Origin of the sequence: Hyphomicrobium sp. (genome assembly GCF_051860585.1) — a bacterium.
Taxonomy (GTDB): Bacteria; Pseudomonadota; Alphaproteobacteria; order Rhizobiales; family Hyphomicrobiaceae; genus Hyphomicrobium_C.
The window spans coordinates 1-55,365 of record NZ_JBHYDS010000010.1; the positions used below are offsets into that span (position 1 = coordinate 1).

The window sequence follows — 55,365 nt, forward strand, 5'->3', positions numbered from 1 at the left end:
AAATCCCCCCTCGGGGGCATCGCAATTCCCTGTCACATTTGGCACAGCTCTGTCACAGTGACAGCGCACTTGAACGGCTTCACGATGTCACGAAAGTGCGTCGCTCCATTGAACAACGTCACACATGTGCTAGGATGCAAGCACTGTAACGGTTTGGTTTCTCAGGATATTCGGAAGCTATCTGACAACAGCGTGAGCCTCCGGAATGCGCCGCACCCGTAGCTCAGCTGGATAGAGCGTTGCCCTCCGAAGGCAGAGGTCGTGAGTTCGAATCTCGCCGGGTGCGCCATTTTCTCTCATATTTCCGGGCACTTAGCAAGATCGTTTTTTGTTCTCGCCGCGCCCGAATCCGTCGCGGAAGCACCACGGAAGCAGCGTGAGACGTAGTCTGGCGTGCTGCGGCGTAGCGCGCGTGAGACGTGCGAGCGAAACGCGCAAGCTCAGACATTCGCTTCTGTGCGATGCTTGTCTGCTGCCGGCATTCCTTCGCGCGATGGCATACCGTTCGAGCAAGAGTTACGCGCGTGATGGTTTTTGCGGTGAGAATGGGGATCTCGGTTGCGCGTGATCGATCGAACTGGGATAATGTCTGGTCTACGTCGATTGACCGACGCGAGGTCGCCGCGTTAGTAGCGCACTTGATGCACCCGTAGCTCAGCTGGATAGAGCGCCACCCTCCGAAGGTGGAGGCCGCACGTTCGAATCGTGCCGGGTGCGCCAATTCCGTACAAAACTGGGCACTCCTGCCGGAGTTGCCCCTTCCGCCATGACAAGGCGTTCGAGAACGTCCTTGCGGCCATGGATTTTTATCTCGGTCCTGTCGACTTCCACCGCATCGATGATCGAGCGGATATAGGCGCGGCGAAACTCCGGAGCGCCATCAACGATGTTCTGGCGCATCAGGCTTGTGAAGCGCGCGACTTTTTCCGCCGTCACGCGTACCTGGGGGCTCAGTTCGGCGAGAGCTCTTTCGAGTGACACCCGCGCAATGTCGCGGGCGGTCTTCGCCGCGGCGATTCGCTCCTTCAGGGTGTCGTCGCTGGGATCGAGGATTCCCTTTTCGATGGCGTCATAGAGCCGGACAAGGCCGCGCTCGGCCTCCGATACGCGGTCGCGCAGGGCGGCCACACGCTGTGTATGATCCGTTGTGCGGGCATTCTGCCGTTCCATCAAACCCGCGAGTAAGCGGCTGACCCGTTCCGGGGTCAAGAGCTTCTCAGCAAGCGCCGTTGTCACAGCATCGTCGAGACGATCCATCGGCACCGACAGTCCCTCGCACGCACTCTTTCCCTGCTGCGCGCTGGTAGAGCAGGTGTAGTAGCGATAGCGCCCCGACTTGCCGGTGCGGATCGTCATGCCGCCGCCGCACCGTGCGCATTTGGCGACACCCGCCAGCTGTGTTGGTCCGTTGACAATGCGCGGCGGCGCGACTTTCGGATTGCGTTCGCGCAGCGCCTTGCGCACCGCGTCGAAGACGGGAGCTTCGATGATCGCGGGAACCGGCACAATGACGTGCTCTGTTTCCGCACGGCGCTCCCGCGTGCGGGAGTTGGTGCAGTTATAGTGATGCTCGCCTTTGTAAGTAGGGCTCGTGATCAGCCTGTGAACCTGCCCGACGCCCCAGCGCGCTCCCCCGCGCGTGCGGTGGCCGTTTGCATTCAGATGGGCGGTGATCGCCTTGATGCCCATGGGGCCGGAGACGCCGTCGCCATTCCGGAAGAGCCGGAACATGAGCCGCACGATCTCGGCTTCGACAGGATCGACGGCCAGGTGCTTTTTGAGCTTCGCGCCGCGTTGCTCGACAACGAAAGTCCGGTATCCGTAGGGCGCGTGTGAGCCGTTCCAGAATCCTTGCCGGGCGTTTTCCAGCATTGTGCGGGCAACGTGCTTCGCATTCTCGCGCGATTGATGCTGGTCGAAGGCGCCGACGATCTGGCGCAGAAGGACACCTTCAGGCCCCTTGTCGAAGCGCTGCGTGATGCTGGCGAGCTGAACGCCATGGCGCTCAAGCTCTTCGGCAGCATTCTCCAGGATAACAAGATGGCGCGCGAGGCGGCTGATCGAATGCACCAGCACGACATCAAAGGGCCGTGCATCGGAGGCCGCCATCGTCAGCATTCTTTGAAATTCAGGGCGGGAATCGTTTGTGCCGCTGAGGCCGGCATCAACGAATTCCGACACGACGCGCCAGCCCTGCGCGGCGCAGAAATCGTGCGCCTGCCGGCGCTGATCGGGGATGGAGAGGTCGCTGCGCGCCTGCTGGCCGGTTGACACGCGCATATAGAGAGCGACGCGCAGCGCGCCGTCCTCTGCGGCTTTATATTCTGATGGTCTGCGGCGCGTTTTCATGGTGCATCCCCCGCACTGTGGACTGCCGGATATTGTGCAGTTCTTTGCGGCACTTCCGAGTCCGCGCGGTCGTTCGCGGCCAGAAATTCGTTGAGCTGCTCCAGCAGGAAAGACTCGATCGCGTCCAGTTCTTCAGCCGTCACGGGAAAGCTTTCGTCAACAGTGGCGAGGACCGGCAGCGCGTCCATCCCGCGCGTGCGGCGGGGAGCCGCCGCGCGGGATGAGTCGCGATCATGGCCGGCCTTGCGCCCGCGCATCGGTCAGTCCTCTCCTTCATGGGGGTTGGGGTGGACCGCCCTCACACGAGGGCGGTCTGGTCTTCGTCACACTCGTCGGGAGAGCGCATTCCCCCGCCGGGATCGCAGCTGGGCGGATCGTCGGACGCATCGCTCAGGCAGCGCCTGTCGATGAAGTCCTGGAACAGGTCGACGATCGCCTGTTCGCTCACGACCTGATTGCCGCTGCGGGCGGAGAGATAGGCGACCGCCCAGTTGCGGAACGGGGCGGGCATACGAACGAGTACAATCGCCTCGTATCCGCGCGGGGTCGACACGCCGGCTTCAGCCATCGGAAACACCTCCTTTCCGCAGCAAGCGATGCTGCTGCGAAGGAAGGTAGGTCCCCGTGGAGGGCGTCCCCCACGGGGTTTCCGCGTGGAAAGTGCGTCAGCGCGGGTGGCAGCCGGGCGTGCGCAGGCGGATCATGCGGTCGACGGCGGCCAGGCTCTGCAGCGTATCGCGGCAGGCGGACGAACCGGGGATCGTCGTGGCGAGCAGCCGCTGCAGCGTGCCGCGCAGCGCGTAGAGTTCAGTCAGGTTTCGCACCTGGAGGTCTTGCAGGGTGTAGATGCCGGACATCGTATTTTTCCTTTCCGTTTCCGGCCCCGCCGATCGGGGCCTTGAGGCCCGGACACACACAATCGGCGAAGGCCCGATCGCGGGATGGAGAGGAAAGGAGGAAAAGAGACCGCAGCAGACCCGCAAAGACTCCGGAGCGAAACTTGAGAACGAAGACGCGCGGCAAGCACAACGCAGTTAACCGACGATTAATATCGCGCAACGTATAATTGTAGATATATTTGGCTTTGTTGTTTTTGAGATATTGATTGTCGATATTGATACGCATCCAGGGCGACATGACGCTCGCTGAAATGCGCCAGGCATTGTTCGAAGCCGTCTGTGAGCTCGAAGACGAATTTGCTGTGCACCACACGCACAACGTCACCCTGTTCATCAACCCCACGAATGAAGTCGGAGAAACGGTCGTCGTACGCAACCGCCTGGGCGCGGTTGTGACGCGTGTGACCAAGCGCGGCCGGTATCGCTGCGCCGCTGACGAGTACAACATTTGAAAGGAGTGTGATTCATTTGAACATTCCTCCACCGCCCCGTTATCTCGGTCTGGACCAGGCCCGTGAGGTCCTTGCCGAAATGGGCGTCGAGCTGTCATCGCGGCAGATCAAGCGTGCAGCCGACCCCGATGCCGAAGGGCGCCGCAAGCTGCCTTTCTTCGTCGATCCGATCGAAGGCCGGCTCAAGATCGAGAAAGGCGCTTTGACCGCGATCTACCAGCAGCTTCAGGATGACGCGAAGAAGAATACGAAGAAAAAGGATTGACTACAGCGTTCTTATTTTGTTCTATTTGTGCGTATACTTGTACATTAGTGTTTTATGGCAGACATCAGAAAGCGCGCGGGTGGCAAGGGCACTACATATCAGGTCCGCTACCCGCGCAAGACATCCCCCGGCTACAGCTATGCCACCTTCGACACGTTGAAGGAGGCGCGGGCATTTACCGAAACGCTGGGCTCACTCAAGGATGTGCCGGGCGGCCAGGTCACGAAAGTACCGGATGCCATCGACCGCTGGCTTGAGGTTTGTGAGCGTATCGGCCGGGACGGTCGTGAGACGGTCGAGATCGAGACCCTCAAAGAGTACAAGCGGCGCGCGCGCGTCATGAAAGAGTTCGGATGGGCCAAGCCCCTTCATGAGCTTCAGGCCGCCGACATCGTCGGGTTCCGCAACTGGCTGCTTGAGCACAAGACACGCGATCTCGCGCGGCGCACACTCTCCTCTTTCCATTCGGTGCTGATCGAGATGCACCGTGAAGGCCTGATCGACCACGACCCCGCGATGGGCATTACCGTCCGTGCCGGCGGCCGTTATGAGGACGACGACTCCGAGATTGAAATCCCCACCGACGCCGAAATCCGTTCTCTCTTCGCAGCGGCAGACCGTATGGCGTCAAAGAACGAGTACATGGCGAAGTGCTGGGCGCGCTACCGGCCGATGATCTATCTCGCCGGCTTTACGGGAATGCGCCCGTCCGAGCTTCGCGGCCTTTCGTGGGAGCAGGTTGGCGATGACCACATCAACATCCGGCAGCGCGCAGACCGCACCGGCAATATCGGCCCGGTGAAATCACGCGCCGGTCGCCGCACACTGTTCCTGCCGGCGCTGGTCAGCGCCATGATCGAGGAATGGCGGCCCCATTGTCCCGCCTCGGATCATGATCTCGTATTCCCCACCGCCGCGGGTAAACCGCAGGCGCTCGTGAATTTCCGCGCCGGGGCGTGGGACCCGCTGATGAAGGAAGCCGGGCTCGCTGACGCTGTCGGGCGGAAGGGCCGCACCGTTCATGTCCCGCGCTATACGCCCTACGCCCTACGCCACTACTTCGCTTCCAAGCTCATCGAGAGTGGCAAGGACCTCAAGTTCATCCAGAAGGCGATGGGGCATTCGAAAATTGAAATCACATTCAATGTGTATGGGCATTTGATCCGCGGCCGTGAGGAGCAGCACCGGGAGACCGCCGAGGAGATTATGGCTACCGTGCTGGGCGCGGAGCAGACACCCGGAAAAGCCCTCCGCCGGTGGTGGGATGAGGTCACAAGCGGCGGTTAATCAGCGATTAACGAGTATTAACAAGCGAGGAAATTCGAGCGTTTTCTTAGAAGTGAAAGTTGGGATTTTCCCAAGAAAGAGCCGCAGAAAAATGAGCCAAAAATCGCGGCGTTAACTATTGGAATCCCTCCGGTGAACACTTGGGAGACGTACAGCACCAGACCGCTCCCTCCTACTTTTTGCGCGATTTCGTGCAGCAAGTTTCGAGGTGTACGTTAGTCAAAGCATTGAAACTACAGACTTCCCTATTACCCATCAAAATATTGCGCCAATTTTATGTGGCTAGTTTGTGGTGTACGCCAGTCAAACCATTGAAAAATAGCAGGTTTTTCTAGCCTTCCAAGCTGGCTATGAGGGTTCGATTCCCTTCACCCGCTCCAGCTTATTTTTCAAGTACTTAGCATCAGAAATCACCCCGAAAATCTGCCACATGGGCCGCTTCGGGCGATCCTCTGTAACCCGCAGAAATCCTCGCTTCTCCGCGTGAGGCCGTTTCGGTCTGTGGCGCGTTTGTGGCAAGACCACACTGCGCTTACGGGTTTGCGCGTTGCCGAGCGGCGTCCACTGCTTTCCCGAGACGCTTCATCTCCTCGATCTGCGAAACCGGCAAATCCCCGCTAATCACCCGCAGCGCCGTAACGATCGTCTCTTCCAGATCGTGCGTGAACGAGGTCCGACCCACTACGTTGGCCATAATCCACCACGCCAATTCGGTATCGAGGCTGATTTCTAACGTGTGCTGGTCGCGCAGGTAGCCCTTCTCGCTGGCGGGCCAAACGGCCCTCGCGCGCGGTGACAGGTCATTCCATGCGAGGAACTGTTCGCTTTCGTCCTGCTTCATCATTCTCCGATCCCTTCCTGCTCCCGCGCCGGTGTCCTCAAGAATGGACGCGATCTTTGGCCGGGCGTGCCGTCCCGTCAAACCCCGCCCGCACCACTCCCGCCGGCAGGCGGCGGGACCGTGTTAGGGCCTGACTGTCCTGCTTCTCCGCCCGTCCTGTTCCGCCGCGTCTTGAGGAAACCCGACGCAAAAGGAGCAGATCATGTCTGAGAAAGAAACCACGCGGCAGGACGTCTATACCCGCATCACCGCCCAGATCATCGAAAGCCTGGAACGCGGCGTGAAGCCGTGGACGCAGCCCTGGAATGCGGCTCACGCCGCCGGTCACGTCTCGCGGCCCCTTCGCCATACGGGCGAGCCCTACAGCGGTATCAACGTGTTGACGCTCTGGGCGACCGCGATGGAAGCCCATCGATCCGCGCCGATCTGGATGACATTCCGGCAGGCTCTCAGCCTTGGCGGTCATGTCCGCAAGGGCGAGAAGGGAGCCCCGGTCGTCTATGCGAACACGATGCAGCGCACCGAGGTCGACGAGGCCACCGGCGATGAGGCCGAACGCAGCATTCCGTACCTGAAGGCCTACACCGTCTTTAACGTCGAGCAGATCGAGGGATTGCCCGCTCACTTCTACGCCCGGGCCGAACCGCACCGGAATCCCGACGAACGTATCTCCGACGCCGAAGTATTCTTCGCCGCAACCCGGGCCGATATCCGGCATGGCGGCGACTGCGCCTATTACAGTTCGACCCTCGACTACATCCAGATGCCGGCCTTTGAGGCCTTCCGCGACGCGCAGGCCTACTACGCCACGCTGGCTCATGAGGCGACGCACTGGACTAAGCATCAGAACCGGCTTGATCGCGATTTCGGGCGCAAGCGCTTCGGCGATGACGGATATGCCCGCGAAGAACTGGTCGCCGAACTGGGAGCGGCCTTCCTGTGCGCGGATCTCGGCCTGCGGCTCGAAGATCGCGAGGATCATGCGGCGTATCTGGGTCATTGGCTGTCCGTCCTGAAAGAAGATAAGCGGGCCATCTTCACGGCTGCCGCTCACGCGCAGCGTGCCGCCGAGTACCTGTCGTCTTTCGGGAAACGCCTTGAGGCCGCCGCGTGAACGGCGGCCTCTGACGATGCGTTCAGGCCAGCTCCTCAATGTCGCCGGTTTGCGTAGCCCATTCGTCCTGTGGACTCATCGACAGACCCTTGCCCTTCTGGCGCTGGGTCTCCATGAGACGGTCGCAGAGCGTCAGGCGTGCCTGAAGCGCATTGGCCTCGCGCTGGCCCATCATCGCGACGATATCGTTGCGCTGGCCCAGATAGTCGTAGGTCACGATGAAGGCACGAGTGTAGTAGCGCGCCGGGCTGCCCGACGGGCGGCCGGAGGATTGACGCGCCGCGTCCAGCTCGTCCTGCTCATCCGCAGCCTTGTCGTGCACAACGACGGAAAAAGAGTGCGCCAGCAGACGGTCGAAAACGGCACAGTCCTTCCCGACCCCGATTGCGAACGTGTCCTCCGTGACTTCCAGATAGACCTTGCTGCGCATCAGGTAGCGGGCCAACGCCTTGTGCATCGGGATCAACAAGAGCGGAAGCAGAAGCCATACGGCATAGGCCAAGAAGTGTGACGGGGCCGGCTGTGTCTGCCAGGTGACGTACCAGTAGAACGGTACGGACAATATCGCCGCCAGGTCCGCCAGCTGCGCACTCTCCGGGGTGAGCACGTTTGCGGTGATGGCGAAGGCGCGCCTGCCTCTGGCGTCGCGCCCCTCGATCGTGCGGGGTTCGCCCTCGAAGGGCGATTTGATTGCAGGTTCCATAGTCTTCTCCTTCCCGCGGGACGGATTTTCTTCCACCCCGCTGAGTGGCAAGGTAATGAGACTTTGGAGACCTGATCCTCGCGCAATCCTCGTGGAGCGCCTGCATGAAGGAATACACGGCCTGGCATATCGCGCGCCTGCGGGACAGGCTGGCACGCTATCGGGCCGTTGAGACTATCAATGGCCGTGCCCGCCCATGGGTGACGGTCGCGAGCGATATCTTCGTCACGGAAGGACTTCCCGAATCCTACTTTGACTCAGAAGGATCGGATGAGGTTCTGGCCGAGGCCTTGCGGCGGTTTGTCGACGGGCAGCAGGTCCCCAAGACCGAGCGCCTTGATGCCATCAGCCTGTTCCTGCGCAGCAAAGGTTATTTCCACGATGAAGACATCCAGGAGACCGCCGGCGACTACGCCGCCGCGCTCGCCTTAAGCTCGTTCTTCCAGAGTGCCTCAATATCTCCGCAGGAGATCACAGGCGTCTTCACCACGTCTCGCAAAGAAGGGCGCGCGGGCTCCCGCGTGTTCACCCTTGAAATCGCGCCGACCGACCGCGCCGGACTCCAGCGCCTGCTTGAGACGATCGAGTACAATCCCGACTTCGTTATGAATGAAAGAATCTATATGCCGGGCCGCCTGCGCACGCACGCCGGTTACAGGAAGGAGCAGCTGGAGGGATGGCTGGTCCGCGGCGACAAGAGCGGCCTTGCGCTGGTTCAGGATCGGCTGCACGGCAGCCGGCAGGTGTTCGTCGTGCCCTACGGTGCGATGACCGAAAATCCCGATGAGAGCTTTCTCGTTGTCATGAAGCTGGCTGGTTTCGCGCCGTCAGAGCCGATACAGGGCATCGGACGCGAGCGCGCAACCATGCTCATCGCCCAGGTCGGTGAATGGGCGTACGCGAATACTTGGAATTACCGGCTGCGCCCGCCGGATGCGGAAAGGGGTAGGTAATGGCCCTTCCACCGCGCCCGGACGGTTCTCAGGTGCCGGATGAAAATCCCGCCGCGTCGGATGATCCGGCAGTCCTTCGGAACGAGCGTCTCATTCGGGCAGCGCGAGCGGGCAATGAGGAAGATGTGAGGCTCTGTCTGCGCGGCGGAGCTGATATCAACTTCGCCGAGCCGTCGACTGGCCTGACGGCTCTTCACTATGCCGCTGCTTACGACACAGTGGGGATGCTGCGCTTGATCGCCCGCGATCCCACTTGCGATTTCACAGTGGAAGATCGCAAGGGACGCACCGCGGCGACGCTGGCCTATGAAGTGGCGGAGAACAGCATCACCGGGCGATTCCTGCTGACCAAGGAAATGCGCCAGCGCAGGGACCGCGCGGCGCAGGATCAATCCTCGGCATAGAGTCCGCGAAAGGCCCAATGCACCGGGCTCGCCTTGTCGAAATACTCAAAGCGCTGAAGGATCATCGGATGCAGTCCCGCAAGAATCACCAGCTGGCGTTTGAGGCGGTCATCGCGCGCAAACTGCCGGCTCACTTCTTCCGGTGTCAGAAGGTCGTGAAGTTCCGCTGACTCTGATTGTCCCGACAGGCCGTCGGCGCGTTGCGCCCGGCCCACCTCGCCTTCGCGCGTGGCCATGACCATCGTTTTGCCGAGACGGCGCGACACGTACTCCATCGTCATCAGGTCGTTGTTGCCGAAGAATTGCAGGACGCCGGCATTGCCGGCGAACGTCTCCCACCGTTCCTTGTACAGGGCCTTGCCCTGTCCCCAGTCCTGCAGGAACACCCAGAGCTTCACGCCGAAGGAGGCGATTTGCCCGGCGGCATCTTCAAGCTGCCGCATATGGCCGAGCACGGGAAACTCGTCGAGGCACACTAGGACAGGCACTTTGGGCGCAGTGCGTTCGCGTTCCATCGCATCGAGAAGCAGGTTGACGAAGACGCGCAGCCAGCGGCTGCAAAGGCCCATGCGGTTTGCGGGAAGGCACAGATAGACCGTCATGCCTTCCTTCGCGCGCTTGAGATCGGCCAGATCGAAATCATGCCCGGCCAGCACGCGGCGCATGGCGCCGTAGTCCAGAAACTTCGTATGGCGGCGGACGGTGGATAAAACGCTGGCGCGTTCGTTGGACGGCTTTTCGAAGAAGTCGCGGGCGGCGCCCTCGATCGCGTTCGCAACGTCCGCCGTTGCGGGGGAGCGTTCAAGCCGCGCGGCATTGCGCAGCATCCCGAGTTCGTGCCGGTAGGGCGCGTCCGGATCATCAGCTTTCGCCAGGATCAGCGCATCACGGATGACGGTGCGCACGGCGATCAGGTTGCGCTGACCCTCGAACGCGGGATCAGTCGCAACGTGAAGGATGATCCCCTCCAGGAAGTTTCGGGCGCTTTCATCCCAGTGGGGGTCTTTCCCGGCGGCGATAACCAGAGCGTCGGCGATCAGCCCGGCATCTTCGATCAATGTTCTGCTGCCCGGGCGCAGGAGTGACAAGGGATTGAAGCTCTTGCGCAACGGCGCGATCCGGTCGGGCACGATCTCGAACGGATCGAGGATATGAACGCGCTGCCCGAGCGCGACGCGCCGCTGCGCGGTCACGATCGCGAGTTCGGCCTTCGGGTCGAGCGCGAGTACGCTGCCGGGATAATGGAGGAGGTTGCCCTTCAACATCACGGACTTTCCCGACCGCGATCCGCCGAACATCATCATGTGGCGATTGTCGGCGATACCGATAAGGCGGTTGCCGAGAGCTCCGATCATGATCTTCGCGCCGGGGTTTGAAGGATCGTAGGCGAGGCGCGCGCTTTTCAGGATCGCCTCGATCGACTGCCACCGCGCCTGCGGCGGGGACTGCTGCCGCAGGAAGCGCGAAGTGTCGCCGCGGGCGATGTCGCGGGTGAAGTCGGTGATGAAATTGTCGGTGGTCACGAGCGCCTCCTGAATCTGCTTTCAGTTAGCGCTTCCGGCCGTCCATTTTCCGCGCGCAAACCGCGCTGTGCAATCAAGGCATGGCTAGTAACTCGGGATACTTACTTATCGAAAATCTCGAGTAATATCAGTATGTATCAGGCAATTATAATATACTTAACAATTTTTACAGTGATGATACTGTATAATTCAGTATAGGAGAAATCTGTGCGGAAAATATATTTCATAATCGTTGTAGCTATCATTTCAGCCGCAGCCATAGTGACGGGCGGCGCGCACGCGCAGCTTGTCGGCACCGATACCACGCCCGGTTCGTCCTGCGCCGGATTCCCGGACGGCGCTACGCGCGTCACGGCTGATGCGGACCTTGACGGGCAGGAAATCACGCTCGTCTGCGACGGCACCACATGGAACGCCTCCGGTGGCGCAATCGAGCAAGCAGGCGGGATGTCCGCGCCGACGTGGGGGCCGACCTGTACCCAACGTACGGCAACGGGGGCCACAACGACAGTGACCATAGCCTGCAACGCCGGTGAGGTAATGACCGGCGGCGGCTGCTCTCACAGCAGCACTACCCCGGTCTTTCGAGACAGCGGGCCGAGCGCAGCGGCCACTTGGCGTTGTGAGTGGAGTACCGCGACAGCCACCGGCACTGCCTTTGCCATCTGCTGCGCATTCTGAGGTGCAGCATGAGGCGGCTCCTGGCGCTCATCCTTGTGCTTCTGCTGGTCCCCTTCGCGACGGCGTGGGCTAACTGCACGAATCCGGCCAAGTCGGCCGGAGCGGTCGTCTTCAATACGGATCACAATACCCTCGAATACTGCAACGGCAGTAGTTGGGTGACGATGGGTAAAGCGCCGTCAGCAATGGGCTGGACGGCCCGCACGGCGGCGCAGGCAAACCCGTGGATGGGCGTCACGTACGGCAACGGTCTGTTCGTGGCGGTGGCGGCTAGCGGCACGAACCGCGTGATGACTTCGCCCGATGGCATCACGTGGACGGCGCGGACGGCCGCGCAAGCGATCTCCTGGATGTCTGTCACCTACGGCAACGGCCTGTTCGTGGCGGTATCCCGCGATGGCACGAACCGCGTGATGACCTCGCCGGACGGCATCACATGGACGGCGCGGACGGCGCCGGCAAGTAGCTGGTATGCCGTGACATATGGCAACGGGTTGTTTGCCGCGGTGGGAACAGGCGCGGCGATGACCTCGCCGGACGGTATCACATGGACGGCGCGAACGCCGTCGGAGTCAGTTGGATGGCAGGCCATAACGTATGGCAACGGCGCGTTCGTCGCAGTGTCGGAGAGCGGCACGAACAAGGTGATGAGATCGACGGACGGCATTACCTGGACAGGGTATCCGGCAGCAGCAGCAACGCAGTACCGCGCCGTAGCCTATGGCAATGGCGTGTTTGTCGCCGGGGGTGACCTCGGCGCGCTGATGACTTCGCCGGACGGCATGACCTGGACGGCACGCACAGGACCGGCGCCCGCCGACAGCCAGTGGGCGGGCCTCACCTACGGCAACGGACTTTTTGTCGTCGTGGCCCTTAACGGCACGCACCGCGTAGCGACTTCGCCGAATGGCATCACCTGGACAGAGGGCGTGGTGGCGCCCGCCAACAGCCAATGGGAAGACATAGCCTTTGGCAACGGTCGGTTTGTCGCTGTTGCCTTCAGTAGCCCCGGAGACAGGGTGATGACAGCGGAGGCCGGCTGCGCCAACCCGACCGGCACCCCCGGCAAGATCGTCTACGACACCGACAACCACACCATGCGCTACTGCAACGGTGCGAATTGGGTGGCGATGGGGCCTGAGCCGGCGCCTCCTGAATGCTTCGATACCTGGACACCGCGGGAAACTGCCCGCAACTGGTGGCAAGGGGGGATCGTCATATCCGACGACGGCACGAAGGTGGCAGCCGGACATACGACCGGGCAGATCTACACCTCGACAGACGGCGGCGTGAACTGGACCGCGCGTGCCAGCAATCAAAACTGGAACGATATGGCATCGTCCGCCGACGGCACTAAGCTGGTGGCCGCAGCTACGGGCTCGGCGATTTATACATCGACCGACAGCGGCGTGAACTGGACGCAGCGCCTGACCCTCTCAAATTTGACAACTGTTGCTTCATCTGCGGACGGCACCAAGCTCGTCGCCGGAAGATATACTGGCCAGCTTTACACCTCTACTGACAGTGGCGTGAATTGGACGGCGCGGAATAGCAATCGGAACTGGACCGGCATAGCCTCATCGGCGGACGGCACAAAGCTCGTTGCCACTGTAAACGGTGGTCAGATTTATACCTCAACCGACAGTGGCGTGAACTGGACAGCCCGTGAGAGCAACCGGGTCTGGAGCGACGTTGCCTCATCGGCGGACGGCACCAAGCTGGTGGCAACTGTGGACAATGGTCAGATTTATACCTCGACCGACAGCGGCGTAACGTGGACGCCGCGCGAGACAACCCGCAGGTGGCTGCGGGTCTCTTCCTCCGCCGACGGCACTAAGCTGATAACGGGCGTCGGTCCGCTGGACGGCTTTATTTACACCTCTGATGACAGCGGCGTGACGTGGACGCAGCGGGGATGGAGTGCAAACTGGCAGGAATTTGCCCTCACTTCCGATGGCACCAAAGCTTTTACCGCAATCTATGGCGGCCAGCTCTATAGCTCGGAATGCTCCGGGCCCAGCACTTCCTGCACTGCTCCTGTTCGCGATGAGGGGACGCTGCTCTACAATACCAACTGCAGCGTCATGGAGTACTGTAACGGGGTCGATTGGGTTAGCATTGGACCGCCACAGGGGACCGTCGAGAGCTTCACGTCGCCCCCCAACCTGGCGCAAGCCCGGGGAATATACGCATCCGCACCGCTTGCTGACGGACGCGCTCTGATTTGCGGCGGGTACACCGGCAGCGGGTTTAGCAACCGATGCGACATCTACGACCCTGTAGCAAATAGCTTCACGCAGGTAGCCAACCTGCCGCAAAGCAAGCAGAGCGCCACCGGCACTCTGCTTGCCGACGGGCGGGTGCTGATGTGTGGAGGTTCTGGCCCCACGAACCGCTGCGATATTTACGATCCTGTAGCGAACAGCTTCACGCAGGTTGCCAACTTGCCGCAATCCAAGCCCGACGCTGGCAGCGCTTTGCTTGCCGACGGTCGCGTGCTGATCTGTGGGGGTACAGTTAGCGGAAGCGGTACAAACCGCTGCGACATCTACGACCCTGTAGCCAACAGCTTCACGCAGGTGGCCAACCTCCCGCAGAGCAAATCTGCTTTCACGCCGGTAACGCTTGATGACGGTCGTGTATTGATCTGTGGCGGCTCTGTTAGCGGAACCCTTACGAACCGCTGCGATATTTACAACCCTGTGGGAAACAGCTTTACGCAGGTTGCCAACCTGCCACAAAGCAAGAGCTATTTCGGAGCCAGACTGCTTGCCAGCGGACGGGTGCACATATGCGGGGGCTCGTTAGGCTCCACCACAGTGACTGACCGCTGTGACATCTATGATTCCGGAACCAATGCGTTCACGCAGGTTGCGGATTTGCCGGAAACGCGAGGCATGAATGGGATGATAACAATCGCGGGCGATGACGCGCTATTGTGCGGCGGCTGGACGGGCGGCAGCTACTCAAACACCTGTGATCGCTACTCGCCGCAGACCTGCCCTCCGTAACCGGATAGAAGCGAAGACGGCCCGGCCTTCATCCAGTCCGACGGCCGCGGAAGGCCGTGACAGCATACGATTTAGCGCCGCGGCGGTTCAGCCTCACGTGATCATACGCGACCGTTGTCCAGAAACGGGCGAGCGCGACGGGACTTTCTCGCACATCGCGAAGCGTCGCCAGTAATCCGGCGGCCCATAACACGTATCCTCCTCCAGGACCGGTCACAGGCGGTGTCAGCGACGCGGCGCGGCTTTGCGGGTTCTTGCCGTCATCGTCTGTTGCTAACGTGCGTGTGCCTGTCCCTTCTTCTGTGTGGGACCATCACTCGACTTTCACGCCAACCTGACCGTGCGCGCCGCCGATGCAACAGGCTGCCCGCTCCATTCGCTGCGCTCCCGTGTTGCCTGTTCCCCTTCGGTGCATCGCCGTCTTCTCCGCACGGCTTCCAGGGAGGCGTGTCGAGTGAAACCCAAACAGAAAGGAACAGACCATGACACGCAATAGCAAGTACGCCGCCAAGAAGCAGACCCGCGAAGCCACGCCGCCGAGCCTTATCGCCTGGCACGTGACCGAAGCCCGCAAGGAGGGCGAGAAGGGCTTCTGGACCCGGATCGGCGCCGCTTGGGAGCACGAGGACGGAAACGGCCTCACCCTCCAGCTCGATCTGGTACCGGTCGGCGGCGGGCGCATCGTCCTCCGCGCGCCGAAGGCTGAAGCCGAAACCGCGCAGCAGGAAGCCGCCTGACGCGGCAGCCTCCGGGAAGAGGCACTGAGCCTCTTCCCGGTTGGCTTCGCTGAAGGCCCTTCAGGAGGACCATCATGAACAGCTTCTCGCACACCTTCACCCTGTCATGGGACGGTATCGAAATCCTCGCCCGGCACAGCGCCAGCGACGACGGCGCCGCCGACCTGCACGGCGAGCCGCTCGACCGCATCGAGATCGAGGCCATCGGACCCGCGGGCGCGTGGCTGCCCGCCGGCTTTGCCGGCGGCGCAGTGCACCGCGTCAGCCGCGCCCGCATCGCGCGGTTCGGCGATGCCGGCGGCTACATCGCCGCCTGGCTCGACGCGCTCGCCTGCCGCTGAACGTAGCGGCGGCCAAACAAAAGGCGCGGACCGTGCGGTCCGCGCCTTTCGCATTTTGCGATTCGCGTTTTGCGAATAGGGATAGGTCAGGTGGGCGCCATCGCCGTCATGTGCTCGCCGCAGACAAGGCGGGCCTCATGCTTCGCCCAGGCCTTGAGGTCGCATTGCGGGCAGGCATAGCGCACGCGCTTGCCGCTCTTGGGGGCCGGCGCGGCTTCGCCCTTGCCTTCCTCCGCCGCGGCGGGCAGCTCCTTCCAGACGAGGGCAAAGTCCTTGGCGAGAAGACGGTTCAGGGCCGTCTCGAAAGGCCCGCCCGGGACGATGAAGTGACCGACGCTTTCGCCGGTCTCCTTGCCGCCTTCGGCGCCGTCGATCGTCGGCTGCAGCCCGATGGCCTTCATTTTCGCCGCCCATTCGCGGTTATGATAGCGGCCCCGCCCGGGCGTTCCGCAATGATGCTGCCACAGATGCACCATGTCATGGACGAGCGTTGCCAGAATTTCATTCACGGACCGCTCGTGGAACGAAGCCGGGTTCAGCGCGATCTCGTCGGCCTTGCGGCCGTCATCGCGCGCGAACCGGGCTCCTGCGAAATAGCCGAATGTTTTCTTGCGGCGCTGCAGCGTAATGAGCGCGTTCGGCAGGGTGCCTTCGAACAGCGTTTTGTTGAAATGATCGTAGGCCTGCTGGAGCCGTTCGTAGGTATCGCGCGTGGGCCGGACGGATGCGGGTTGGGGATCGAGAGGAGCGTTCATCGGACCATCCTTTCGGCGGTCCCGCGTCTTGATTTGCGATGCACATTACAATGCCGCGCATCACGGGACTGCTTTCAGCGCCCGTAATGTCGTCTCTCCCGTGGCGTGGTTTCCTCGTGCAATCCGCGCGGCTGGACGGACAGTGATCTGTCATGCACACTGCAATAGTCTAGGCAGTGTTCCTCATCCGCAATTTTACCTGCCTCCACCGTCTCTGCTACAATGATAAAAAGCGGCAGGCCGAAATAAAGGCTTGTACAAGGTGTGCGCGGTAGTACCGCGCTCACCTTGCTGGGGGGACTCTCCAGTCCCCCGCAGGCCCCCCGAGGGCATCCCTATGGCGCCCATCCGTCTTTGGACGGCTGTTGCTTCAAGGGATGCATTCAGCCGGGCCGCTGTTGCTTGCGGGCATCGAGCCCGCACCGGCTGAGGCAACGCATCGCCGTTGCATCACGACCGGGGAGACTGCCGCTCTCCCCTGGTCCCCATCGCGCAAAGGGCTACCGCGCCCCTTGCAACCACGGCCAGGACTTCCGCGTCCTGGACCACGGCCGGTGTTCCGGCACCGGCTTCGGCCAAAGGAGAGATGGCGGCTCTCCCTTTGGAAACCCATCGCCCTGACTGCGCCCTCGCGGGCTTCGTCAGGCTGACCGGGGATGGCGGTTCCCCGAACCCTCGCCTGGCGGGGACCGCGATGGCCGCCGGCACGCCATCCGATCACGACCTTTGTGCGCGCGGGGAAAGCGCGCGGTCGATGATGGCGGCGCGCCGGTACTTGATGAGGCATGACGGAGAAGACGAAACGCGAAGCCCCTGTTTCCTACCGGCCGCCGGAACATCTCCGGGAGGAGTTCCGCGCGCGTGTGGAAAAGTCGGGGCTCTCCGTCAGCGGCTTCATCACCGCGTCCATCTTCGGCAGTGCGGTCCCGCGCCAGTCCCGCCGGCCTCCCCTCGAGAAGCAGGAGCTGGCGCGCATCCTCGCTGAATGCATCCGGTTGCGCGGCGCGCTTGAGGCTTTGCCTCCCGAGGCGCGTGATCCCGCCCTGCTGGAGGAGGCCGTCCGCACCCTGCAGGAGATCCGCAACGCCGTCATGCTGGCGAAGGGCCGGTCGCCATGATCCCCAAGGCGAGCCAGCGCGGCGGCGGACAGGACCTCGCCACCCATCTGCTGAACGCTCACGACAATGAGTATGTCGAGGTGGCGGAGGTGAGCGGGGCGGTCGCCCCCGACCTGCATGGCGCCTTCGCCGAATGGGAGGCCATCGCGACCGGCCTGACCAAATGCCGCAATCACCTTTACAGCCTGTCGGTGAATCCGGACCTCGGTCAGGGGACGCTGAGCCGCGCGCAGTATCTCGACTACATCGAGCGGGCCGAGAAAAAGCTGGGCCTTGAGGGCCAGCCGCGCGCGGTCATCTTCCACATCAAGGAGGGGCGCGAGCACTGCCATGTCGTCTGGTCGCGGATCGACTTCTTCACGGAGAAGGCCATCCATATGGCGTTCGACCGTGAGAAGCTGATGATGGTGACGCGGGAGTTTGCCCGCGACCACGGTCTCACGCTGCCGGGCGGTTACGACCGGCGCAGCGAAGACCGCCCCCGTCCGCTGTCGCTCTATGAAACCCAGCAGGAGCGTTCGACCGGCCTCTCCAAGGAAGAGCGCATGGTCATGGTCACGCACGCCTGGCAGCAGAGCGATACGCCGCGCGCCTTTGTGCGGGCGCTTGAAGAGCTGGGTTATGTCCTCGCGACCGGCAAGCGTCCTTATGTTCTGGTCGACCGGTACGGCACGATGAACGCCCTGCCCAAGCTGATCGATGATCGCAGCGTGCGGACGAAGGACATACGCGCCTTCCTCGCGAAGGAGTTCCCGCCGGAGCAGCTGCCGACAGTCGAGGAGGCGCGGGCGCTGGTCGCGCAGCATCGCAAGGTGCAGGAGCAGTTCGCCAAAGCGCAAGACGATGGGAAGCGGCGCGAACAGCTGAAGGCCACGCAGGAGCGGCGCCGTGCCGCGACGCTGGCTGAACAAGCGACCTTGCGTGAGCGGCAGGGTCATGAAGTGACGGCGCTGGCCCGGGAGCAGCGCGCGGCGCGGGGTGCTGCGCGGCAGACGTTCGTCGCTTCGTTGCGGCGGGAGCGGGAGGCCCGGGCCGCCGCGCGTCCGCGCGGTCTTGCCGCCTTCCTGGGCCGGGTTACGGGCGTGACCGCGATCATCGACGCGTTGCACAGGCGGCGCGACCTTCAACGTTATCGGGATTTCCGGGATGGGATGGCGACGCTTGTTACGGCCCAGCGTGCGGATGCGCTTGTTTTGCAGCGCCGGCATGAATTGCAGGCGGCTGAAGTAACGCGCCAGCTGGCGAACCTTGCCAAGGTCGATGCACGGGAGATGCGTGCGCTGGAAGAACGCCGTGTGCGTGAACACCGCACCGCGCAGCGTGCCGGTCACGATCATATGCCGGCCCTGTCCCTGGAGCTGAAACCGCGCGGGCGCGGTGCGTCGGTGCGCAAGGCGAAAAACCGGTATCAGGATTCGTTGCGCACGCCGGAGGAGCGCTTGCCGCGTGAAGAGACGCCCCGTGAACCGATTGACCTGCGCCGTGCCCATGAAGAGGCCTTGGCCGCCGACACGCCGATCCGCAGGCCGGTCGATCTCAAGGCCGTGTTCACGCAGGCCGCGGAAGGGGACAGCGATGAGGGTGGAGATAGCGGTGAGGCTACGGGCGGCGTTTCTGAAAAGCCTGTCTCGCGCGCCACACGCCCGTCCGACCGCGAGCGTCGCGGGCGGGGGCGTGACGAGGATTTCGAGCGGGAGCGGTAGACCGGTCGCAGCCTCTGCACCGGGCGGCAAGGTGCTGCTAACGTTGCGATCTTGGCAACGGGAGTACTTCACCCATGGAACCACCGGACGAAACTGACATCGTCGAAGCCTTCAGGGAAAAGATCAGACGCGCCTACGAGCCGGAGCGTGTCAAAGCCTTGGAGGCGCGGCGGCAGGACTGGGAGGAGATGCGCAACAAGAAATCGCTCGAAGAGCGTTTCGGCATGGGGACGTTCGGCTGCCACGAAGCGGTCCATGTCACCATGCTGGTCGTGGACCTTATCGAGGAACAACTCGTCGAGCACAGCGCTGTCCTGCTCGATCCCTTCTGGTACGGTCAGGTACGGGATGCACAACAGACGCTGTTCAATGCCTATAACCAGATCGCCGGTCTGCGTCTCGGTACGACACAGGGGGCGGACGAGGTGCTATCCGCGCCTGTTCCGCCACCACCGTCCCGACCGGGAGGGGGTCATATCCGGTTGCTGCCCCCGCTTGAGGAACAGGACGGGAAGAATGGTCCCTCTGGTTCAGAATCCGATGGGCGCGACTGAAGAACGCCCGGGGATGCGTGATAGTCCGGGCGCGTCCCGCCTGTGCGGCGGGTCAGGCTCCAGGCTGGCGCCCCGAGCCTCTGCTGCGCCGGCGGCTGCGCAGGGTCTCGGCCCATGCGGGTGGCGATCCTTCGCGCAAAATTAAGGAAAGGCTCGGGGAGCCCACCACCAAAGCAGGCCTGCCTGCTGCGCTGTTTCCGCCGCCGCCCCTCCACTGGTGAGGGCGACGGACGGCTCCAGACGAAGCAGGCTGACCGGCCAGTTTACGGAAAATGATGCAAGGTAAAGCTGTTGCCACTTGTGGCTGAAATAGCCATTATGGACCCCTGTCCGGCGGGGTTTTGCGCACATGAAGATCATGGCCGCCAAAGAGGCCAAAAACGCCTTCGGGATGCTGATCGACACGGCACGCGCTGAGCCGGTAGCCATCGAAAAGCACGGCAGGAAGGTCGTCGTCGTGTTGGCGATCGAAGAGTATGAGCGCTTGTTGGCCGTCGATACGAAAACAGCCGGCATGGCGACAAGGTCCAGGGGGAAGGACAAACCGAGATGAGAGGCGGAGGGGAGCAGCAACAGGAATCGCGGCATATCGCCGGGTGCGGGTGCCGTTGATGACAGCCGCAGCCGCGCCCTTCTTTGAAAACCCGATTCTCAATTCGCCCTATGAAGAGCCGACGCGCCATCATGCGCTCGACGACGAAGGGCAGCCCTTGAATGAACCGCCGCGTTCAGGACGGAGGCGATCTGAATTCATTACGCCTGTCCCGAAGCCGCGAAAGAAGAAGCAGCGCGCCGACAAGGCGCAGGGGCGCCTCGGCCTGGAGAATGACGACATCTCCACCGAAGAGCAGCAATACAACCCCACGCCGATCATCAACGAGATCAGGAGTCACCTGGCGATATGGCGATCGCTGCCGCAGCCCATCTGGGGCGTGACGCCGGCGACTGCGCGCCTGCTGAATTACTGGCGGAGCCACGAATTTCAAGGCGTGAAGCCATTCTTCTGTCAGCTTGAAGCGGTTGAGACGATCATCTGGCTAACCGAAGTCGCGCGCTCGAAAAAGCAATATGCGCCCATCTGGGAGCATATCCTCGGTGCCAATGAGCAGGCGAATCCCGAGCTGCTGCGCCTTGCCATGAAGATGGCGACGGGCGCCGGCAAGACGACCGTCATGGCGATGCTGATCGCGTGGCAAACGGTGAACGCGGTGCGGTCCCCGTCGAGCAATGCTTACTCCCGCGGATTCCTCATTATCGCGCCCGGCATCACGATCAAGGATCGCCTGCGCATTCTTCTGCCGAGTGACCTTGAAAATTACTACCGGACCCGTGAGCTGGTTCCGGGCGATATGCTGGATGACATCGCCAAGGCGAAGATCGTCATCACCAACTATCACGCCCTGCAGCTGCGCGAGGTTCTGGAGGTCAATAAAGTCGGCCGGTCCCTGCTTCAGGGACGCCACGAACCGATCGCCACCAAGGAAACCGAAGGGCAGATGGTCCGGCGCGTCGCCGAGGAGTTGATGGGCCTCAAGAACATCGTCGTCATCAACGATGAAGCGCACCATTGCTATCGCGAGAAGCCCGATAACGCAGACATCGAAGACCTGAAAGGCGAGGAGAAGAAGGAAGCCCAGAGCGAGAACGAGGCCGCGCGCCTGTGGATCAGTGGCATCGAAATCTTCAAGCACAAGCTCGGCGTCCGCGCTGTCTACGACCTCTCTGCCACACCGTTTTTTCTTCGCGGCTCCGGCTATGCCGAGGGAACTCTCTTTCCCTGGACCGTCAGCGATTTCTCGCTGATGGATGCCATCGAGTGCGGCATCGTCAAGCTTCCGCGCGTACCCGTGGCCGACAATATCCCTGAAGCCGAGGTCCCGATATTCAGGGAGCTCTGGGAGCATATTCGCGACGAGATGCCCAAGAAGGGCCGCGGCAAGGGCCAGGGCGAGCTCGACCCGCAGTCGCTGCCCGCCAAGCTCCAGACGGCCCTTGTCGCACTTTACAACCACTACGAAGAGACGTTCGAGCGCTGGCGGCAATCCGGCATCGACACGCCGCCCGTGTTCATTGTCGTGTGCAACAACACCTCGGCATCCAAGCTCGTCTATGAATGGCTATCAGGCTGGCAGCGACCCGTGGCCGAGGACTCCGAAGAACTCCGCACGGTGCACCATGGCAACCTGCGCCTGTTCACCAATTTCGATGAGCATGGCAATCGCCTTGCGCGGCCCAACACGCTGCTGATCGACAGCAAGCAGCTGGAGTCGGGCGAAGCGCTCGACGATGATTTTCGCCGCGCTGCCGCCCTTGAGATCGAGCAGTACAAGCGCGAGATCGCGCAGCGCTCCGGCGCGGGCGCCGTCGGCGAGTTATCCGACTCGGATTTGCTGCGCGAAGTTATGAACACGGTGGGCAAGAAGGGCCGGCTTGGCGAGCAGGTACGCTGTGTCGTCTCGGTCGCCATGCTGACGGAAGGATGGGACACAAACACGGTGACCCATATTCTTGGCGTCCGCGCCTTCGGCACCCAGCTTCTTTGCGAGCAGGTCGTGGGCCGCGGTCTGCGCCGCTACTCGTACGACCTCAACGAGAACAACCTGTTCAATGTCGAATATGCCGACATCATGGGCATACCGTTCGACTTTACGGCGAAGCCCCAGGTCGCCGCGGTCAAGCCGCCCAAGAAACTCACCCGAGTCGCCGCCGTGCGCGACCGTGCCGCGCTGGAAATCATATTCCCGCGCGTCGTCGGATATCGCATCGACTTGCCAGAGGAAAAGCTCGAAGCGAAGTTTACGCCCAATTCAAAGCTCGTCCTGACTCCCGATATGGTGGGGCCGGGCCAGACCCTGCTGGAAGGAATCGTCGGAGAGGGCGTCATGCTGAGCGCCGCCGAGATGAAGGACAAGCGCCCCAGCACCGTCTCCTACGAGCTTGCCAAGTATATGCTGTACTCATATTTCCGGGACGGGGACGGCGAGCCGAAGCTGCATCTCTTCTATCAGATCCAGCGCATCGTCCGGCGCTGGATCGATGAAGGCTATCTCGAATGCAAGGGCGATACCGGCCCGTGGATGCTTCAGATATTGAGCATCGCGAGCCAGGCCGCCGAGCGCATCTACAACGCCATCGCCGCAGCGATCGGCGACGATGAGCGCATCCGGGCCGTTCTCGATCCCTACAATCCGCGGGGCTCGACGCGCCATGTCGGCTTCCTGACCAGCAAGGACCTCTACGAAACTTCGCCTGACAAATCCCACATCAACTACGTCGTCAGCGACAGCGGCTGGGAGGCTGAATTCGCCCGCGCCGCGGAGGCCCATCCGCGCGTCGTATCCTACGTCAAAAATCAGGGCCTCGGCTTCGAAGTGCCCTACAAAGACGGCCCGGTGGCGCGGCTCTACATTCCGGACTTTATCGTGCTGATCGACGATGGTCGCGGGCCTGACGATCTGCTGCACCTCGTCGTCGAGGTTAAAGGATATCGGCGCGAGAACGTAAAACTGAAGTCGGACGCGATGCTCCACAAATGGGTGCGCGGCGTGAACAATCTCAGGACCTTCGGGCGATGGGCGTTCGAGGAATTCACGGACGTATTCGAAATGCAAAAAGAGTTTGGCGCGCTGATCGACCGGGCGGTCGAGAACAGCCGCGCCGGGCAATACCAGGAAGCGAGCGGGGCATGAGCAAGGGGAAGAAGAAGCAGACAGGAGCGCCGAAGCAGGTTGAAGCGCTGCGCCACGGACAGGCTAAGCGTAAGAACATCCCGACCGCCGAACTTCAGTCAGCAGCGCAGCGTGCCGAGGAGATCGCGCCGTTCGCGCCCGTAACATATCCGCGCCGTCATCCGCTCTCGCAAGGAGAGATGCGTCCGCGCGACAAGGACCTCGATCCGCAGATTGTATGGAAGGGTACGCGCGTCCGGCTGTCTCAGGAGCAAATCAGGAAGGCAGCGGAAACAGGCTATATCGATATCTCGGATGCGCAGCTCGTCTGGCGCGGCAAGGACCAGCAGGATTGGTCCGACCTCATCGTGCAGGCGCCGCCGCTATACATTCAGGAGAAGATACACCCGAAGGCGATCATCGACGATCTTACGCGGCAGACAAAAGCCAAGAGAGAAGCCGAAAGCGATATCGCCGATCTGTTCCACGACTTCAACGGGATCGATCCGGAGGCAAAGACCGAATTTTACGCACACGATCAAAACTGGTCGAACCGCTTCATCCTCGGGGACAGTCTGCAGGTGATGGCGAGCCTCGCCGAGCGCGAGGGTCTGCGTGGACAGGTGCAGTGCATCTACTTCGACCCGCCCTACGGCATCAAATTTAACTCCAACTGGCAGGTGTCCACGCGGTCGTCCTCTGTCAAAGACGGAAAGATGGAGCAAATCACGCGGGAACCTGAGCAGGTGAAAGCGTTTAGGGACACCTGGAAAGACGGCATTCATTCATATCTGACGTATCTTCGCGACAGGCTAACGGCCATGCGCGATTTGATGTCGGCGTCAGGCAGCATTTTCGTCCAGATTGGCCCAGAGAACACGCACCGACTTCGCGTTCTTCTTGATGAGATATTCGGCGAGGCCAATTTCGTCGCCGCCATAGTGGTGAGGAAGACCACGGGAAAGGGCTCGTCGGTAATCGATGCCACTTATGATTCTGTACTTTGGTATGCCAAGGATATCGAAATCGCAAAAATAAGAGAGCTGTACTTCGCGAGGGAGGCTGAGAAGGATAGCAATTTCCGCTATGACTTCGACGAAGCAGGCAATTTTGTAAGCGCCGTCGGTGACGTTTATCGCCTCGCTAGAATGAATCCGATTACTTCGCAGTCAGGCGGAGACACAACGACTTTCGAGTACGAATTCAACGGCAAAAAATTCAAACCCGGAAGCGGTGGCTGGAAAACCAATCTACGCGGGATGGATCGCGTGCGAAAGGCAAGCCGCGTAACCTACTCCGGCAAAACCATGGGCTTCGTTCGTCCATTCCAGGATTTTCCCTACCAGTCGTACAACGACATTTGGGATGATACCCGGCAGTCAGGCTTCGGGGACAAGAAAATATACGTGGTGCAAACGGCCACGTCGGTAGTAATGCGCTGCCTGCTGATGGCTTCCGATCCAGGGGACCTTGTCCTCGATCCTACTTGCGGTTCGGGCACCACCGCAGTTGCGGCAGAGCAGTTGGGACGACGGTGGATAACAATCGATACTTCGCGTGTTGCTCTGGCTCTTGCGCGGGCGCGCGTGATTGGAGCTAGATTCCCGTACTATTTTCTTGCGGACAGCAGAGAAGGCCGCAAGCGTGAAGCGGAGTGGGCTGGTCGACCACCCGTGGAGGGCGGCGTGCTGGGCGATATTCGCCAAGGCTTTGTCTACGAGCGGGCACCACACATTACGCTTAAGTCAATAGCCAACAATTCCGAGATTGACGTCATCTGGGCTGAATTCCAGGACAAGCTGGAACCGCTGCGGAAAGAGCTCAACGAAGCAGCCGGTAAGAAGTGGGAGGAGTGGGAAATCCCTCGCGAGGCGGCGGCGGGTTGGTCCGATAACGTGAAGGGACTGCATAGAGCGTGGTGGGAGCTACGCATCGCCCGGCAGAAAAAGATCGACGAGTCGATCGCGAAGAAGGCGGACGTTGAGCTCCTCTATGATCGCCCATTGGAAGACAAGTCGCGCGTGCGAGTCGCGGGGCCGTTCACGGTTGAGAGCCTTTCCCCCCACCGTGTAATGCCCTCAAGCGAGATTGAGCCTGCAGAGGACCTGGAAGCTACTTCGGGCAAGCGTAAGTACAAACTCCCGAAAGGCACCGACGAGCTCAACGACTTCACGACGATGATTCTTGAGCATCTGCGCACGTCGGGCGTGCAGCAGGCCAAGAAGGATGACCGGATCACGTTCACTGCTATCAGCGGTTGGCCGGGCAAATGGATTGCTGCGGACGGGCGGTTCATGGAGGGGGAATCTGAGAGGCGGGCCGCAATCTTCATTGGGCCGGAATTTGGCACGGTCAGCCGGGCCGATTTGACCGCAGCGGCGCGCGAAGCGCTTGATGCCGGATACGATGCTCTTATCGCCTGCGGCTTTAACTTCGAGGCGCATACGTCGGAGCTCAACAAGCTTGGACCTTTGCCGATTTTGAAGGCCAAGATGAATCCCGAACTGCATATGTCGGACGAGCTCAAGAATACCGGCGCCGGCAATCTTTTCGTCGTCTTCGGAGAACCCGATATCGAATGGAAATTCGGAGACGATGGCGACATCGTTGTCGAGGTCCTTGGCGTCGATGTGTTCGATCCGAAGACCGGCGACGTGCGGGCGAGTGGCAAGGACGATATCGCCGCGTGGTTCATCGATACCGATTATGACGAGACCAGCTTCTTCGTCCGCCACGCGTATTTCATGGGCGCAAACGATCCATACAAATCACTCAAGACGGCGTTGAAAGCGGAGATCGACGAGGAGGCCTGGGCGACTTTGTATCGCGACACGTCTCGCCCGTTCCCCCGGCCCTCGACAGGACGTTTTGCCGTGAAGGTCATCAACCACTTCGGCGACGAGGTGATGAAGGTATTCGCGGTATGATGTCGACGGACGAACAGCTGATTGACGAGTATCTCCGAGCCCGGCGGAAGCAGGGCCAGTCCGCGCCAGCGGGGCGCTACTGGGACGAGCTCTATCGCATCATCACTGCCGACACCCCAAAAGAAGAGCGTCCGGCCCTGCCCCTCATTCTTGGAGGCAGCGTCGCTTCCAACGAAGACAAGCAGAGTCGGTTGCGCGAACATCTCCTCTGGGCAAGCGCAAGAGGCCGCCTGCGTGGGGCGCGGGACTATTTGGACAAGGTTCCGCCCGATGGCTGGAATACGGGCGATGAGGCGGACTGGTCCAAGTCCTTCTCGTGGGGCGACGACTAATGCGCTTTTGCATCGCCGACAGCTTCCCGAAGGCTCTTGCCCGGCTGCCCGCTCAGGAGCAGAAGGTGGTCAAGACAACGGTCTTTGACCTGCAGATGGACCCGGCGCATCCGGGGTTACAGTTCCACCGCATCGATAAGTCGAAGGACGAAAACTTCTGGTCGGTGCGCGTGAGCCGCGATATCCGGCTCATTGTTCACAAGACAGAAGACAGCTTCCTGATCTGCTACGTCGATCATCACGACGCAGCCTACGATTGGGCCGAGCGCAGGCGGATCGAAGCCCATCCGCGCACCGGCGCGGCGCAGATCGTCGAAGTCCGCGAGCGCGTGCAGGAAATCCTGGTCCACAGGCTGGTGGAAGGAGAGGCCGCTCCTGCCCGGCCGGCACTCCCGGCGCTCTTTGAGCGCTATACGGATGACGAGCTCCTTGTTTATGGCGTCCCTGCCGACTGGCTTGCCGATGTGCGCAAAGCGACAGAGGACACGATCTTCGATCTCGTCGCTCACCTCCCCTCGGAAGCGGCAGAGGCACTGCTTGATCTTGCCGTTGGCGAAAAGCCGGAAATCCCAACTCTCGTTTCGCCCGAACAGGTCAGCCCGTTCGAGCATCCGGACGCGCAGCGCCGATTCCGCATCATGGAGGATGCCGAGGTACTGAAGCTCGCGCTTGAATTCCCATGGGACCAATGGACCGTCTTCCTACACCCCTCGCAGCGGCAGGTGGTGGAGCAGCAGTTTTCAGGGCCTGCCCGCGTCTCAGGTTCAGCAGGCACCGGCAAGACAGTGGTCGCGATCCATCGGGCCGCGAACATTTTGAAGCGCGACCCGCGGGCGCGCTTGCTGCTCACCACATTCTCACTGCCTCTTGCCAATTCCCTGGAAGGCAAGCTGCGCATCCTGACCGGTGCCGAGAACGGCGTGGTCCCGCGTGTCAGCGTGCTGCCATTCCGCGGCGTTGCGAGCGATTTATTCACGCTGGCCTTCGGCCACCATCCGCGCGCAGCTTCTGAGGAACAGGTCCGCGCAGCGCTTACCGCGGCTGCAAAACAGGTGGGCGTCACAACATTCACCGAGCGCTTCCTTGCGTCGGAATGGCTCAATGTGGTGGACGCCTGGCAGGTGCCTGACCTCGCCGGCTACCAGTCCGTGCCGCGCCTTGGGCGAAAGAACAGGCTCGGCGCAAAACAGCGCGAAACATTGTGGCCTGTCTTTGAAAAAGCCCGCGCGCTTCTTTCCGCGCAGGGCGTCCTAACGTGGCCCATCATTTTCGGTGAGGTGACGCGGCACTTCGTGGCGCGCGCCGAAAAGCCATTCACGCACGCTGTCGTCGACGAAGCACAGGACCTTGGCGTTCCCGAACTGAGGATGCTTGCTGCGATCGTGCCTGAAGGGCCGGATACGCTGTTCTTCGCGGGCGACCTCGGCCAGCGCATTTTCCAGGAGCCGTTTTCATGGAAGGCCCTGGGCGTCGATATCCGCGGACGCTCGCGGACACTAAAGGTCAACTACCGTACCTCACATCAAATCCGGCAGGCCGCTGACAGGCTGCTTCCTAAAGTCGTACAGGATGTCGACGGCGTTGAGCAGGATCGCCGGGGGACGGTGTCTGTTTTCAATGGCCCAGAACCCGACATCAGGACATATCCAGATTCCGACGCAGAAATCGCAGGCGTTGCCGGCTGGATAACGGAAGTTATCGCCAGTGGTGTTGGCGCCGCGGAGATCGGGGTCTTCGTAAGATCGAACCGGGAGCTGGGCCGGGCGCGCGCCGCTGTGAAGGCGGCGGGTCATACCCAGCTTGAGCTTTCCGAGCGGCTGGAAGAGCCGCAAGGCCGCATTGCCATCGGGACAATGCACCTTGCAAAGGGGCTAGAGTACAAGGCTATCGCGGTAATGGCCTGCGACGACGACATTCTGCCGCTTCAGGAGAGAGTCGAGACCGTCGCGGATGAAGCGGAGCTCGACGAGGTGTTCGAGACCGAGCGCCATCTCTTCTATGTCGCTTGCACGCGCGCACGCGATCAGCTGCTTGTTTCCGGCGTCAGCCCTGCTTCGGAGTTCTTCTCCGACTTTCGCGGGCAGCCACGCCGCGACGGTTGACGCCCATGGCGACCAAAGAGGACATTCTTGAGCAGATCGTTGAGGAGTACCTGGTGCACAAGGGGTACTTCGTCCAGCACAATATCAAATTCCTGCCCCGCAAAGATCATCCTGACTTCGTCCTCAATCAGGATTCCAACCACAGCGATATCGACGTCATTGGGTTTCATCCGCGCCTTGAGGGCGATGAAAAAGTCATCGTTGTAAGCTGCAAGAGCTGGCAGAGCGGCTTCAACCCGCGGTCAGAAATCAGCGCCATCGAGAGCGGCAAGATCAGACGCGGCCGCCAAGCCTGGCAGGCCTTTCGCGAATTGACTGTTCCTAAATGGTCGGAAGGCTTCAGGCGCGCCGTCTATGAGGCAACCGCTTCAGAACGCTTCACTTATCTCACCGCCGTAGCACGACTATCCGGGGACAGGTCAGCATGGGAGACGTATGAGCCTTTCCAAACCGCGCTAGGCGGCAATCCGCTCCGGATCATCACCTTCCGCGAGATGGTTCAGGAAATACAGGCCAAGCTGACAACAACGCTTGCTTCTACTGAAGTCGGCCGAATGCTGCAGATGTTCCTCGCCGCGGACATGAAGGTCAAGGACGACTGACATTGTCGCTCGCCATCGTCAGGCCGGGCCGGCCTGGGACAGCTTTGCAAGGCCGTCGTAATGTAGGGGCGCGACAGCTTTGATCATCTCAAGGAGATAGCTGACGCTCTTCTGTGTTTCGGCGACGAGAGCCGGATCGAATCCTTTGCCGGTCGCGTGGGAAAGGTCGTTAGCGAATTTATAGACGACTGTCTTCTTCTGCGGATCGAAATCCACCGCCTCCATCTTGTCATACAGCGAAGCGTTGGAAGGCAGATGAAACTCGAGGAAAGTCTCGAGCACTTTCCGGGCGACATTGGGAATATGATAGGAGGACTGGATCGTACCGTCCGACCGGAATTCGTGGAGCACCTTGAATAGAAAATGATACTCGGTCGGATGCTCCATGAGGAGCTTGTCGAGCGGTGCGAGCCGGGCGTGCCGCCGATCCTCCGCCTCGGTGCAGACGAGCATATAGAAAGCACGCCTGTCCTTGCGCATATTCTTCAGCCAGTTCAGCAGCAACTGAAGAAAGTCGAAATTGTGCGTGAGGAGGAAGACCTGCTTTGCATCCTTGACCGCATTTTTCAGGAATCCGAAGGCCTGATACATGGACGCAGAATCAAGGCTCGATATTGGATCGTCTATAACGACGACGCCTTCGGCGAGATCAAAACTCTGGTCCCTCAGCTGCACGAGAAAATGCAGGAAGGCGATTGCGGTCTTCTCCCCCTCTGACAAGCGGCTCGCCGGCTTGCCGTGGCGGTGTACGCGATAGCCGTCCTTGTCAGATTCAAACTGCAGATCGGTGCGACCGAGGAAGGAACGCAGACTCGCCGTCAGGGCTGCGCCGCCAGCGTGGGCGCTTGAAATCTGCGCCTGCTTCTCTTCTATCGACGAGGTAAGAGCTTTCACACTGCGTGGATCAGTCTGGTCGGCCGAGCCATCCGTCAGCCCCGTTGCGAGCGCACGCTGCTCCGCGATCGCGGCATCAAACTCGCGGACCTGGTCCGCGACGGTGGAAAGATAGTGCTTCTCCAGAGCGGTTCGCGCAGCCGCCTTGGCTTCGTCGAAACCTGCGCACTTCGCGTTATGCCGCGCAATTATGTCGCCGATCGCTTCTGCCGCTGCCGTCATCGGCACGATGTCAAGGGTGACCGGATCGCTGTAGGACCGCGCACGCTCACGTAGTTTGCGATCGAAGGCAGCGCGCACGTCTGCAAGCTGCCCGGATAGTGCCGCGCGCGCCTGTGAGAAGTCTGTGACCGCGGCGTCATAGCCATCCCGCAATTCGGCGTAGAGCAGCGCCCGCGCTGGAAGCGTCCACCCCGCGAGGGTGTCGGTAATGCTTGTGACCCGCCCGGTAGCGGCTTCAATTTCCTCTTTGAGGCGCTGATCCTCCGCACCAAAATGCTCGGCGAGCGCAGCCAGACGCGCCGGGGGAAGAGTCTGATCGCAAAATGCGCAGCGGTCGGTGCCGTGCGCTTCATGCAGATGTAAACCCTCCTCGGCCCAGGCAGCGAGCGCGGGCGTTTCGGCAAGCCGCGCGATAGCGCCTTGCTGCGCCGTGCGGACGGTGAGGACGCCGAGCTGGCGCGGTAGTGCGCCCGCCATGGTAAGGATGTCGTCCGTGTCGGCGCCGGTTCTTAACTGCGGCGCCGTGAAGGGAGGCAGCGCCTCCATCTGTTCCTGCCGAACAGTCGCGCGGTGCGTATCGAGCGCATCCTGCGTCAGCGCCGCCGGGTTGGGGTCCTGCGCGAGCGCCCGTTCAGCGTCCGGCTTGCGATACTGGCGCAGCGTACTGCCACTTGTCGCCTCGCCAATGGTCTTGGCGATTGCAGAGAAGAGCTTTCCCTTGTCGTTCTCCAGTTTCTCCACTGACGCGTTTGCTGCATCGATCCTCTTTGTACGGTCCCGATGAAGGGCTTTCTCGCGGCTGACTTCATCGACGAGGGCGCGATTTTCTTTGCCGACGATAAGAATCGGTCGCAGTGGCCCGTCGAATTGCCCGATATTGGCTTCGATGTAATCGGCATTGAAGACGCGGACAGCGCGCGAGAAGTTTTGGGCGGGTGTGACCTGCCCCGTGGCTGTAGCAATGGTGAAGTTCAAGTCCGGGTGGTCGTCGTGCCGGCCCGTCTCAAGCACCGCAAAGAGCCGCGACAAAGTCGTCTTGCCTGACCCGTTCTCGCCGTAGATGACATTGTACTGTCCAAAGGACGCAAGGTCCGCCGCCGCCGTGTAGCTGGCAAAGACGCCGAGGCCCTCAATCTTCCGGATCGCGGTCAGCATCAAGACGTCGCCTTGCCTATTAGCGCGCTGATAGGCGGCAGAAGGTACGGCTGACCGTAATCTACGGGCACGCGCACCGTTGTCTCGCCGTACTCACCGGGCGGTCCCAGAACGACAGAGATGCGGCTCTCAGAGGTGGACGCTTCATCCTTGGGAGGCAGTGATGACCGCTCCGGAAGTCTCCGGAAATAACGAGCCTCGTAGACCCATACGTCGTTGCCTTTGAGGAGGACGAGCAGCTGGCGCAGGCGGCGGCGCAGCGCCAGCTCTTCCGCGAGAGGGATTTCATCGAGAATGTTCCGCTCGGACCAGGTCAGGCCCCGCAGCAGCGAAAGCAGCTCTTCGGCGTAGGCGCCGGTCTCCTCAGTAAGCGTCACGTCAATGACACCGGCGAGATCGTGACTGCTCCGTGCCGCCTCGTAGAGGCTATGTTCGTCAGCTGTTGCCTGCGCTATCTCAAAATCGAAACGCGGGATGAGCTGCTCTTTGTCCCAGCCGATATTCGCCAGGATGCTTTCGGCCGGCGGCGGCATCGAAGAGGGAAGCACCGCAATATGCTCACGCCGCGCTCCGAGCGCGCGCGCCAGGCGGTCCAGGGTTGCGAGGGGCACAGGCAGGTTTTCATTTTCGATCTTGCGCAGGGTGCGCATACTCACCCCGACCTCGTTCGCGAGCTCCTTCTGGGTGGAAAGCCTATCGAGCTGCGTGCGCAAGCTCTTTATGGCCGCGCCGCGTGTTTCAACCTTTCTCATCTTTGTATCCTCCTGGCGCCGGGCCATGTTGCTTGAGAGGACTATAGCAAAGGTGCTGCGCGGCTGGGAGGACGCTGACCGGCATATGAGCGGCAAGCTGCCGGCACATACTTATGGAAACAAGTATCGGACCGCGGTGCCTCTCTCGCTATGCTGGGACGGCCTTGCGAGTGTCGCGCACCGTTTGCTTCAGGGATGCCAGTTGATCTGCCAAGACCGGCTGCGCCTGATGAATGAGCGCGTTGCGGGCAACGTATAGATCATCAAGCAGTTTCACTGCAGCCTTCGGATGAGGGTGCCCGGCGGCCGTCAGGCTATCCCCGGCTATAGGCGAGTTGCCGGTTGATGCCCGTGATGTTCCGGCGCATCCGGAGCAGGTCGGTGCTGACCCCGAAATGACGGGCCAGGGCGGTGTCTCCCTGGCCCGCCTTGATAGCCTTGAGCAACGCCTCGCGCGGCAGCAGCAGCGCGCCCGCGAGGCAGTTGGCCTCCTCCTCGTGAACAGCGTTGTACTCGTTCATCATCATGTGCCCGTCGGGCGTGTGGAAGACGTGCGCGGGTTCGTGTTCGAGAATGATGTGAGAAAGCTCATGCGCCAGTGAGTTGTTCCGGCGCCCAAGCTCAGGCGCACTGTTCAGGATGACGGCCGTTACGCCGTCAGACTGAATCGTGACGGCGTCCCAGCTGTCCGGATCGCTCATCGTCAAATGAGTGAGTACGTCCTTCTTCATGCCGGGGATGTCGCCCGGTGCCCACACTACGATGTTCAGATGCCGGGCCAGGACAAGAGGATCGAGCGGCGCCGCGCGGTCAAGCCCGAGATCGCGGCGGTAACTCGCCGCGGCGTTCTCGCACCAGGTCTTGAATCCGCGACGCAGCTGGGACACGGCTATTGCTCATTCTGCCGCAGGTCCGCCATGGCCGCCTGCGCGATCAGGATCATCTGCGCGAGGTTCTGCGCCGTCTTCGCGCTGACCGTCGGCTTCTTCCTGAAGTGCACGAGAGCTTTGGAGGTCGGCGCGCTGCCGACACCCACAACATCTTCGACGTTGATGCCCAGCCACCGGCATATCCTTCTGTAATTGGCCAGGTCCGGCATAAAGCCACGCTCGACGCGCGAGAGCGTCGCGTGGCTGATTCCTATTTCCTTAGCTGCTGCGCGAATGCCCTGCTCACCGCGCTTTTCTTTCACGCGCAGGCCGAGATTCTCCAGCGTTACCATGTCATTGGCTCCCTCCATGGATTACAAGTAAGACAACGGTTGACATTTAATCCAATCGATTCCATGCTGTCTTACATATGATCCACGGTCGCACAGTGCGAATCGGCGGTCAACAGATTCGATAGGAGCATTGCCTATGTCTATTCTGGAAAATGAAACCGGCGCCGCCGATGCCGCCCGCGGCCAGAAGTGGCCGGTCGAGATCGCCGGCCCCGACCTCGTCTTCACGCGCCATGTTCTTCGCGACCCGATGCCCACGGGCCGGCAGATCATCGCCGCCGCCGGGCATCGCGACCCGGCCGGCTACATCGTTCTGCAGTGGCTGCCGGACGGCGCTCTCGAGGAGCTCCGCCTTGAGGAGCTCACCGACATCGTCGCTCGCGGCGTGGAGAAGTTCATCGTCGTGGAGAGCGACCGCAGCTTCCGCCTCGACGTCGAAGGCCTGCGTCTCGAATGGCCGTGCGCGCTGATTTCAGGCGCGACGGTGAAGGCGCTCGCGGGCCGGCCCGCGGAGGACCTCGTCGTCGTTCTGGAGCGGCCGGGACACCCCGATCGTGAACTCGATGACGACGACATTGCCGACCTCGCCGGTATGGGCGTCGAAATCTTCAAGCTGCGCCCGCGGCCTCTGGAGGTCGAGATTTTCGTCAACGAGAAGCCGGTGACCATTCGCCGGGGCGTCCGCACCGGCCTTGAGATCAAGCAGGAGGCGATCGACGATGGCGTTGCCATCCAGCTCGACTTCGTCCTCAGCCTTGAGACCGGTCCCGGCCAGACCCGCATTATTGGCGATCGCGACCGCGTCCGGGTGAAGCCCGGGCAGCGCTACGTCGCCATCGCCGACGACGACAACAGCTAGGCGTCTGTCATGAGTCCCGCGGTCGAAAAGGCGATTGAAGCGATCCGCGGCCAGTTCGGCCGGGACAACGTGCTAGTCGCCGCCGACCGCGAGGGCGGCGCCTATGTCATCGTGGAAGGCGTCCCGCTCGGGGCGCCTTTTGCGCAGGACGACAGCTGGCTCGGGTTTCATATTCCGTCCACCTGTCCTTATGCCGATGTCTATCCGCACTTCGTCCGCTCCGATCTTTCCCGCCGTGATGGCGGCGCACTCGGCGAAGGCATTTCAGGCAACCACAACTTTCCCAGCCCGGACGCGCTGAAGACGCCCGGGGCCATGCCGGCGCGCGCCGCCGTGCAGATTTCCCGGCGCTCCAACCGCAAAGATACGGCTGGGATCGAGACGCCGCTGCATAAACTCCTGAAGGTGATCCAGTGGCTGAAGTCGCGATGACTGAAAACTGGTCGCTGACCATCCCCGAGCCGCTGTTCGAGACCCTGCAGCGCCACCTGTTCCCCGGAGACGGCGACGAGCACGGGGCGGTTATGGTGGCTGGCCTGCAAATGTGCGCCGGCGGGAAAGTCCGGTTACTCGCCCGTGACGTTTTCCTGGCCGAGGATGGCGTGGACTACGTGCCGGGCAAGCGCGGCTACCGTATGCTCAAGGCGCAGTTCATCCAGCGCCATATCCTCAGCTGCCGGGATGAGCGCCTTGTCTATCTCGCGATTCACAATCACGGGGGCGCGGGAAGTGTCAGCTTTTCTTCTGACGACATCGCCAGCCACGAGCGCGGCTATCCTGCTTTGCTCGACATAAGCCGTGGCAACGCTGTCGGTGCTCTCGTGTTCGCGCAAGGCGCGGTGGCCGGTGATATCTGGCTTCCCGGCGGTCGCCGGGTTTCGCTCGATCGGGCCGAGATCATCGGGCGGCGGCGCACGATTATCCGGCCGGCGCCGATTGCGCGCCCGGGTAATGCCGATCCGCGGTACGACCGCCAGACCCGGCTGTTCGGCGATGCCGGCCAGGCGATCCTCGCCGGCGCGAAGGTGGCCATCATCGGCCTTGGCGGCGTCGGATCGCTTGTGGCCGAGTATTTGGCGCGCCTGGGTGTTGGCGCCTTCGTGCTGATCGACCCCGACCGGCTCGACCCGAGCAATATCCCGCGTGTCGCCGGCGCACGCCGGAGCGATGTGTGGTGGACGCTCAGCGGACCGTATGCGCCCTCATGGCTGCGCCGGATGGCGCTGGCGCATTCGACGCGCAAGGTCAAAATCGCGCGGCGCGTCATCAGGCAGGCCAATCCCGGCGCGCGCATCGAGGCGATAGCGCAGAATATCCTCGATCCCGTCGCCGCGAAGGCGATTATGGAGTGCGATTACATCTTCCTGGCCGCCGACGAGATGCGTGCCCGGCTGCTTGTCAACGCGATCGTCCATCAGTACCTGATCCCCGGCGTGCAGATCGGCAGCAAGATCTCGGTAGATGCCGGCGGCACGCTGACCGACATCTTCAGTGTCGTCCGTCCGCTGCGACCGGGCATGAATTGCCTGTGGTGCAACCAGCTTATCAATCCCGGCAAGCTCGCCGACGAGGCGAAGACGGGGCGCGAACGTAAGGGACAGCGTTATGTTGATGATGACGAGGTCGTTGCGCCCAGTGTGATCACGCTGAATGCTGTAGGAGCGGCGCACGCCTGCGATGACTTCCTTTTTTTCATGACGGGCCTCAGCAACCCGGACTTGTCCCTGGATTTCGCGCGCTATGACAGCCGCGCGCGGCTTATGTCCTTGTCCTCCCCTCGCGCTGATCCGGATTGCCCTGAATGCGGCTGCGCTCAGAATGCCCGGCTAGGGCACGGCAGCACAGGCCCCGATTTGCCGCTCTTCGCCGGTTGAGAGGGCGCCTCCCTGGCGGGACCGGGCTTTACGGCTGCCGCCGCGGAGCCAGCGTCTCCGCCCTTACGGGTGACGATCCCTGGCGCAAAGGCAAGACAGGGACCGGGGGCGCCGCCCCCGCCCTGGGCACGCGTTCTTCCGGCCGGTCAGGGCCGCGTCCGGCTGCAGGGCGGCACGCCCCGCCCGGTCCGCAGCCCGTCCCGCCGCTAACGCGTACCGACCCGGCCCCCGTTCTCGGCGAAGGCCAGCGGTGCAGGTCTGCACCGGCTTTTGATCATCAGCGCGATCATGATGATGACGATCTGCAAGACGGGTCTGGCTTCGTTGATGGCGGTGATGATGATCATCATCATCATGCTCATCATCGGCGGCACGGTTTAGGTTTTTCTGTTTTTCCGCAGTGTCCCTTGGCAATTCAGCTGCTTTTCAAACCGGGTTCAGGAGAAGTGGGTGAGAAAATTGTTATTGAATATCCGCACCTTATGCGGATTTTAATGAATGATTTGCTCTTAGATGTAAAATCATGTTGAATATTCCGCGCTAGAAGCGGATAATGAGACATGGTTCACGATCAACGATCCGCCCTGTCCACCTATATGTCCGGCCTGCTGTCGGGCGGACGCGTGGTCTTCACCGGGAGTGAGGCAACGCAGTCTCTCGCTGTCGGGAGGGGCGCCTTCCTTGACGCCGCCGAGCGCCTGCAGAAGCGAAAGTCTCTCCTCAACCCCCGGCAGGATTTTTATGTGGTCGTGCCCCCGCAGTTTGCCTCGTGGGGCGCGCCGCCGCCGCCGTGGTACATCGATGCACTCATGCGCCATATCGGCGAGGCTTACTATGTCGGCCTGCTCAAAGCCGCCGAGCTCCACGGCGCGACGCATCAGGCGGTGATGGAGTTCCAGGTCATCACGGCGCGGCGTTTGGCCAAAATCCATGCCGGGCGAAACCTAATCGCCTTCTACTACCGCAAGGACATGGAGAGCGTCGCCGCCGGCGTCGAGGACCGCAAGACGGACACAGGGATCATGCGCGTCTCCGGCGCGGCGCTGACGGCCCTTGATCTGCTGCGTTATCCGCAGGCAGCGGGCGGTCTTGATAATGTCGCCACCGTCCTCACAGACCTTGCCGAGAAAATCGACGGCGCGCAGCTCGCCACGCTGTCGGCCGCCACCGAACGCCCGGTCATCCAGAGGCTCGGGCACCTGCTGGACCGCCTGGGCCATGGCGCGCGCGCGGAGGCGATGCACGCCGCCGTCGCCGCGCGCGGCCCATTCAGATGGACCGAGCTTGATCCGGCGGCGGCGCGCGATCCGGACTTCGCGCTACCGGTGCAGGAAAGGGACGAACGCTGGCATATCCTGGTCAGGCGCGCGCCGGAGATTGATGAATGATCCCGGCTCAGAACATTATCGCCTGGGGCACCGTCGCACCATGGGCCGATCAGCGTCAGATCGAACAGGATCTGATCATCAGCCGGGCGCTCGTGGATATATTCGGCGATCCGGCCCTGCGCGACGCGCTGCGCTTTCGCGGCGGGACGGCGCTGAACAAGCTGCATTTCGCGGCGCCGCTGCGCTATTCCGAGGACATCGATCTCGTGCGCACCTCTGCAGGGCCGATCGGGCCGGTGCTCGACCGGCTGCGCGCTGTGCTTGAACCCTGGCTCGGGCGAGCGCAGTTCGATCAAAGCCCGGTCGCGCCCAAGCTTCGTTTCCGTGCCGAGGCCGAAGACGGAAGCGGCGTGCCGATCCGCCTGAAGGTTGAGATCAACACACGCGAGATCGAAGCTTTCGACGCCGTCGCCGAAATGCCCTTCAGCGTCACCAACCCCTGGTTCACGGGGACCACCACCATCCCGACATTCTCGCCTGAGGAAATGCTGGCGACGAAACTGCGGGCGCTCCTGCAGCGGGACAAGGGCCGTGACCTCTTCGACCTTTCCCACGCGCTCGCCGCGTTCGGCGGGCTCGATGAGGGACGCGTCGTCGCCTATTTCGGGCGCTACCTGGCTCTCGCGGAGCAGGCGATTTCCCGCGCGCAGGCGCAGGAGCGGATGTTCGCGAAGCTCGCCAATCCGCGCTTTCTGCTGGATATGCGGCCGTTGCTGCCCGCAGAGCAGGCGCAGGCCCTCGATGAGGCCGCTGTCGCCGCCGCGTTTACCGCCGTTTATGCCCGCTTCATAGACCGGCTGCCGGGCGATCCCTGGGCAAGGGCTGATGAGATGAAGACGCGGTTCGGAATTGTCACGGAGACGTAGTGATGGGCTTTGCGAACGAGGCGCGCGGATTGAGGATTCCGGGTACCGGATTCTCCTATCTCAGCGAGGGAGCCTACGGCATCATATTCGTGGACAGGCCGGCGGGCCGCATCACGAAAATCTACAAAAGGCGTCCGGAAAAAGATCATGCGCGCGCAGTCTTCAAAGCCGAAGCTGATGCGTATGGTCTCGCAGCTTTGTCACCGGCGGTGGCGGCCCTCGTGCCCAGCAATTTCCGGCCCTGCCGTGTGCAGCAGATCATCGACAAGGAGGGGAAGGACGTAACAGGAGAGTTCTTCCCTGATCTCGCTTTCGAGACAGACTTCGTGGAGGGGCGTTTTTTCAAGATCGGGGAGATCAATAACCGCGATGAGGCGCAGCGGGTGTGCCGGTTGTTTCACGGTGCGGGCATCCATTACACGATCGATATGTCAGTGACGATTGGCCCCGATGGCAATGTTCTGAAAGCCATTGATTTCGCCACTGAGGAACATGAGCTGATGCATCCCGGGTGGTAAGCGGTTCGGATCATGAAACGCAGCCCGAAGCACGCACGCCGCCCGCAACTGCCCGCCATAGTGCCCGGCGACTGGCGCGGCGAAATCGCCGGCAGCTGTTCCGTGAATTTCGGGCAGGCCGTGCAAGACGGACCACCCCGGCAGTCGGTCGAGTTCACCTACATCATCCTGCCCGTCTTGCTGACCATGCCTGAAGGCCGCTTCACCTGGCCCGGCGTGGTCATGATCATGGCGCCGACGCCGCTGAAGACGGACTGCGAAGATGCCGGCAGCCTGTTCAAAGCACCGAACCTTCCCTCACTCAGCCTGGCGCTCGACGTCACGCGCGCTCAGTTCTCCGACCTGTTGCGTATGCTAGAGGCCAAACGCCTGCGGGATTTTCACTTCACGCTGGAAGCCGGAGAGGAAGACGCCTGGACCGTGCGCAGCTGGGGTATCGGCGCAAGCTTCGGCTGATCGACGCCGCGTGGCACTCAGGGCATACACGCCCCTTTTGTCAGTCCTTGTTCGTTGACGCCCTGCGGAAAGGTGCGGTCATGCCGGGCGGCGCTTTGCCGTCAATGGTCCGCCCGCACCACCCGCCGTGCCGGCGGCCGTGTTGACCATGACGGCGGCAGCTTATGCCGCCCGGCCTTTCGTCCGCGTCCTTCGGGACGATCAACAACGAACGAAAGGAAAGACAATGGGACTGGATATGTACGCCTCGACGCTGGAACGCGCGCCGGAAAGACCGGTGGATTTTACCGCCGATGGTGCTCACGAGCTTCACTACTGGCGCAAGCATCCGAACCTGCATGGCTGGATGGAGGCTCTCTATCGCGCCAAGGGCGGAACCGACCTCGACTTCAACTGCGTCAACCTGCAGCTGACCGGCGATGATATCGACGCGCTGGAGGCCGACATCAAGGCGGGGAATCTGCCGCCGACGAGCGGCTTCTTCTTCGGCGCATCCGACGGCACCGAACATGACGACGATCTGCGCTTCGTCGCCAAGGCACGGGAAGCCCTCGCGGCCGGACTCGCGGTATTCTATTCGTCGTGGTGGTGACGAACGTGCTGCGGCGGTCTAATGGGGCCGCCGCAGCTTCCTCATAAAATCATAACGCCATTTCAATAACATAGTGGTGCCCATCTTTATCTCGTCCGGCGCGCCACCTACGCTAGGCTGCGACCGCTAACCCTACGATGCGATGCCATACGCATGTGCATCCGATCGTCCTCCCACGAGGTGCCGCCCCAGCGTTGATGAAATTGATAACTACATTTCCGCTGGGGCGCTATGATATTCGAGCCGCGCACTCGCGGCAGCGTCCGCCGGCATCCGAAACTCCGCAAAGCCACTACGACCGATCGCAGATGGTGGGCTGAGAACGACGAAACCGAGATCTACAAGCGCGAGGAGGACGGTGTCGTCCTCATAGACCAGCATAAGTGCCGCGGCTGACGCATGTGCGTGTCCGCCTGCCCCTACAAGAGGATCTACTTCAACTGGTCTTCCGGAAAATACGAGAGGTGCACGCGCTGCATCCGCACGTTGAGGCGGGTATCGGTCGCGACGAACTACTGGACGCTCAGGCCGCACTTAATGGCAAAGAGAAACTTCTCGATCAATGACGACGGCCGTTGCCAAACGGCATCTGCCAAGGTTCGAAGCGGGTTCTTATTGCGGCGGCGCGGGTTGCGGTGAGCCACCGAAGCCGAACCAGCCGGTGGCATAGCCGATCACGATCAACACCACGGCTAAGGCGATCAAACCTAACCAGAGGTTCCTGCCCGAGAAATTCATCGTTGGCTCCTCCCCCGCCTGTCGCGAGATTAGGGGTAGGTACTGATCTACGCTTCAGCGCAGTGCACCACCCCAAATGTACAGTAGCCCAAGTGCGGACTCTTGAGAAGACGATCAACGAATCCATGACATCGCGTTACGGGTGCGACTGGCCATCAAAGTGAAGCACGCCTCAATGTTCAAGCTCTCGAACGATCGTGTCTCGCAGCCGGGCAGCAGCGGGGTTCAGGTCAGGTGCCTCGATCAGCGCCATCTCCGTGTCCTTCAGGTCGGGAAGTCCAAGAGCTTCATCGTTGAGAATGGCGAGATCCGTTGGCACCATCTCCTTTGGCAACACGGTGATGCCGAGGCCCGCACGAACGGCTGCGTGCGTGCCGGCCAAGGAGCCGCACGTATAGGCGACACGCCAAAGGCGCCCCATCGTGTCGAGCGTATCGGTTGCCCGCTTGCGGTAGACGCACGGCCGCGGCGAGACGATGAGCGGAAGCGGGCCCTCTGTCTCTGCGATCTGCCGGTCGGCGGCGACCCAGACCAGCGGTTCCCGCCACACGCGGATGCCGCCCATCGCGCCTGAGGGCTCCCGTTTGACCAGCGCGATCTCGAGACCGCCAGCCCGGAAGCGCTCGAATACCTCGAGCGTCAACTCGCAGGTCACTTCCAGGGCAACCCGGGGATGGGCGCGCGCGAACTTGGCCAGCACGCTCGGCAGGTGGCTGGTCGCGAAGTCCTCTGGCGCTCCGAGGCGAACGACGCCGGAAAGTTCGCGCTCGGTAAAGCGCCCGACCAACTCGTCGTTGAGGCGCAACAGGCGCCGGGCGTGGTCCAGCAGCAACTCTCCCTCGCTTGTCAGCGACAGGTGTCGGGGAGTCCGTTCGAGCAGCTTCGCCCCGAGGCTGTCCTCCAAACGCTTCATTTGCAGCGAGATGGCCGACTGGCCGCGCCGCAGCCGCTCGGCGGCCCGCGAGAACCCTCCGCATTCCACAACGGTCACGAAAGCGCGCAAGAGGTCGGGATGGATATTCATGCACGCATCCATGATGTCATTGACGATCGCAATCTTAGCGTCGAGAACAATCAATTTCAACAATTCATCCTTGGTCTCTATCCTGCCTTCGTTCAGAGACGCACTAGGAGGGATCGATGATGAGCACTCGGCTCATGTTGGAAGGCCTTACCGACTTGGAGAACCCGTCCGGGAGGCATGGCGCCGTTCCGGTCACAGTCGCCTTCGGTGACGGCATCGGGCCGGAGATCATGAAAGCCAGCCTCAAGGTCCTGATTCGGGCCGGCGCGAACATCGCCATCGAACCGATCGATATCGGAGAGCGCCTCTATCTTTCAGGCAACACCTCCGGGATCGGACCGGAAGCCTGGGATAGCCTGCGGCGCACCAGGGTCTTCTACAAGGCGCCGATCACGACGCCGCAGGGCGGCGGCTACAAGAGCCTCAACGTGACGGTGCGCAAGACCCTCGGCCTGTTCGCCAACGTCCGGCCCTGCGTCGCCTATCAACCCTTTATCGCGACGAAGCATCCCGGCATGGATGTGGTCATCATTCGCGAGAATGAGGAGGATCTATATGCGGGCATCGAGCATCGGCAGACCGACGAGGTCTACCAGTGCCTGAAGCTGATCTCGCGGCCGGGTTGCGAGAAGATCGTCCGGTACGCTTTCGAGTACGCGCGCGCGCACGGCCGCCGGAAGGTCACCTGCTTCACGAAAGACAACATCATGAAGATGACCGACGGCCTGTTCCACACGGTCTTCGACGAAATCGCCGCTGACTATCCCGGTATCGAGAACGAGCACTGGATCGTCGACATCGGCGCAGCGAAACTGGCGGATACGCCGCAGGCCTTCGACGTGATCGTTATGCCCAATCTCTATGGCGATGTTCTGAGCGATGTAGCCGCCCAGATCGCAGGCTCCGTCGGCCTCGCGCCGTCGGCCAACATCGGCGAGCAATGCGCCATGTTTGAAGCGATCCACGGCAGCGCACCGCGGCGAGCCGGCCAGGATGTGGCCAACCCCTCCGGCCTTCTCTTAGCCGGTGTCATGATGCTGGCGCATATCGGCCAAACCGAGGTGGCCAGACGCGTGCACAATGCCTGGCTCAAGACGATCGAAGACGGCATTCATACCTATGATGTTTTCAAGGAAGGCGTATCCAAGCAGAAGGTCGGCACAGCAGCCTTTGCCGAGGCCGTGATCGAGCGGCTTGACCATACGCCGAAGACGTTGCGCAGTGTCGCGCCTGGCGCTGCGTCAAAGCCTTTCGCCGTGCCGCAGGCCCGGCCAAAGAAGCCGGCTAAGAAGGAATTGGTCGGGATAGACGTCTTCGTCCATGCAACCAAGCCCGTGGACGAACTCGCCCGCGATATGCAGGCGGCGACCAACGAATTGTTCGCGCTCACCATGATTACCAATCGGGGCGTCAAGGTCTGGCCGGATGGTCTGCCCGAGACCTTCTGCACCGACCACTGGCGCTGTCGCTATCTCGCGCGGCCGAGCAAGCAATTCAACAAAGCGATGATCGTGGAACTGCTCAAGAATCTCACCTATACGGGTGTCGACTTCATCAAGACTGAGCATCTTTACAATTTTGATGGGGAGCCAGGTTTCTCACTTGGTCAAGGTCAATGAAGAATTCGCGCTAGGCTCAGGACCTGTTAATTCGTTAATTGGCGGGCGAGTGTGATTCAGAGTGGTTGCAGTTGATGTCGTCCTTGCGCGCTTGCTCGCGCTCCATCCCAAGCGGATCGATCTCTCGCTCGACCGCATGTGGTGCCTTCTTGGCCGGCTTGGCCATCCTGAGCGCCGCCTGCCGCCGGTGATTCATGTTGCCGGCACCAACGGCAAGGGTTCGACCGTTGCATTTCTGCGTGCGATCTTGGAAGCGGCTGGGTTCGGCGTACATGTTTACACCTCGCCGCATCTGGTTCGCTTCAACGAGCGCGTCCGTCTTGCACGGCTGGGTGGCAGCGTGCTGGTTGAGGATGACGAACTGGCGGATGCCCTTGCGACCTGCGAACGCTTGAATGCCGGCGATCCGATCACCTTCTTTGAGATCACCACGGCGGCGGCTTTTCTGCTCTTTGCACGCAATCCCGCCGATGTGCTTCTGCTTGAAGTAGGCCTGGGTGGACGGCTCGACGCGACGAACGTGGTCGACTGCGCGCTCGCGACCGTAATCACTTCTGTCTCGCATGACCATCACGAATTTCTGGGCGATACGATCGAGCTGATCGCGGCGGAGAAATCGGGCATTCTCAAACGCGGTGTGCCGGCGATAATCGCACCGCAGTCGCAGCAGGCGCTCACGGTGATCGAACGACACGCCGAGCGTCTCCGCACGCCGCTGCGGATTGGTGGCAAGCACTGGAGAGCGACGCCTGATCGCGACCGCATGGTCTTTCGGGACGGCAACGGAATCATGGAGCTGCCTGCGCCGCGTCTGGTTGGCCGTCATCAGCTCGATAACGCAGGCACGGCGATAGCAACGCTACGCTGCATTCATGCGCTCAGGATTCCGGACACAGCCATTGAGCAGGGGCTCACCAGCGTCGAATGGCCAGCTCGCATGCAGCGCCTCGCCCGTGGCCGGCTCGTAGAACTCGCGCCGGAAGGCGCTGAACTATGGCTGGATGGCGGCCACAACCCTGACGGCGGCCTTGCGGTGGCGAACGCTCTGGCCGATCTTGATAGGCGCGTCTCGCGGCCGCTCATACTCGTCGTCGGCATGCTCGCGAACAAGGACTGCCAAGGCTTTCTCATGAACTTCGCCGGCCTTACCCGTACCGTCATCGCAGTGACAGTCCGGCAGGACACGGCTTTGCCAAGCGAGGAGATCGCGCATATAGCTCGCGGCATCGGCATTTCGGCGGAGACCCGCGACAGCATCGCGGAAGCGATTGCCGCCATCACCGCGCTTGGCCTCGATCCGGCACCGCGAATCCTCATCACCGGTTCGCTCTATCTTGCCGGAGAGGTGCTTGCCGCGAACGGCCTACCATCCACTTGAGTGGTCAGACGTGGCGCATTTGGAAGGGATGCCCTGCCACTGCTTGCTTAGAAATGCTCGTCGCGAATAACCTCGACGTCGGAAACCACCACGATCCCGGCGTAGTTTTCGAGGAGCGGCTGCGATTGTTCGACGATCAGGTTCGCGATCTCTTCGGCAACGATGACGATGATGAGCATGTTGCGGAACACGTCCGAGAGATGTCCTTCATCTCGGACGCCGCGGTTGCCGCGGCCGGAGACGTCGGGCACGATGGTGTAGCCCTTGGCGCCGACCGCCTCGATCATCTCGATGATCGCGCGGGCGCGCGCGGCCTCCACGACAATATCGATCCTCTTCTTCCGGTAGAGCTGCACCATAGGGATGTTCCTCTTGCTTCACATGCCTGCAATCCATTGTGCGGCCGCGTGGTAGAGTGGGATTCCGACGATCAGGTTGAACGGGAACGTTACGGCCAAGGACAGGGGGACATAGATCGCCGGATTGGCCTGCGGCAATGAGAGGCGCATCGCCGCGGGAACCACGATATAGGAAGCGCTGGCCGCGAGCACGGCGACAAGCGTCATGCCGCCGAGAGAGAGGCCGATGGCATGGGATGCGAACAGCCCGATTAAGGCTCCGATGAGAGGCATATAAAGGCCGAACGCCACCACCGGCCAGCCCACCGCTCTGAAGTCGTGCAGTCGGCGTCCGACAAGCAAGCCCATGTCGAGAAGGAAGACGGCAAGCACGGCCTTGAACGGATCGACGATGGCCGGCGCCATAACGGTCATGCCATTGTCACCAGTGATCCAGCCGATCGCCAGACTGCCGCCGAGCAACACGACGCCGCCGCTCAGGAACACCTCGCGGGCGACTTCTCTCGAAAAGAAAGGCGCGCTCGACGTGGTCGGCGCGGCGGCGCTAGAGCGACGAGCAAGTAGAAGGCCGGTCACGATGGCCGGCGTCTCCATGAGGGCGAGCATTGCCACCACGTAGCCCTCGTAAGGTATGGCACGGTATCCCAGAAAGCCGGTCGCCGCGACGAAGGTCACAATGCTGACGGAACCGTAGTGCGCCGCGACGGCGGCCGCGTTCGGAATATCGAGCCGTGTAGCGGTGCGGAGCAAGGCATAAGCAAGAACAGGCAGGCTGAAACTGAGCACGAGCGCCAGGGCCATCGCGACCGCGACTGTGCCGGCCACGCCGTTGGTAGCGAGCTCAACGCCGCCCTTGAAGCCGATCGCCAGCATCAGGTAGAGCGACAGGCCCTTGCTGATTGGCTCGGGGATGGCGAGATCGGATTTGAGCCAGCCGGCGGCGACACCTAAGGCGAAGAACAGCACCATCGGTGACAGGAGGTTGCCGATGGCAAGCTGGAGCAACGTATCCACAAGGACGCTTCCTATTGTATGCTGGTCAAGATGTGAGAAAGGAATTCAAAGTGCTCGGTCGCGTTCGGCAGGTCCAGTGAGCGCCTCCCACGCTCCAGTCGCTGTGTTCCACGTCAAGGGTTGACCGATCAGGCCCGGGAACAACTCTCGCAGCCGCTCGGTATGAAGCAAAGCAGAACGGCAGTTGTCGTCCGCATCGAAGACAGGAATAAACTGCAGAGTCCTGGGCTGTTGGTGTGGCGCCTGCTCCTCGATCAGGGCTGACACCAGTGTTTTGCGTGTCGTAACGAGGTCGGATGATTTCCTTGCATGATCAGCATCAACCCAGCACAGGCACCATATTCCACTCACGCCGACGCTTTCGCGAATCTGGAATTGGCACGCGCGAGAAGCCAAGCCCACGCCGCATATTTCAGGCAGCGCGTCCACCATCACGGGGTCTATCCATACTCCGACCAACCGCCGGTCCTGTTGCGCATGCACTGTCGGGAGCCGCGCGCGCTGAAATGCCAGAAACTCTCCCGCCTCCCGGCAAGCGCGGGGAACGTCATCACTGGACCGGACCAGGAGCAAGAAGCAGTTGGCGAAGTCTGACACCGGCAGCACTCCTTGATTGCCCCTCTGGCGTCGGGCGGTTCGTATGCGTCTGGCGGTATGACCCGGTCAGGTCGCGCCATCGCCTTCCGGACACGGGTGACCAGGACATGATTAACCGTTATTGCCCCTACATACGAACTTCATAACACGATATAAAAGACACGAAATCAGTTTCGCACTTTCCTTATAGGGGCTCTCGCGGATGCAGGCAATGGCAAACTCCAAATCTGATACCTCCTCTGCCAGCTGGACCTTTCTGACCAACCACGCCCATGTGCTGCTCTGCCTGGTCGAGAAGCCGGCAGCGAGAATGCGCGAGGTTGCAGTCCGGGTCGGCATCACGGAGCGCGCCGTGCAGCGCATCGTCGCCGAATTGGAGGAGGCAGGGTATCTCAGCCGCATGCGTGAAGGTCGCGCCAATCGCTACCTCGTCCATGACAACTTGTTCCTCCGGCATCCGGTCGAAAGCCATTGCACCATCGCCGGACTGATCGGGATGGTGACCGGAAGACGAGCGCACGCCCAACCCTCTCGCAAAGGCGCTCGCCGGGCTTGACCGCATCTATCTTTGTCTTCGTCGTGGGCGATTGCGGCGAGCGATCCGCTTGAGACGAGACAGGGGCTAGCGCTTGTCGTCGACGAACAGTTCCGTCTTCGCTGCTTCGCTGATCGCCACGACGGCCGGATGGGTCAGTTTGCGTTCGATGGAGATGGCGTAATATTTTGCTGCGACGCTGTCGGCGCGGCCGATGATTTCAGCTTCATATTGGCTGCGAATCTCGTCGGCCAGTACTGTCGGTGCAGGGAAAATACCAGCACCCGCCTTGCCGAAGGCCTTCATCAGCGCGGTGTCGTCGAACTCGCCGACAATGCGCGGTTCGATCTGATGTTCACTGAACCACCGCGTAAGCGCCCCCCGCATGGTTGCGCCATCGCTCGGGATGAGCATGGGGGCGCCGTGGAGGGATCGTGGAAAATCCTTCCGATAGCGTGCGACTAGTGGGCGCACGGCATAGAAGGCGATCGGTGTGCGCCCGAGAGCGTGGCTGTAGCCTTTCACCCCCAGTTCGGAGGGCAGCGGCCGGTCGGCGATCACGAGATCCATCTTGTGGATGGCGAGTTCCGCGAACAGCCGATCCAGCTTGTCTTCCCGGCAGATCAACCGCACACGCCCGGCACTAGTCAGTGCCGGAGCGAGCAGGTGATAGGCCATCGACTTCGGCACGACGTCCGCCACCCCTACCCGTAAGAGCATGTCGCTGCGGCCGGGGCGGTTGCGCACCGTCTCCTCCAGCTCTCTTCCGATCTGGAAGATCTCGTCGGCGTAGGAAAGGGTCAACTGCCCCGCCGCAGTCAATTCCAACCGCCGCCCGGCGCGGCGGAACAGCTCGGTTCCGAGCGCTTCCTCCAGCGTGCCGATCTGGGCGCTGATGGTCTGCGGCGCCAGACGCAGCTGCTCGGCGGCGCGCGCAATGCTGCCGGCCTTCGCGACCTTCCAGAAATAGTGCAGCTGCTTGTAATTCAACACGGCCGGCCAATCCAATCAGCAGTTTTTTTCGACTGAAACACACCGGATTATCTGCTTTTTTTGATGATCGATCAAGCCTAGATACTGCGCGAACTCGGCTGGTGGATGGAGGAATGATGAGAATCGCGATTCAAGTGCGTAACGCGGACCTCACAGAGGAGCTGCGTGAGCATGTGGAATATCGGCTGGCATTCGCACTGTCGCAATTTCCAGAGCACATTCGCGGCGTTGCCGTAGTCTTGTCCGATATCAACGGACCGAAGGGCGGCATAGACAAGCGCTGCAGTCTGCGCGTTCGGCTGAACGGGCGGTCAGATATCGTCATCGAGGAGACAGAGGCGGACTTTCATGTCGCGGTGAATCGCGCCGCGGATCGGGCCAAGCGGACTCTGGGGCGCCGCCTGCGGCGCGTGCGCGACACCTTCAGTGAACGGGCTTCGTGAGGCGGTGATGCGCAGCCCCCTCCATAAGCATCGGTTTTCGGCGCTGGCCGTCTCGGCTTTGAGCAAGGTGCGGGCGCGCACCTGGCTGATCCTGGTTGCCGCCGTTGTCGGGATCCTCGGTCTGGTGACCTGGGCCGGGATCGCGTTGCTGTCCTGGTTGTGGGGGCAGTTTCCGACGGCAACCGAGGCAGGCAGGCGCCTTGCCAACGATGCGGCGACGCAGATCGAACAGGTGGTGCCAGGCCTGAAAGAACAGATCGGACAGTGGGTGCCGGATCTCGCGGAAAACCCGCCGGCGAGCGACGTCAGCGGCACCGATGCGGGGCCCGTGCCGCGCTTTCCCGGCCTGGTGCGCAGCTATTTCGCGCGCGGGGAGAAGACGGTCGAGGTCCGCTATGCCGGGCGCGCCGCTTTTGAGGCCGTGCGAGCGCACTACGTTCAAGGCTTCGCGGCCGCAGGATACGCCCATGAGGTGGTGAATGGATCGCCCGAGGCCGAACATCACCGCTTCAAGCGCGACCAAGAGTCAATCGATCTCTTGCTGTTCCGCCAGGTGGAGGAGCGTGTGGAGATTCGTTTGACGGTTCCGGCTCAGTAGGAATTTGGCGAGGAGTACCGCGAGGACCACATCTCAAACAACCAACCGGAGAAAGGCTATGAGTATGAGTGCTTTGATATACAAGCTGACGGTCGTCCACGGCCAGCTCGACGATGCGATTCGACACGAGCACAAGCGGCGTTTTCCCGACGGCATCAGACTGCTGCGGCTGAAAAAGCTCAGGCTCGCGGTGAAGGATCGCCTGCAGTTGCTCGTCCGCTTCGGTCGGCAGGAGAGGGTTTGAACCATGCGAACCGAGGAAACTGTGGCGGCGATGCCCTGTCCGACCTGCAAGACCGGGTTGGTGCTGTCCGACCGACAAGGCGTCGAGATCGACTATTGCCCGACCTGCCGCGGAGTGTGGCTTGACCGGGGCGAGCTCGACAAGATCATCGCTCGCAGCACCGAAGATGCGTCGCCTGCAGCCCGCACGACCGGGTCGCGCGAAATCCGTGAGCAACGCCACTACGACGATGACGATGATCATCGCAGCTACGGCCACAAGAAGCGCAAGAGATCCTTCTTGTCAGACTTTTTCGACTGAGGGGAAGCGCCGTGCGCGCCACGCGGATGGCCGGACGACGACGGCAGACGTGGAGCATCAGCGCTTCAGGCGCAGCGGCAAGAGGTCAATCGCTTCGCCGCTACGCCGAGTTGGGCGCGTGGGACTATGAAGATTCTGGTCGCAGACATTTCGTGAGGAGCGCCGGGTGAAACGCATTGCGCTTTTTCTGGCAACCAATTTGGCCGTGGTGCTGGTGCTGTCGATCACCCTGCGCTTGCTGGGGGTCGAACCCTACCTCAACGAACAGGGCCTCAATCTCAACGCTTTGCTCATCTTCGCGGCCGTCTTCGGCTTCGGCGGCGCCTTCATTTCCCTTGCCCTCTCGAAATGGACGGCCAAGCGTGCGGTCGGCGCCCAGGTCATCTCCCAACCGAAGACGCCGATGGAACAGTGGCTGGTGCAAACCGTCGCCCGCCAGGCCCAGGTCGCCGGCATCAAGATGCCCGAGGTTGCGGTCTACGACTCGCCGGAGGTGAACGCCTTTGCCACCGGCATGAGCAAGAATGCCTCCCTCATCGCCGTGTCGACTGGCCTCTTGCAGCAGATGAGCCGGGAAGAGGCCGAGGCGGTGCTCGGGCACGAGGTGTCGCACGCCGCCAATGGCGACATGGTGACGATGGCGCTCATCCAGGGCGTGGTCAACACCTTCGTCATGTTCCTGTCGCGGGTGATCGGCCATGTGGTTGACCGGGTGGTGTTCAGGACCGAGAGCGGTCACGGTCCTGCTTTCTTCGTCACGATGATTGTCGCCGAATTACTGCTTGGCGTCCTCGCATCGATCATCGTCTTGTGGTTCTCCCGCCAGCGGGAATTCCGCGCCGACCGGGGTGGCGCCGAGCTCGCCGGCCGGCGGCACATGATCGCCGCCCTGCGCCGTTTGGCGGCGCTGCAGCCGGCGTCTCTGCCGGACAAGATGGCCGCATTCGGCATTTCGGGGACGGCACGGGGCGGACTGATGCGCCTGTTCAGAACGCATCCGGCTTTGGAAGAGCGGATCGCAGCGTTGGAAAACGCGGATAAGGAATTTGCAAGGTGAAGATGAAAGCGGACGCAAGGTGAGCCGTGTGATGCGGTCAATGTGAAGCAGCAGATCAATTGAGGAGATAAGAAGAATGGCTTTCAAGGACGCCTTGCTCCAGTTGAGCAGCTATCCGGAGCCGACGTCGGCCGCGGCAATCGAGCAAGCTGTCGTCTTCGCCGGGGCGCTGGACGCGCGCATCTCAGCGCTCACTTTCAAAATAGAGATTCCGACCGCCCGTAACGTGCTTGCGAATACGCTGCTCGACATCCCGGGAATGGTTGCGGCCGAGCGGCAGAAAAGCGCGGCCAATGCCCAGGCTCTGATCAGCACGTTCAAAGGCATGGCGACGAAGCGCGGCGTTCCACACGAGCAGATCGTCGAGTCGTGCACGACCTCGCAGCTGGCGGCCATCGTGACCGAACATGCCAGGATGCACGATATCACGATGATCCCGATCGGCGAGCAGGCGACGCTTCAGCAATATGTCGCCGAGAGCGTGATATTCGGCTCTGGACGCCCCACGATTATCCTCCCCGAAGTACCAGAACGCAGTGGTTCCTTGTCTTTCGACGTCGTCGGAGTGGCTTGGGATTTCAGCCGGGCCGCGGCACGGGCGGTGGCCGATGCCCTCCCGATCCTGGAGCGTGCCAAGACGGTGCGGGTGGTGACGATCACACAGGAAAAGACGATTGATACGAACCACTCAAGCGCGGACCTGGCGAAGCATCTCGCCTTTCATGGCATCGAGGTTGTCCTGGAGGAGGAAGAGGCCGCCGGGCGGACGATCGGGCAAGCTCTCAAAGAATATACGACCGCGCATGCAATCGACCTGCTCGTGATGGGGGCCTACGGGCACTCCCGCCTGCGCGACTTCATCCTGGGTGGCGCGACGAAGACCATCATCGCCCACCCGCCATCGCCGGTGCTCCTGTCGCATTGAGGTGTCGCGTCGACTGCTGCGCGACGGCGGAGAGCCAGGACGACAACGCCAATGATCATCAACGGCTATGGGCTGGTGGTCTTTGCGGCCGGCACGGAGAGAGCCATGATCTTCAAACTCGCATCCATTCAGGGGTTTTGCGCGCCAGCGGTGCGTCAAAAGAACCCTGTATATTCTCGTTCGCATGCGACTGGCGGTCACCGTCAGCCCACAGCTGCCGGCACCGCCAAGGTGCTGGATCGGCAGCTTGCGCCCCGGCCGCATTCACACTGGCACGTCAATCCTGCCATGGGTCGCACTGAATGTCGCTGGTGCGTCGAGGACGACTTGCCGCGCGACACGGGTTGGCAGCAACTCGGCCTGATACACGCAGTTTACCAGATGAACCGCGCGGAAATCCTGAGAGCAACGGCCGAAACAACTCCTATGATATACGAAGGTATATCGACGCGATAGGCACCGGGCAGCAATGCGGCGTTGGATACGCTCGCCTCACTGATCTGGACCGACGCGCCGATCACGGTGCGGATCGGGCCCGAGAACGCCGATCTCGCCCTCCCGCCGATCGCCACGGTCGGCAAGGTGCTGGACGCGTCGGTCGATGGCGGCGTGCTGCGGATCGCGTTGGCTGACGATACCGCCGATCTGAAGCGACCGTTGCTGGTCGATCGGTTCGCGGGCACGGGCGGGATCGAAGGCCCGGCGGAATGGGACGGGATGTTGAAGCCGCGCGCCTGGGGACGGTGTTTCAACGTCGTCGGCCGACCGATCGACACCGCAAATAACATCTGGTGCTTCGCCGAGCCGGTCAACGCCCGGTACCTTCATTTCGACGTCACCCAACCCACCGGCCAGCCGATCAGCGCCGGGATCGTGATGGTTGGAAAGGCGTTTCGGCCCGCCCTCGGTCAGGAATGGGGCGCGGGGCGTCGCCCGATCGACACGGGCTCCGTGACGCCGTTGCTGTCGGGCGGCTTCTCGATCGTCGAGGGCGCGCGCAAACGGCACCTGAATTTCACGCTGGGCGACCTGAGCGAAGCGGAGGCCGACCAGCTCGAAGACCTCGCGCTCGATCGCGGCGACTCGGAGTGCAGCCGTCGACGCTCTACCGGCATATACCGGGCGGGCGCAGCTCGCTTATGCGCGACCCGATTGAGCGGTGATGCGCCTGCCGCTGCGCGGCACCGTGGCTCTACTCGCTTCGCTCCCCGAGCCCGCGAACGGTCTCGGCCTGCCGGTGACGATCCACATGGCGGGACCGAGAATCTCTGACGCGGATTTCGGCCGAATCCTGCCGGCGCGGACGCGCTGGCATGGGGAAAGGGAGCGCCGCCCCCTCTCCCCAGCAACGACAATCAGCCGGGCCGTGGCTCGCTTCGCTGCTGTAGCGTGACACGAATTGCTGGAGTCTTTGACAAGAGATTCTGGAGCACTCCGGTTTTGCATTGAGAGGCTTCTAAGCGGTCGCTTACGCGTCGCAAAGAGTCTTCTCAACCAGCCGGTCTAGACCCATTCCTCCATCCCGATCTCCCATCGGGTCTGTTTGCGATTGCGCCGTTCGAAGGCGCGCCAACGCTCGAACAGGCCGTAATGGATGCGCTGGCGCAGACCGGGGGTGCGATCGACATTTTCGACGATCAGCGCCTGGCGCGAGCTGCTGGGCGACCTCCTCGACAGTGATGGTCGGATCGGCGGGCCGTATCCGGAATGGAAAGCGCGCTTGCACGTCGAGCCCGAGCCACTCGGGTGGGCTTTTACGAGGCAGAAATGATCCAAGCGACGTAGGCCAGATAGATTCCGCAGAACGTAGCGCCTTCGGCACGGCTGATCTTCCGGCCCGTCCAAGCGAAAAGCATTAACAGCCCGGAGGCGACGAGCATCGCGGGCATGTCAAACTGGGCAATTCGCTCCGGCACTGGCGTAGGCGCGATCAAAGCAGTGAAGCCGCCGATGCCGAGTATGTTGTAGATGTTGGAGCCGAGCACATTGCCGAGCGCGACGTCAGACTGCCGGCGAACGGCCGCGACCAACGAGGTGACAAGCTCCGGCATCGAAGTCCCCACAGCGACGATCGTGAGTCCGATCAACGCCTCTGACAGCTCAAGGACGCGCGCGAGTTCGACCGCGCCGTCGACGAGCAGCCGCCCGCCGAAGATGATCGCCACCAGTCCCACGATCGCGATGGCCACAGGTTTGAGCCATGATGGTGCCCCGCGGTCGCGCGGCGCGGCCGGGCGGAGCGCCGAATCGACGCCTTCAATGGCTTCAGCTTTCTCGAACGCGGCAGTATGGTCGCCCGCAACGGCGGCCACCGTGCGCTCCTGCCGGTACGCGTAGGCCATGTAGACCACAAGACCGAGCACGAAGGCGCCGCCGACCCAACGCTCCAGCCCTACCGTCCAGCCAACCACCAGAAACATGAGCGCCGTCACAACCACGAACAGACCATCTCGTTTCAACGCGTTCGTCTGCACTGCCAACGGAAAGATCACAGCCGATAAGCCGAGGATCAGCAAAATGTTGGCGATATTCGATCCGACAATATTGCCGACCGCAATGCCGGACGATCCGATCAGAGCCGCCTGTACGCTGGTCACCAGCTCGGGCGTCGACGTGCCGAAGCCGACCAGTGTCAGCCCGATTAACAGGGGCGACACGCCCATCTGCTCCGCCAGCCTGACCGATCCGCGCACCAGCAGCTCCCCGCCCCCGATGAGCAGCGCCAGACCTCCGATGAGGAGCAGTGCGATGTCCACGCCGCTTTGTCTCCTAACGCTTCACGGTGTCACGGGTTTGTTGGGCAAAAGCGCCATTCGCTCCCGCTCATTCCACCGCTATGGGACGCCTCGCCTATCGGAGGAAGGGAGCTGTGCGCATGCAAGCGTGCTCGGGTCGTATCGGTCAGCCTCTCTTCTCCTGCGACAACATGCGCTAAGATCAGAGCATTTCCGAGAAGTTGCGCCCTGCCTAACGTCCGGTCCGAGCGGGAGGTCAGGTCGGAGGCTATTAGTCCGAGCTCGACATTGCTCTGTTCTTTCCCATTTATCTGCCGCGGGGACTCGAAGCGGTGCAGTTGTGCTCCTTCTCAGGAATGCATGGCCGCTTGTTTCGCCCGCCCGGACGTCGAGTTCTTGCGCGCGGCCTGTGCCGGTGGCCTGACACTAACAGGGCAGCACTGGAACGGACGACTGCACTGTAGTGCATCACCCCGCGCGAACGGCCTGCCACAATTCAGGCAGTCAAGAACTCGACCTCGCCAGTCTCCATCGCGTACATCGCTCCGACGATCTTGATTTCTCCAGCCTGTTCCATCTCGGCCAAGATGGCGCTTTCGGCGCGCACGCGCTCGACCCCCAGCCTGACGTTCTGCTCGGCGACCCAGCGGACATACTCGGTATTTGCGCTGGTTCGGGCGCCTTCGA

Annotated in this window: 59 protein-coding genes, 2 tRNA genes and 3 pseudogenes (1 of these 64 only partly in view); 42 read left to right on the plus strand and 22 right to left on the minus strand. The window is 61.8% G+C overall.

The features are described 5' to 3' along the window. Positions 1–212 precede the first annotated feature (212 nt). The 3 genes from ACTIFK_RS15415 (at position 213) to ACTIFK_RS15425 (ending at position 978) form a co-directional block, all read left to right on the plus strand. Positions 213–289: transfer RNA gene (locus ACTIFK_RS15415), tRNA-Arg, on the plus strand. A gap of 354 nt (positions 290–643) precedes the next feature. Then, a tRNA-Arg gene (locus ACTIFK_RS15420) sits at positions 644–720 on the plus strand. Between the two features lie 78 nt (positions 721–798). Next, entirely contained in the window at positions 799–978 is a 180-nt protein-coding gene (locus ACTIFK_RS15425) for a hypothetical protein (RefSeq protein WP_439543975.1), read from the plus strand. Positions 979–1,233: 255 nt separating this feature from the next. Here the strand turns inward: ACTIFK_RS15425 and ACTIFK_RS15430 are convergent. After that, positions 1,234–1,731 (minus strand): annotated as a pseudogene (locus tag ACTIFK_RS15430) (recombinase family protein); the annotation flags it as partial. Here ACTIFK_RS15430 and ACTIFK_RS15435 point away from each other — a divergent pair. Then, on the plus strand, positions 1,645–1,836 hold the full coding sequence (locus ACTIFK_RS15435; protein WP_439543976.1) for a hypothetical protein: 192 nt from the start codon (positions 1,645–1,647) through the stop codon (positions 1,834–1,836). The pseudogene ACTIFK_RS15430 and the gene ACTIFK_RS15435 overlap by 87 nt on opposite strands. A gap of 72 nt (positions 1,837–1,908) precedes the next feature. Here ACTIFK_RS15435 and ACTIFK_RS15440 read toward each other — a convergent pair. From ACTIFK_RS15440 to ACTIFK_RS15455, 4 genes and pseudogenes are all read right to left on the minus strand, one after another. Next, a pseudogene (locus ACTIFK_RS15440) lies at positions 1,909–2,349 on the minus strand (recombinase family protein); the annotation flags it as partial. After that, complete coding sequence (locus ACTIFK_RS15445; protein WP_439543977.1) at positions 2,346–2,606, minus strand: hypothetical protein; 261 nt, start codon at positions 2,604–2,606, stop codon at positions 2,346–2,348. The pseudogene ACTIFK_RS15440 and the gene ACTIFK_RS15445, both read right to left, overlap by 4 nt. 41 nt (positions 2,607–2,647) lie before the next feature. Further along, complete coding sequence (locus tag ACTIFK_RS15450) at positions 2,648–2,917, minus strand: hypothetical protein (RefSeq protein WP_439543978.1); 270 nt, start codon at positions 2,915–2,917, stop codon at positions 2,648–2,650. A gap of 97 nt (positions 2,918–3,014) precedes the next feature. Then, on the minus strand, positions 3,015–3,206 hold the full coding sequence (locus tag ACTIFK_RS15455; protein ID WP_439543979.1) for a hypothetical protein: 192 nt from the start codon (positions 3,204–3,206) through the stop codon (positions 3,015–3,017). Between the two features lie 248 nt (positions 3,207–3,454). Here ACTIFK_RS15455 and ACTIFK_RS15460 point away from each other — a divergent pair, with 248 nt between their 5' ends. The 3 genes from ACTIFK_RS15460 to ACTIFK_RS15470 are packed head-to-tail and all read left to right on the plus strand — an operon-like array spanning position 3,455 to position 5,252. Further along, positions 3,455–3,700, plus strand: coding sequence for a hypothetical protein (locus ACTIFK_RS15460; RefSeq protein ID WP_439543980.1), 246 nt, complete (start codon positions 3,455–3,457; stop codon positions 3,698–3,700). Positions 3,701–3,716: 16 nt separating this feature from the next. Continuing rightward, positions 3,717–3,965, plus strand: a complete 249-nt coding sequence (locus tag ACTIFK_RS15465; RefSeq protein ID WP_439543981.1) for a hypothetical protein — start codon at positions 3,717–3,719, stop codon at positions 3,963–3,965. Positions 3,966–4,019: 54 nt separating this feature from the next. Continuing rightward, the gene (locus ACTIFK_RS15470) at positions 4,020–5,252 is read left to right on the plus strand and encodes a tyrosine-type recombinase/integrase (protein WP_439543982.1); all 1,233 of its coding nucleotides are present in this window, start codon (positions 4,020–4,022) and stop codon (positions 5,250–5,252) included. Between the two features lie 532 nt (positions 5,253–5,784). On the opposite strand, the gene ACTIFK_RS15475 is transcribed toward ACTIFK_RS15470, so the two are convergent. Further along, positions 5,785–6,096, minus strand: coding sequence for a hypothetical protein (locus ACTIFK_RS15475; RefSeq protein ID WP_439543983.1), 312 nt, complete (start codon positions 6,094–6,096; stop codon positions 5,785–5,787). A gap of 199 nt (positions 6,097–6,295) precedes the next feature. Between ACTIFK_RS15475 and ACTIFK_RS15480 the strand changes: the two genes are divergently transcribed. Next, positions 6,296–7,207, plus strand: a complete 912-nt coding sequence (locus ACTIFK_RS15480; RefSeq protein ID WP_439543984.1) for an ArdC family protein — start codon at positions 6,296–6,298, stop codon at positions 7,205–7,207. A gap of 22 nt (positions 7,208–7,229) precedes the next feature. On the opposite strand, the gene ACTIFK_RS15485 is transcribed toward ACTIFK_RS15480, so the two are convergent. Then, positions 7,230–7,910, minus strand: coding sequence for a hypothetical protein (locus tag ACTIFK_RS15485; RefSeq protein WP_439543985.1), 681 nt, complete (start codon positions 7,908–7,910; stop codon positions 7,230–7,232). Positions 7,911–8,014: 104 nt separating this feature from the next. Here ACTIFK_RS15485 and ACTIFK_RS15490 point away from each other — a divergent pair, with 104 nt between their 5' ends. Next, entirely contained in the window at positions 8,015–8,863 is an 849-nt protein-coding gene (locus ACTIFK_RS15490) for a hypothetical protein (RefSeq protein WP_439543986.1), read from the plus strand. Between the two features lie 32 nt (positions 8,864–8,895). Then, a complete protein-coding gene (locus ACTIFK_RS15495; RefSeq protein ID WP_439543987.1) occupies positions 8,896–9,267 on the plus strand; it encodes an ankyrin repeat domain-containing protein in 372 nt (123 codons plus the stop codon). Here the strand turns inward: ACTIFK_RS15495 and ACTIFK_RS15500 are convergent. After that, a complete protein-coding gene (locus ACTIFK_RS15500) occupies positions 9,252–10,790 on the minus strand; it encodes a type IV secretory system conjugative DNA transfer family protein (protein ID WP_439543988.1) in 1,539 nt (512 codons plus the stop codon). The genes ACTIFK_RS15495 and ACTIFK_RS15500 overlap by 16 nt on opposite strands. Before the next feature lie 689 nt (positions 10,791–11,479). On the opposite strand from ACTIFK_RS15500, the gene ACTIFK_RS15505 reads away from it, so the two are divergent. From ACTIFK_RS15505 to ACTIFK_RS15515, 3 genes are all read left to right on the plus strand, one after another. Further along, on the plus strand, positions 11,480–14,482 hold the full coding sequence (locus tag ACTIFK_RS15505; RefSeq protein WP_439543989.1) for a kelch repeat-containing protein: 3,003 nt from the start codon (positions 11,480–11,482) through the stop codon (positions 14,480–14,482). 482 nt (positions 14,483–14,964) lie between these two features. Then, positions 14,965–15,219: a hypothetical protein gene (locus ACTIFK_RS15510; protein WP_439543990.1), complete on the plus strand. Its 255-nt coding sequence runs from the start codon at positions 14,965–14,967 to the stop codon at positions 15,217–15,219. A 74-nt stretch (positions 15,220–15,293) separates the two neighbouring features. Next, positions 15,294–15,560 carry a hypothetical protein gene (locus ACTIFK_RS15515; RefSeq protein WP_439543991.1) on the plus strand — a complete coding sequence of 89 codons (267 nt, stop codon included), beginning with the start codon at positions 15,294–15,296 and terminating at the stop codon, positions 15,558–15,560. 86 nt (positions 15,561–15,646) lie between these two features. Here the strand turns inward: ACTIFK_RS15515 and ACTIFK_RS15520 are convergent, their stop codons facing one another. Then, positions 15,647–16,315 (minus strand): SprT-like domain-containing protein, encoded by a 669-nt coding sequence (locus ACTIFK_RS15520; RefSeq protein ID WP_439543992.1) that lies wholly within the window; start codon positions 16,313–16,315, stop codon positions 15,647–15,649. A 785-nt stretch (positions 16,316–17,100) separates the two neighbouring features. Between ACTIFK_RS15520 and ACTIFK_RS15525 the strand changes: the two genes are divergently transcribed. From ACTIFK_RS15525 to ACTIFK_RS15565, 9 genes are all read left to right on the plus strand, one after another. After that, positions 17,101–17,433, plus strand: coding sequence for a hypothetical protein (locus ACTIFK_RS15525; RefSeq protein WP_439543993.1), 333 nt, complete (start codon positions 17,101–17,103; stop codon positions 17,431–17,433). Next, positions 17,430–19,136, plus strand: a complete 1,707-nt coding sequence (locus ACTIFK_RS15530) for a relaxase/mobilization nuclease domain-containing protein (RefSeq protein WP_439543994.1) — start codon at positions 17,430–17,432, stop codon at positions 19,134–19,136. The genes ACTIFK_RS15525 and ACTIFK_RS15530 overlap by 4 nt, the downstream gene beginning before the upstream one ends. Before the next feature lie 74 nt (positions 19,137–19,210). Further along, positions 19,211–19,690: a hypothetical protein gene (locus tag ACTIFK_RS15535; RefSeq protein ID WP_439543995.1), complete on the plus strand. Its 480-nt coding sequence runs from the start codon at positions 19,211–19,213 to the stop codon at positions 19,688–19,690. A gap of 349 nt (positions 19,691–20,039) precedes the next feature. After that, positions 20,040–20,243, plus strand: a complete 204-nt coding sequence (locus ACTIFK_RS15540; protein ID WP_439543996.1) for a type II toxin-antitoxin system Phd/YefM family antitoxin — start codon at positions 20,040–20,042, stop codon at positions 20,241–20,243. 58 nt (positions 20,244–20,301) lie between these two features. Further along, positions 20,302–23,379, plus strand: coding sequence for a BPTD_3080 family restriction endonuclease (locus tag ACTIFK_RS15545; protein ID WP_439543997.1), 3,078 nt, complete (start codon positions 20,302–20,304; stop codon positions 23,377–23,379). Next, positions 23,376–26,285, plus strand: a complete 2,910-nt coding sequence (locus ACTIFK_RS15550) for a site-specific DNA-methyltransferase (protein WP_439543998.1) — start codon at positions 23,376–23,378, stop codon at positions 26,283–26,285. Before ACTIFK_RS15545 ends, ACTIFK_RS15550 begins: the two co-directional genes overlap by 4 nt. Next, on the plus strand, positions 26,282–26,617 hold the full coding sequence (locus ACTIFK_RS15555) for a hypothetical protein (protein ID WP_439543999.1): 336 nt from the start codon (positions 26,282–26,284) through the stop codon (positions 26,615–26,617). Before ACTIFK_RS15550 ends, ACTIFK_RS15555 begins: the two co-directional genes overlap by 4 nt. Further along, positions 26,617–28,719 (plus strand): 3'-5' exonuclease, encoded by a 2,103-nt coding sequence (locus tag ACTIFK_RS15560; protein WP_439544000.1) that lies wholly within the window; start codon positions 26,617–26,619, stop codon positions 28,717–28,719. Before ACTIFK_RS15555 ends, ACTIFK_RS15560 begins: the two co-directional genes overlap by 1 nt. Positions 28,720–28,724: 5 nt before the next feature. Then, the gene (locus ACTIFK_RS15565; RefSeq protein ID WP_439544001.1) at positions 28,725–29,321 is read left to right on the plus strand and encodes a hypothetical protein; all 597 of its coding nucleotides are present in this window, start codon (positions 28,725–28,727) and stop codon (positions 29,319–29,321) included. A gap of 18 nt (positions 29,322–29,339) precedes the next feature. Here the strand turns inward: ACTIFK_RS15565 and ACTIFK_RS15570 are convergent, their stop codons facing one another. From ACTIFK_RS15570 to ACTIFK_RS15585, 4 genes are all read right to left on the minus strand, one after another. Further along, entirely contained in the window at positions 29,340–31,592 is a 2,253-nt protein-coding gene (locus tag ACTIFK_RS15570; RefSeq protein ID WP_439544002.1) for an AAA family ATPase, read from the minus strand. Continuing rightward, entirely contained in the window at positions 31,592–32,344 is a 753-nt protein-coding gene (locus ACTIFK_RS15575) for a helix-turn-helix domain-containing protein (RefSeq protein ID WP_439544003.1), read from the minus strand. The genes ACTIFK_RS15570 and ACTIFK_RS15575 overlap by 1 nt, the downstream gene beginning before the upstream one ends. A gap of 314 nt (positions 32,345–32,658) precedes the next feature. Beyond that, positions 32,659–33,231 (minus strand): ImmA/IrrE family metallo-endopeptidase, encoded by a 573-nt coding sequence (locus ACTIFK_RS15580; RefSeq protein ID WP_439544004.1) that lies wholly within the window; start codon positions 33,229–33,231, stop codon positions 32,659–32,661. A 2-nt stretch (positions 33,232–33,233) separates the two neighbouring features. Then, positions 33,234–33,566 carry a helix-turn-helix domain-containing protein gene (locus ACTIFK_RS15585; protein ID WP_439544005.1) on the minus strand — a complete coding sequence of 111 codons (333 nt, stop codon included), beginning with the start codon at positions 33,564–33,566 and terminating at the stop codon, positions 33,234–33,236. Positions 33,567–33,702: 136 nt separating this feature from the next. Between ACTIFK_RS15585 and ACTIFK_RS15590 the strand changes: the two genes are divergently transcribed. The 3 genes from ACTIFK_RS15590 to ACTIFK_RS15600 are packed head-to-tail and all read left to right on the plus strand — an operon-like array spanning position 33,703 to position 36,299. After that, the gene (locus ACTIFK_RS15590) at positions 33,703–34,425 is read left to right on the plus strand and encodes a multiubiquitin domain-containing protein (protein ID WP_439544006.1); all 723 of its coding nucleotides are present in this window, start codon (positions 33,703–33,705) and stop codon (positions 34,423–34,425) included. 9 nt (positions 34,426–34,434) lie between these two features. Then, positions 34,435–34,857 (plus strand): hypothetical protein, encoded by a 423-nt coding sequence (locus ACTIFK_RS15595; protein WP_439544007.1) that lies wholly within the window; start codon positions 34,435–34,437, stop codon positions 34,855–34,857. Then, complete coding sequence (locus tag ACTIFK_RS15600; protein ID WP_439544008.1) at positions 34,839–36,299, plus strand: ThiF family adenylyltransferase; 1,461 nt, start codon at positions 34,839–34,841, stop codon at positions 36,297–36,299. Before ACTIFK_RS15595 ends, ACTIFK_RS15600 begins: the two co-directional genes overlap by 19 nt. 206 nt (positions 36,300–36,505) lie before the next feature. On the opposite strand, the gene ACTIFK_RS15605 is transcribed toward ACTIFK_RS15600, so the two are convergent. After that, positions 36,506–36,649, minus strand: a complete 144-nt coding sequence (locus tag ACTIFK_RS15605) for a hypothetical protein (protein ID WP_439544009.1) — start codon at positions 36,647–36,649, stop codon at positions 36,506–36,508. Between the two features lie 210 nt (positions 36,650–36,859). Here ACTIFK_RS15605 and ACTIFK_RS15610 point away from each other — a divergent pair, with 210 nt between their 5' ends. The 6 genes and pseudogenes from ACTIFK_RS15610 to ACTIFK_RS15635 all read left to right on the plus strand — a co-directional run. After that, on the plus strand, positions 36,860–37,687 hold the full coding sequence (locus tag ACTIFK_RS15610; RefSeq protein WP_439544010.1) for a type IV toxin-antitoxin system AbiEi family antitoxin domain-containing protein: 828 nt from the start codon (positions 36,860–36,862) through the stop codon (positions 37,685–37,687). Then, positions 37,684–38,553, plus strand: coding sequence for a nucleotidyl transferase AbiEii/AbiGii toxin family protein (locus tag ACTIFK_RS15615; protein WP_439544011.1), 870 nt, complete (start codon positions 37,684–37,686; stop codon positions 38,551–38,553). Before ACTIFK_RS15610 ends, ACTIFK_RS15615 begins: the two co-directional genes overlap by 4 nt. 2 nt (positions 38,554–38,555) lie before the next feature. After that, the gene (locus ACTIFK_RS15620; protein ID WP_439544012.1) at positions 38,556–39,071 is read left to right on the plus strand and encodes a hypothetical protein; all 516 of its coding nucleotides are present in this window, start codon (positions 38,556–38,558) and stop codon (positions 39,069–39,071) included. Between the two features lie 12 nt (positions 39,072–39,083). Beyond that, positions 39,084–39,527 carry a hypothetical protein gene (locus ACTIFK_RS15625; protein WP_439544013.1) on the plus strand — a complete coding sequence of 148 codons (444 nt, stop codon included), beginning with the start codon at positions 39,084–39,086 and terminating at the stop codon, positions 39,525–39,527. Between the two features lie 148 nt (positions 39,528–39,675). Next, on the plus strand, positions 39,676–40,119 hold the full coding sequence (locus ACTIFK_RS15630; protein WP_439544041.1) for a phosphoglycerate kinase: 444 nt from the start codon (positions 39,676–39,678) through the stop codon (positions 40,117–40,119). Between the two features lie 336 nt (positions 40,120–40,455). Beyond that, positions 40,456–40,596 (plus strand): annotated as a pseudogene (locus tag ACTIFK_RS15635) (4Fe-4S dicluster domain-containing protein); the annotation flags it as partial. 135 nt (positions 40,597–40,731) lie between these two features. Here the strand turns inward: ACTIFK_RS15635 and ACTIFK_RS15640 are convergent. Next, positions 40,732–40,857 carry a hypothetical protein gene (locus ACTIFK_RS15640; protein ID WP_281350931.1) on the minus strand — a complete coding sequence of 42 codons (126 nt, stop codon included), beginning with the start codon at positions 40,855–40,857 and terminating at the stop codon, positions 40,732–40,734. A 172-nt stretch (positions 40,858–41,029) separates the two neighbouring features. After that, positions 41,030–41,941, minus strand: coding sequence for a LysR substrate-binding domain-containing protein (locus tag ACTIFK_RS15645; RefSeq protein WP_244466410.1), 912 nt, complete (start codon positions 41,939–41,941; stop codon positions 41,030–41,032). 74 nt (positions 41,942–42,015) lie between these two features. Here ACTIFK_RS15645 and ACTIFK_RS15650 point away from each other — a divergent pair, with 74 nt between their 5' ends. After that, positions 42,016–43,500: an NADP-dependent isocitrate dehydrogenase gene (locus ACTIFK_RS15650; RefSeq protein ID WP_052224932.1), complete on the plus strand. Its 1,485-nt coding sequence runs from the start codon at positions 42,016–42,018 to the stop codon at positions 43,498–43,500. Positions 43,501–43,591: 91 nt separating this feature from the next. Beyond that, positions 43,592–44,878, plus strand: coding sequence for a bifunctional folylpolyglutamate synthase/dihydrofolate synthase (locus ACTIFK_RS15655; protein ID WP_439544014.1), 1,287 nt, complete (start codon positions 43,592–43,594; stop codon positions 44,876–44,878). Positions 44,879–44,925: 47 nt separating this feature from the next. Here the strand turns inward: ACTIFK_RS15655 and ACTIFK_RS15660 are convergent, their stop codons facing one another. Genes ACTIFK_RS15660 through ACTIFK_RS15670 form a run of 3 tightly spaced genes read right to left on the minus strand, consistent with a single transcriptional unit; the run spans position 44,926 to position 46,683 of the window. After that, positions 44,926–45,237, minus strand: coding sequence for a P-II family nitrogen regulator (locus ACTIFK_RS15660; protein WP_047558512.1), 312 nt, complete (start codon positions 45,235–45,237; stop codon positions 44,926–44,928). An 18-nt stretch (positions 45,238–45,255) separates the two neighbouring features. Further along, positions 45,256–46,251 (minus strand): sodium-dependent bicarbonate transport family permease, encoded by a 996-nt coding sequence (locus tag ACTIFK_RS15665; RefSeq protein ID WP_047558509.1) that lies wholly within the window; start codon positions 46,249–46,251, stop codon positions 45,256–45,258. A 45-nt stretch (positions 46,252–46,296) separates the two neighbouring features. Beyond that, positions 46,297–46,683 carry a hypothetical protein gene (locus ACTIFK_RS15670; protein ID WP_197074896.1) on the minus strand — a complete coding sequence of 129 codons (387 nt, stop codon included), beginning with the start codon at positions 46,681–46,683 and terminating at the stop codon, positions 46,297–46,299. A gap of 367 nt (positions 46,684–47,050) precedes the next feature. Between ACTIFK_RS15670 and ACTIFK_RS15675 the strand changes: the two genes are divergently transcribed. Next, positions 47,051–47,404, plus strand: a complete 354-nt coding sequence (locus ACTIFK_RS15675; RefSeq protein ID WP_439544015.1) for a helix-turn-helix transcriptional regulator — start codon at positions 47,051–47,053, stop codon at positions 47,402–47,404. 66 nt (positions 47,405–47,470) lie between these two features. On the opposite strand, the gene nhaR is transcribed toward ACTIFK_RS15675, so the two are convergent. Continuing rightward, positions 47,471–48,376: a transcriptional activator NhaR gene (nhaR, locus tag ACTIFK_RS15680; RefSeq protein WP_047558889.1), complete on the minus strand. Its 906-nt coding sequence runs from the start codon at positions 48,374–48,376 to the stop codon at positions 47,471–47,473. 113 nt (positions 48,377–48,489) lie between these two features. Between nhaR and ACTIFK_RS15685 the strand changes: the two genes are divergently transcribed. The 8 genes from ACTIFK_RS15685 (at position 48,490) to ACTIFK_RS15720 (ending at position 53,215) form a co-directional block, all read left to right on the plus strand. Next, complete coding sequence (locus ACTIFK_RS15685; RefSeq protein ID WP_206078112.1) at positions 48,490–48,819, plus strand: HPF/RaiA family ribosome-associated protein; 330 nt, start codon at positions 48,490–48,492, stop codon at positions 48,817–48,819. A 7-nt stretch (positions 48,820–48,826) separates the two neighbouring features. Next, entirely contained in the window at positions 48,827–49,417 is a 591-nt protein-coding gene (locus tag ACTIFK_RS15690) for a hypothetical protein (RefSeq protein WP_052224914.1), read from the plus strand. Positions 49,418–49,481: 64 nt separating this feature from the next. Then, positions 49,482–49,661 (plus strand): DUF465 domain-containing protein, encoded by a 180-nt coding sequence (locus ACTIFK_RS15695; protein ID WP_047558881.1) that lies wholly within the window; start codon positions 49,482–49,484, stop codon positions 49,659–49,661. Positions 49,662–49,664: 3 nt separating this feature from the next. Continuing rightward, on the plus strand, positions 49,665–49,961 hold the full coding sequence (locus tag ACTIFK_RS15700; protein ID WP_047558503.1) for a zf-TFIIB domain-containing protein: 297 nt from the start codon (positions 49,665–49,667) through the stop codon (positions 49,959–49,961). A gap of 166 nt (positions 49,962–50,127) precedes the next feature. Beyond that, on the plus strand, positions 50,128–51,018 hold the full coding sequence (gene htpX / locus ACTIFK_RS15705; protein WP_047558501.1) for a protease HtpX: 891 nt from the start codon (positions 50,128–50,130) through the stop codon (positions 51,016–51,018). Positions 51,019–51,094: 76 nt separating this feature from the next. Then, positions 51,095–51,943 carry a universal stress protein gene (locus ACTIFK_RS15710; RefSeq protein WP_150978949.1) on the plus strand — a complete coding sequence of 283 codons (849 nt, stop codon included), beginning with the start codon at positions 51,095–51,097 and terminating at the stop codon, positions 51,941–51,943. A gap of 51 nt (positions 51,944–51,994) precedes the next feature. Then, a complete protein-coding gene (locus ACTIFK_RS15715) occupies positions 51,995–52,399 on the plus strand; it encodes a hypothetical protein (protein ID WP_150978948.1) in 405 nt (134 codons plus the stop codon). A gap of 21 nt (positions 52,400–52,420) precedes the next feature. Further along, complete coding sequence (locus tag ACTIFK_RS15720) at positions 52,421–53,215, plus strand: hypothetical protein (protein ID WP_150978947.1); 795 nt, start codon at positions 52,421–52,423, stop codon at positions 53,213–53,215. Between the two features lie 482 nt (positions 53,216–53,697). On the opposite strand, the gene ACTIFK_RS15725 is transcribed toward ACTIFK_RS15720, so the two are convergent. Together ACTIFK_RS15725 and ACTIFK_RS15730 are read right to left on the minus strand one after the other, a co-directional pair. Further along, a complete protein-coding gene (locus ACTIFK_RS15725; RefSeq protein WP_150978946.1) occupies positions 53,698–54,699 on the minus strand; it encodes a calcium/sodium antiporter in 1,002 nt (333 codons plus the stop codon). Between the two features lie 475 nt (positions 54,700–55,174). After that, positions 55,175–55,365: the end of a carbonic anhydrase family protein gene (locus ACTIFK_RS15730; protein WP_150978945.1), read on the minus strand. 484 nt of this gene lie beyond the right edge of the window; only the last 191 of its 675 coding nucleotides appear in the window; its start codon lies beyond the right edge, outside the window; its stop codon occupies positions 55,175–55,177.

Coding starts and splice junctions, on each gene's coding strand:
- ACTIFK_RS15710 (WP_150978949.1), top strand. CDS start 51,095: ATGGCTTTCAAGGACGCCTTGCTCCAGTTGAGCAGCTATCCGGAGCCG.
- ACTIFK_RS15685 (WP_206078112.1), top strand. CDS start 48,490: ATGATGAGAATCGCGATTCAAGTGCGTAACGCGGACCTCACAGAGGAG.
- ACTIFK_RS15675 (WP_439544015.1), top strand. CDS start 47,051: ATGCAGGCAATGGCAAACTCCAAATCTGATACCTCCTCTGCCAGCTGG.
- ACTIFK_RS15505 (WP_439543989.1), top strand. CDS start 11,480: ATGAGGCGGCTCCTGGCGCTCATCCTTGTGCTTCTGCTGGTCCCCTTC.
- ACTIFK_RS15595 (WP_439544007.1), top strand. CDS start 34,435: ATGAGTCCCGCGGTCGAAAAGGCGATTGAAGCGATCCGCGGCCAGTTC.
- ACTIFK_RS15490 (WP_439543986.1), top strand. CDS start 8,015: ATGAAGGAATACACGGCCTGGCATATCGCGCGCCTGCGGGACAGGCTG.
- ACTIFK_RS15445 (WP_439543977.1), bottom strand. CDS start 2,606: ATGCGCGGGCGCAAGGCCGGCCATGATCGCGACTCATCCCGCGCGGCG.
- ACTIFK_RS15565 (WP_439544001.1), top strand. CDS start 28,725: ATGGCGACCAAAGAGGACATTCTTGAGCAGATCGTTGAGGAGTACCTG.
- ACTIFK_RS15615 (WP_439544011.1), top strand. CDS start 37,684: ATGATCCCGGCTCAGAACATTATCGCCTGGGGCACCGTCGCACCATGG.
- ACTIFK_RS15520 (WP_439543992.1), bottom strand. CDS start 16,315: ATGAACGCTCCTCTCGATCCCCAACCCGCATCCGTCCGGCCCACGCGC.
- ACTIFK_RS15570 (WP_439544002.1), bottom strand. CDS start 31,592: ATGCTGACCGCGATCCGGAAGATTGAGGGCCTCGGCGTCTTTGCCAGC.
- ACTIFK_RS15510 (WP_439543990.1), top strand. CDS start 14,965: ATGACACGCAATAGCAAGTACGCCGCCAAGAAGCAGACCCGCGAAGCC.
- ACTIFK_RS15555 (WP_439543999.1), top strand. CDS start 26,282: ATGATGTCGACGGACGAACAGCTGATTGACGAGTATCTCCGAGCCCGG.
- ACTIFK_RS15530 (WP_439543994.1), top strand. CDS start 17,430: ATGATCCCCAAGGCGAGCCAGCGCGGCGGCGGACAGGACCTCGCCACC.
- ACTIFK_RS15425 (WP_439543975.1), top strand. CDS start 799: ATGGATTTTTATCTCGGTCCTGTCGACTTCCACCGCATCGATGATCGA.
- ACTIFK_RS15610 (WP_439544010.1), top strand. CDS start 36,860: ATGGTTCACGATCAACGATCCGCCCTGTCCACCTATATGTCCGGCCTG.
- ACTIFK_RS15620 (WP_439544012.1), top strand. CDS start 38,556: ATGGGCTTTGCGAACGAGGCGCGCGGATTGAGGATTCCGGGTACCGGA.
- ACTIFK_RS15540 (WP_439543996.1), top strand. CDS start 20,040: ATGAAGATCATGGCCGCCAAAGAGGCCAAAAACGCCTTCGGGATGCTG.
- ACTIFK_RS15585 (WP_439544005.1), bottom strand. CDS start 33,566: ATGGTAACGCTGGAGAATCTCGGCCTGCGCGTGAAAGAAAAGCGCGGT.
- ACTIFK_RS15550 (WP_439543998.1), top strand. CDS start 23,376: ATGAGCAAGGGGAAGAAGAAGCAGACAGGAGCGCCGAAGCAGGTTGAA.
- ACTIFK_RS15715 (WP_150978948.1), top strand. CDS start 51,995: ATGATCATCAACGGCTATGGGCTGGTGGTCTTTGCGGCCGGCACGGAG.
- ACTIFK_RS15515 (WP_439543991.1), top strand. CDS start 15,294: ATGAACAGCTTCTCGCACACCTTCACCCTGTCATGGGACGGTATCGAA.
- ACTIFK_RS15560 (WP_439544000.1), top strand. CDS start 26,617: ATGCGCTTTTGCATCGCCGACAGCTTCCCGAAGGCTCTTGCCCGGCTG.
- ACTIFK_RS15670 (WP_197074896.1), bottom strand. CDS start 46,683: ATGGTGGACGCGCTGCCTGAAATATGCGGCGTGGGCTTGGCTTCTCGC.
- ACTIFK_RS15575 (WP_439544003.1), bottom strand. CDS start 32,344: ATGAGAAAGGTTGAAACACGCGGCGCGGCCATAAAGAGCTTGCGCACG.
- ACTIFK_RS15480 (WP_439543984.1), top strand. CDS start 6,296: ATGTCTGAGAAAGAAACCACGCGGCAGGACGTCTATACCCGCATCACC.
- ACTIFK_RS15640 (WP_281350931.1), bottom strand. CDS start 40,857: ATGAATTTCTCGGGCAGGAACCTCTGGTTAGGTTTGATCGCCTTAGCC.
- ACTIFK_RS15695 (WP_047558881.1), top strand. CDS start 49,482: ATGAGTGCTTTGATATACAAGCTGACGGTCGTCCACGGCCAGCTCGAC.
- ACTIFK_RS15605 (WP_439544009.1), bottom strand. CDS start 36,649: ATGATGATCATCATCACCGCCATCAACGAAGCCAGACCCGTCTTGCAG.
- ACTIFK_RS15650 (WP_052224932.1), top strand. CDS start 42,016: ATGTTGGAAGGCCTTACCGACTTGGAGAACCCGTCCGGGAGGCATGGC.
- ACTIFK_RS15660 (WP_047558512.1), bottom strand. CDS start 45,237: ATGGTGCAGCTCTACCGGAAGAAGAGGATCGATATTGTCGTGGAGGCC.
- ACTIFK_RS15485 (WP_439543985.1), bottom strand. CDS start 7,910: ATGGAACCTGCAATCAAATCGCCCTTCGAGGGCGAACCCCGCACGATC.
- ACTIFK_RS15625 (WP_439544013.1), top strand. CDS start 39,084: ATGAAACGCAGCCCGAAGCACGCACGCCGCCCGCAACTGCCCGCCATA.
- ACTIFK_RS15525 (WP_439543993.1), top strand. CDS start 17,101: ATGACGGAGAAGACGAAACGCGAAGCCCCTGTTTCCTACCGGCCGCCG.
- ACTIFK_RS15475 (WP_439543983.1), bottom strand. CDS start 6,096: ATGATGAAGCAGGACGAAAGCGAACAGTTCCTCGCATGGAATGACCTG.
- ACTIFK_RS15470 (WP_439543982.1), top strand. CDS start 4,020: ATGGCAGACATCAGAAAGCGCGCGGGTGGCAAGGGCACTACATATCAG.
- ACTIFK_RS15545 (WP_439543997.1), top strand. CDS start 20,302: ATGACAGCCGCAGCCGCGCCCTTCTTTGAAAACCCGATTCTCAATTCG.
- ACTIFK_RS15700 (WP_047558503.1), top strand. CDS start 49,665: ATGCGAACCGAGGAAACTGTGGCGGCGATGCCCTGTCCGACCTGCAAG.
- ACTIFK_RS15630 (WP_439544041.1), top strand. CDS start 39,676: ATGACGGCGGCAGCTTATGCCGCCCGGCCTTTCGTCCGCGTCCTTCGG.
- ACTIFK_RS15690 (WP_052224914.1), top strand. CDS start 48,827: ATGCGCAGCCCCCTCCATAAGCATCGGTTTTCGGCGCTGGCCGTCTCG.
- ACTIFK_RS15450 (WP_439543978.1), bottom strand. CDS start 2,917: ATGGCTGAAGCCGGCGTGTCGACCCCGCGCGGATACGAGGCGATTGTA.
- ACTIFK_RS15455 (WP_439543979.1), bottom strand. CDS start 3,206: ATGTCCGGCATCTACACCCTGCAAGACCTCCAGGTGCGAAACCTGACT.
- ACTIFK_RS15590 (WP_439544006.1), top strand. CDS start 33,703: ATGTCTATTCTGGAAAATGAAACCGGCGCCGCCGATGCCGCCCGCGGC.
- ACTIFK_RS15535 (WP_439543995.1), top strand. CDS start 19,211: ATGGAACCACCGGACGAAACTGACATCGTCGAAGCCTTCAGGGAAAAG.